A 56406-nucleotide genomic window follows, 5' to 3' on the forward strand; every position below is an offset into this window, starting at 1 on the left:
TGCTCGCGGCGCTGGCGGCGCAGGGTGCCGGCGCGGCACTCTGATCGTTGATGTACATGGGGTCAGGCGGGGGCGGAAACGCTCCCGCCTTTCCTTTTGAATTCCCCGCAGCTAGACAGCCGCGACTTTTTTCAGACGATGAAGGAATTGAATGGCCAAGGAAGAACTTCTCGAGATGCGCGGACGGGTGGTGGAGTTGCTGCCCAATGCGATGTTCCGCGTCGAGCTGGAGAACGGCCACGAAATTCTCGGCCACACGGCCGGCAAGATGCGCAAGAACCGCATCCGCGTCCTGACCGGCGACGAAGTGCTGGTCGAACTGACGCCCTACGACCTGACCAAGGGTCGGATCACCTACCGGTTCAAGTAAGGAGCGCCGCAGATGCGGCTCGTCCTCGCCTCCGCCAGCCCGCGCCGGCTAGACCTGCTGGCGCGCATCGGCGTCCATCCCGACACGATCGTCCCCGCCGACATCGACGAGAGCGTCCCGGCGGGAGAACTTCCGCGTGATCATGCCGTGCGGCTGGCGCGCGAGAAGGCCGAGGCGATTGCCAAGGCCCATCCCGACGCGCTCGTGCTGGCCGCGGACACCGTGGTCGCGGTTGGGCGGCGGATCCTGCCCAAGGTCGAAGATGAAGCGACGCTGCGCCAATGCATGGCGTTGCTAAGCGGTCGGCGGCACCGCGTACTGACGGGTGTTTCGCTTGCGGGACCTGGCGGTCTTCGCTCGAAGCTCGTCGAAACGATGATCGCGATGAAGCGGCTGTCGCCCGAGGAAGTCAATTATTACGCCAGCCATGGCGAATGGCGCGGCAAGGCCGGCGGTTATGCGTTGCAGGGCTATGGTGAAGTCTATGTCCGCCACATCTCCGGCAGTTATTCCAACGTCGTCGGCCTGCCCTTGGCCGAGACCAGGCTGATGCTGAAGAATGCCGGCTATCCTCTCCCCTGACTGGCTGATCGAGCGCGGCATCGGCGAGTGCCGCGCGGTGAGGATCGGCGGCGGCGAGATCGTCGCGACCCGCGTCCTGCTCGACGGCATCATCGCGGCTGGGACCGTGCTGGAAGCGAAACTGCTGCGACAGGGCAAACCGGCCATCGCCGAGGCCCTCGGGCAGGAATATGTGCTGCGTGACGGCGCCGGTCCGGCGACTGAGGGCCAGTCGATCGTCATCGAAATCACGCGCGAGGCCATTCCGGGTGGCGAGCATTGGAAGCGGCCCCTGGCCAAGCTCAGCAGCGAAGCCCCGCGCGAGCCGGCAATCGAGGCCGAGGCGCTCCAGTTCCCTTCGCCACACGACCGGCTGGAGGAATTCGGCTGGGCCGATTTGCTGGAGGAAGCCCGGAGCGGCATAGTTGCCTTTGCCGGCGGAGCGCTGCGCGTGTCGCCGACGCCCGCCATGACCCTGATCGACGTCGATGGAAACCTGCCGCCGCTGGAACTGGCGATGGCCGGAGCCAAGGCGGCGGCGCGGACGATCCTGCGTCACGGCATCGGCGGTTCAATCGGGATCGACCTGCCGACTGTCCAAGGTAAAGAACAGCGGACAGCGATCGGCGCGGCGGTGGACACGATCCTGACCAACCCGTTCGAACGGACGGCGGTGAACGGCTTTGGATTCCTGCAGATCATCCGGCCGAGGCTGCATGCCAGCCTGTTCGAACTGGCGGCGGATCGGCCGGCCTTCGAAGCCCGTGCCCTGCTGCGCCAGGCATCGACCGAGACCGGCGCAATTACGCTGGCGGCGAATCCCGCAGTCGTCGCCGTGCTGGAAAACCAGGCCGACTGGATCGAGACGCTCGCGCGCCACGTCGGCGGGCCAGTCAGCTTGCGGTCCGATGCGCGCTTCACCATGTCGGGCGGACATGCCGAGAAATCCTGAATCAAGCGCCAAAGCCTGCCCGCTCTGCGGCCGGCCCGCCTCCCCCGACCATGCGCCGTTCTGCGGCCAGGGCTGCAAGGACCGCGACCTCCTGAAATGGCTGGGCGACGGTTATCGCATTGCCGGGCCGCCGGCAGACGAAAGCGATTTGACCGGGGTGGACAGAGAGGACGACGACAGTTAGGGACGCGCTCGCCTTGCCGGACAGACCTGTCCGGATCGTGGGCCCAGGTAGCTCAGTTGGTAGAGCACGTGACTGAAAATCACGGTGTCGGCGGTTCGATCCCGTCCCTGGGCACCATCGCCTAGCGCAGCTTGTCAGGGGGACTGGCACAGGGCGATCAACCTCGCAGCATCCCTTATTTGAAAGACGGGCTCCGGCAGTCCATCGTGCGACGAGCAAAGGCAAGCGAGCGCAAATGGTACAGCAACTTTCTCTCGCCACGTTCATGGCGATTCTCACTGTCCTCATTCATCTGACCGGGCTTGCCCTGCTGGTTCGGCTGCTGCGCTCCGAGCATCGGCTTGTGACCCCGATCCGGAAGGCCCCACTGGCAACGCTGCTACTGGCGTCGCTCGGAGTGATCCTCATCCACACGGTGGAAATATGGACCTATGCCTTCCTCTACCTTGGGCTGGACGCGCTCCATGATTTCGAGACCGCGCTTTATTTCTCGACGGTGACTTATGCCTCCGTCGGATACGGCGACGTGTTGCTCGGAAAGAATTGGCGCATTCTCGGCGCCATCGAGGGAGCGACCGGAATCATCATGCTTGGCTGGTCGACAGCCTTCCTTGTCTCGTTGCTCGCCCGGCTGAAGCTGCTGGCCCACGACTGGCTCAGCCCGGATACCTCCGGTGGGTGACGCCGAGTGCGTTGATGTGCTGATTGTCGGCGCGGGCCTTTCGGGCATCGGCGCCGCAGCGCATCTTCGGCGCGGCTGTCCGGACAAGAGCTTCCTGATCCTGGAGGGCCGCGATGCCATCGGCGGCACTTGGGATCTGTTCCGCTATCCCGGCATTCGCAGCGACAGCGACATGTACACTTTGGGCTACAGGTTCAAACCGTGGACCGGTCCCAAGGCGATCGCCGACGGGCCGTCGATCCGCGCGTATGTCCGCGAGACGGCAACCGAGCATGGCATCGACGAGCACATTCGCTTCGGCCACCGCGTAGTCGCGGCCGACTGGTCGTCGAGCGAGGCGTTGTGGCGCGTCGAGACGAAGACGGCGGACGGGCCGGTGGCCTTCAGCTGCCGCTTCCTGGTCATGGCCAGCGGCTATTACGATTATGACCAAGGTTTCCGGCCGCGCTGGGACGGCGAGGAGAGCTTTGCGGGCGAGATCGTCCATCCGCAATTCTGGCCCGAAGGCCTCGATTACGCGGGCAAGAGGGTCGTCGTCATCGGCAGCGGCGCAACCGCGGTGACCCTGGTTCCCGAGATAGCGCGCAAAGCAGCGCATGTGACAATGGTGCAGCGTTCCCCGAGCTACATCGTCGCCCGGCCGTCGATCGACGGAATCGCAGAGTGGCTGAAGCGACGACTTCCTGCGGGGGCGGCTTATGCGCTGACGCGGTGGAAGAACGTGCTGCTGAGTAGTTTCTTCTTTCGCCTTGCCCGGCGACGCCCCGAAAAGACGGCGGCGAAGCTGATCGACATGGCCAGGGACGAGGTCGGCGAAGGCTTCAACTCGGCCGACTTCACACCCGGCTACAAGCCGTGGGATCAAAGGCTTTGCCTGGTCCCCGACGGCGACCTGTTCCGCTCGATCCGCGACGGTAACGTCAGCATCACAACTGGGGCAATCGATCGCTTCACCCCAGGCGGGCTAACACTCGTCACGGGCGAGGAGGTCGCTGCGGACGTCATTGTCACCGCGACTGGGTTGAAGGTCGTGCCGCTCGGCAAGGTCCGCTTGTCGGTCGACGGCAAGGCGACCGACCCGGCCGCGGCCATGGTCTACAAGGGCATGATGCTGAGCGACGTGCCCAACTTCATGTTCATCTTCGGCTACACCAACGCCAGTTGGACGCTGAAGGCTGACCTGACGTCTGAATATCTGGTGCGGTTGTTGAAGCGCATGGACTCGTCACGTGCGCGGGTGGCGGTGGCGCCGCGCAATTCTTCTGTGAACGAAGTCCCCTTCCTCGATTTCACGTCGGGCTACGTGAAGCGGGCGCTAGAGGTCTTGCCCAAGCAGGGGGAGCGGCGGCCCTGGCGGCTCTACCAGAATTACTGGCTGGATCTTCTCACACTGCGCTTCGGGAAGATCGAGGACGGCACGCTGGTGTTGGAGCGCGGCTAGGCAATCGCCCGGACACCGGCGACGGCGCGGTCCCACTGCTCGATACGCCGGGCGCGGCCGCCTTTGTCAGGCGCAGGAATGAAACGGTCGATTGGTCCCCGAACCGCGGCCGCCGCTTCCCGAAGCGATCCGAAGAGGCCGCAGCCGACTCCGGCAAGCATGGCCGCACCCAGGGCGCTGGTCTCGATATTGCCGGGACGCTCGACTTCGAGGCCGAGCAGGTTGGCGAGGTCCTCGGCGAGAAAGCGGTTAGCCGCCATGCCACCGTCGATGCGCAGTGACGACCATGTGATGCCGTCGGCGGCGAAGGCGCGCTGCAGCTCGAAGGTCTGATTGGCGACGGCTTCCAAAGCGGCGCGGACGATGTGTGCGCGGTTGGATCCCAAAGTCAGGCCGAGGATGGCGCCCCGCGCATCGGGATCCCAATGCGGCGCACCGAGGCCGGTGAAGGCCGGCACGACACAAACGCCCGCGCTGTCCTGCACCGATCGGGCCAGTTGCTCGCTTTCCGCCGACGTGCCGATCAGGCCGAGCTGGTCGCGCAGCCATTGCATCATGCTGCCGGCGACGAACAAGGAGCCCTCGAGCGCATAGCGGCGCTTGCCGCCGAGCTGGCAGGCGATGGTGCTGAGGAGGCGATTGTTCGAGACCGGCGGCGCATCGCCGGCGAGCGTCAGCACGAATGTGCCCGTGCCGAACGTTGCCTTGGTGTCGCCGGGGTCGTAGCAACCCTGGCCGACCGCGGCCGCCTGCTGGTCGCCGGCGATGCCGCAAATCGGAATGGGCGCGCCGAAATGGTCGGCAAGCGTCGCGCCGAGCTGGCCCGCGCTGTCGCAGATTTCCGGAAGCGCGAACTTCGGCACTCCGAACAGGTCGAGCAAGCCCTCGTCCCAGCCGCCGGTCAGCGACATGAGCGCAGTGCGCGAGGCGTTGGTGGCGTCGCTGATGTGGAGGCCGCCCGTGAGGCGGAACACCAGCCAGCTGTCGATGGTGCCGATGGCGAGATTGTCGCCGGCGTCCTTCAGTTGCGGCCATTGGTCGAGAGCCCAGCGGATCTTCGAGGCGCTGAAATAGGGGTCGAGCAACAGGCCGGTCTTTGCCTGCAGCGCCGGTTCGTGGCCGGCATCCTTGAGCTTGTCGCAATAGTCGGCGGTGCGGCGGTCCTGCCAGACGATGGCAGGCGCCAGCGGGCGGCCGTTGCGGCGGTCCCAGAAGACGATGGTTTCGCGCTGGTTGGTGATGCCGATGGCGGCGACTTGCGAGGCACCGCCCGCCTTCTTGACCATCGCGCCAGCGGCGGCGCGAGTCAGTTGCCAGATGTCTTCCGGGTCCTGTTCGACCCAGCCGGGCGCTGGAAATTCGCTGTGGATGGCATGCTGGGCGAGGCCAAGGCCTTGGCCGGAACGGTCGAACAGCATTGCGCGCGTGCTCGACGTCCCTTCGTCGATGACCAGCAGCTTGTCGCCCATGCCCCGCCTCCTCGGGCAGCGTTAGACGGGTTCAGCGCAGGGCGTCGAGGGTCTTGCGCTCGGACGGGGCGTCGGGCCGCCCTTTTGCCTTTTCGCTGGCCGTCAGCCGTGGCGGCGCTAAAGGCGCTGACTGCCGATGGACCATTTCGATTTCAAAGCAGGCGAACTGCATTGCGAGGCGGTGCCGCTCAGCGAGATTGCGCGCGAGGCGGGGACCCCGGTCTACGTCTATTCGGCAGCTACGATCCGCCACCATGCGCGGGTGATGAAGGCCGCGCTGGAACCGACGGGTGACCCGCTGATCGCCTTTGCAGTCAAGGCCAATCCGAACCCGGCCGTATTGGCGATCCTGGCGGCCGAGGGCCTTGGTGCCGACATCGTCTCGATCGGCGAATATCGGCAGGCGCGGGCGGCAGGCATATTGCCGGATCGCATCCTCTTTTCGGGGGTCGGCAAGGACAAGGACGAAATGGCGGAGGCGCTGGCGGGCGGCGTTTGCCAGTTCAACGTCGAGTCCGTCGAGGAAGCGCGAACGCTATCGGAGGTGGCGATCGAAGCCGGGCTGACGGCGCCGCTAGGCCTGCGCATCAATCCGGATGTTGAGGCCGGAACCCACGCAAAGATCACCACCGGCACCGCCGACAGCAAGTTCGGCATACCGGCCCGCGAGGCGATGGAAGCGTTCCGCATCGCCAGCCGCCTGCCGGGCCTGAAAGTGCAGGGAATCACGGTCCATATCGGCAGCCAGCTGACCGACTTAACGCCCTTGGAAGCGAGCTTTCGGCGCGTAGGTGAGTTGATCGCGGCGCTGCGCAACGAAGGCATCGCCATCGACCTGGCCGACCTCGGCGGCGGGCTTGGCGTGCCCTACGAACCGGGCCAGCCTGAGCCGCCGACGCCGGCCGCCTATGGCGCGATGGTCGAGCGCGTGAGCAAAGGCTGGGACGTTCGGCTGGCTTTCGAGCCGGGGCGATTGATCGTCGCCAATGCCGGCGTGCTGCTTGCACGGGTGATCCGCGTGAAGCCGGGCGAACGGCATCCCTGGATCATCGTCGATGCGGCGATGAACGACCTGATGCGGCCGGCGCTTTATGACGCCTATCATCATATCGAGGCGGTGCGGCCAAGCGGCGACCACATCATCGCCAATGTCGTCGGGCCAGTCTGCGAGAGCGGCGACACCTTTGCCATGGCGCGCGACATGGACAGGGTCGACGCCGACGACCTCGTCGCCTTCCGCAGCGCCGGCGCTTATGGCGCGGCGATGTCGAGCGGATACAACAGCCGGCCCTTGACGCCCGAGGTGCTGGTCGATGGCAAGCAATGGGCGCTGGTGAGACGGCGGGTCGACCTTGCCGATTGTGCATCCCTGCCCTTGCCGAAATGGCTTCTTCCGCGATGAAGTGTTTCTGGGACGAACGGCAAAGGGCGCACGCGCCGGTCAGCGAATTCTTCAACGGAGCCTTGCATCCGGCGGCCGAAAATGTCGGCCGTGTCGATGCGGTCCTGAACGCAATCGGGAACACCGAAACACCCGTGGACCGCGGCCTGGAGCCGATCCTCCGGGTCCATTCGGCGGAATATCTCGAACTGCTGGAAGTCGCCCATCGCGAGTGGTTGGCGCTCGGCCGCTCCGGGGAAGTATTTCCCTACACCTTTCCGATTTTGGGCCGGCGGCCCTTGGCGCTCGAACGGATCGACGCGCGGCTGGGACAGCACAGCTTCGACACGTCGACCCCAATCGGACCGTCGACCTGGAACACATGCTATTGGGGCGCCCAAACAGCTCTGTCCGGGCTGTTTTCGATTCTGGACGGAAGCGGAGCCGCTTTCGCTTTCTGCCGCCCCCCGGGCCACCATGCCGGCGCGGACTATTTCGGCGGCTATTCCTATCTCAACAATGCCGCGATCGCTGCCGAAGCTGCACGCGCCCAAGGCAAAACTAAGGTGGCGATCCTGGATGTCGACTATCATCACGGCAACGGCACGCAGGACATTTTCAATTTTCGCGACGACGTGACCTACGCCTCGATCCATGCCGATCCCAAGACCGACTATCCGTTCTTTTGGGGGCATGCCGACGAGACCGGCGACGGGAACGGTGAAGGCGCGAACCTCAATATCCCGCTTGCGCGCGGCACGGACTGGCACGCCTATGCACCCGCGCTGACGCAGGCCCTGGACTGGATCGAGCGCCAAAAGGCGGAGCTGCTGATCGTCTCCTACGGAGCGGACACGCACGAGGCCGATCCGATCAGCCATTTCAAGCTGAAAACCGCAGACTATGCCGCCATGGCGCGCCGTATCGCGTCGCTTGGCCTGCCGACGCTGATCGTCATGGAAGGCGGTTATGCGATCGAGGCGCTGGGCGACAACATCGCCTCGTTCCTCGGTGGATTTTAGTTCGGCGGCGACCCTGCTTCGCGCTTCGCCTTCATGCCAATTGCCGCCATTCCGGCCGCCATCACGAAGCCGAAGGCGGGCCTCAATCCGAACCCGTCATTCAGCAGCGCGATTGTACCGGCCGCGACGAACAAAGTGGCGGCGACATAGTAGATCCGCCAATCCCTGGTCCAAGCCATGGCAAGGCCCTCCCCTGTGCCGGGAGAGTGCGCTTCAACCGGCGGCCATGCAAGCCTAGAGCTTGTCGGTCAGCTCCGGCACGATCTTGAACAGGTCGCCGACGAGGCCGACGTCCGCGACCTGGAAGATCGGGGCTTCCTCGTCCTTGTTGATGGCGACGATGGTCTTGGCGTCCTTCATCCCGGCGAGGTGCTGAATCGCTCCGGAAATGCCGATGGCGATGTAGAGCTCAGGAGCGACGATCTTGCCGGTCTGGCCGACCTGGTAGTCGTTGGGCGCGTAGCCGGCATCGACCGCGGCACGGCTGGCTCCGACGGCGGCGCCGAGCTTGTCGGCGAGCGGGTCGAGCAGGCTGTGGAACTGATCGCTGGAGCCGAAGGCGCGGCCGCCCGAAACGATGATCTTGGCGCTGGTCAGCTCCGGCCGTTCCGACTTGGAGATTTCAGCAGAGACGAACTCGGCCTTGCCGTCGTGGCTACCGGCATCAACCTTCTCGACGCTGCCAGAACCGCCGTCACGCGCGGCTTTCTCGAAAGCCGTGCCGCGGACGGTGATGACCTTCTTGGCGTCCTTCGACTTGACGGTGGCGATGGCGTTGCCGGCGTAGATCGGCCGAGTGAAGGTGTCCGCACCCTCGACCGAGAGGATGTCGGAAATCTGCATGACGTCGAGCGCCGCGGCGACGCGCGGGGCGATGTTCTTGCCGGTGGTCGTGGCGGGCGCGAGGAAGGCGTCATGGTCGGCCATCAGCGCGGCAGCGACGGGGGCGACATCCTCGGCCAATTGGTGCTCGAGATGAGCGCCGTCGGCGACATGGACCTTGCCGACACCGGCGATCTTGGCGGCAGCAGCGGCAACGGAATCGACGCCCTTGCCGGCCACGAGCAAATGGACTTCGCCTAGCTTTGCGGCGGCAGTGACGGCCGCGAGGGTCGCATCCTTGATGGCGCCGTCGGCATGTTCGACCAGTACAAGCGTCTTCATGCGACGACTCCCAGCGTCTTGAGTTTGGCGACCAGTTCATCGACCGAGCCGACCTTGTCGCCGGCCTGGCGCTTGGCCGGCTCGGTAACCTTGAGGACCTCGAGGCGCGGGGTCGTATCGACGCCGAAATCGCCCGGCGCCTTGGTCGCCAGCGGCTTCGATTTGGCCTTCATGATGTTCGGGAGCGAGGCATAGCGCGGCTCGTTCAAGCGCAGGTCGGTGGTGACCACCGCCGGCGTCGCCAGCTTCACCGTCTCAAGGCCGCCGTCGACCTCTCGGGTGACGCTGACATGATCGCCCTGAGGTTCGACCTTGGAGGCAAAGGTGCCCTGCGGCCAGCCGAGCAGAGCCGCCAGCATCTGGCCGACCTGGTTCGAATCGTCGTCGATCGCCTGCTTGCCAAGGATGAACAGGCCGGGCTGTTCCTCCTCCGCAATCTTGGCGAGAATCTTGGCGACGGCCAGCGGCTCGACCTCATCGTCGGTCTGGACGAGGATGGCGCGGTCGGCGCCCATGGCGAGCGCGGTGCGGAGCGTCTCCTGTGCCTTGGCCGGGCCGACGGACACCGCGACGATCTCGGTGGCATTGCCCTTTTCCTTAAGGCGGATGGCTTCCTCGACGGCGATTTCGTCGAAGGGGTTCATGCTCATCTTGACGTTGGCAAGGTCGACGCCGCTGCCGTCCATCTTGACGCGCGGCTTGACGTTGAAGTCGATCACTCGCTTGACGGCGACCAGCACTTTCATGGCGTTAGCTCCTGAAGCTTAAGCGGCGACCTTGACCTCGGCGACGATCTTCTTCGCCGCGTCGCCAAGGTCGTTGGCGGCAACGATCGGCAGGCCGCTCATCGCCAATATGTCCTTGCCCTGCTGGACGTTGGTGCCTTCGAGGCGGACGACCAAAGGCACCTTCAAATCGACTTCGCGCGCGGCGGCGACGATGCCTTCGGCAATGATGTCGCAGCGCATGATGCCGCCGAAGATGTTGACGAGGATGCCCTTCACGGCGGGATCGCTGAGGATGATCTTGAAGGCCGCAGTCACCTTTTCCTTCGATGCGCCGCCGCCGACGTCGAGGAAGTTGGCCGGGAAAGCGCCTTCCAGCTTGATGATGTCCATCGTCGCCATGGCGAGGCCGGCGCCGTTGACCATGCAGCCGATGTCGCCGTCGAGCTTGATGTAGGCGAGGTCGTATTTCGAGGCTTCGACCTCCATCGGGTCTTCCTCGGTGATGTCGCGCAAGGCTTCGAGGTCCGGGTGGCGGAACTCGGCATTATTGTCGAAGCCGACCTTGGCATCGAGGACCATGAGCTTGCCGTCGCCGGTGATGGCGAGCGGGTTGATCTCGATCTGCGAAGCGTCGGTGCCGACGAACGCATCGTAAAGCTTGGCCAAGACCTTCGATGCCTGCTTGGCGAGGTCGCCGGACAGGCCGAGCGCGGCGGAAACCGAACGGCCGTGGTGCGGCATCAGGCCGGTGGCCGGGTCGATGGTGATGGTCTGGATCTTTTCGGGCGTATCGTGAGCGACCGCCTCGATATCCATGCCGCCCTCCGTCGAGGCGACGATCGCAATGCGGCCGCTCTCGCGGTCGACCAGCAGCGCGAGGTAGAATTCCTTTTCGATGTCGACGCCGTCAGTGATGTAGAGGCGCTGCACCTGCTTGCCGTGCGGACCGGTCTGGATGGTGACCAGCGTCTTGCCGAGCATTTCCTCCGCATTGGCGCGGACTTCGTCGATCGAGCGCGCGAGGCGGACGCCGCCCTTGGCGTCGGGGCCCAATTCCTTGAACTTGCCCTTGCCGCGGCCGCCGGCGTGAATCTGCGCTTTCACGACCCAGAGCGGTCCGGGCAGCCGCTTGGCGGCCTCGACGGCTTCATCGACACTCATGGCGGCATGGCCCGCGGGAACCGGCACGCCGAACTTGGCGAGCAATTCCTTGGCCTGATATTCGTGGATGTTCATGGCGGCGCCCTTAAGCATGACTCCGCGCATATGAAAAGGTTAGGAAGGCGGACGTGACTGTGCCGAGCGTCCGCAAGATCATTCATATCGACATGGACGCTTTCTATGCGTCGGTCGAACAGCGCGACAATCCGGAGCTCAAGGGCAGGCCGGTCGCGGTCGGCGGCGGGCATCGCGGAGTCGTTGCGGCGGCGAGCTATGAGGCGCGCAAGTTCGGGGTGCGGTCTGCAATGCCGTCCGTCACCGCAAAGCGGCGCTGCCCGGAAATCGTCTTCGTGAAGCCACGATTCGATGCGTATAAGGAAGTGTCGAACCAGATCCGGGCAATCTTCGCCGATTACACCGAGCTGATCGAACCTTTGAGCCTCGACGAGGCCTATCTCGACGTCACCGAAGACCGGAAGGGCCTGGGCAGTGCGCGAGCAATCGCCGAGGACATCCGGCGCCGGATTCGCGAGGAGTGCAATCTGACCGCTTCGGCTGGGGTCAGTTATTGCAAGTTTATCGCCAAGCTGGCGTCCGACCAGAACAAGCCGGATGGCCTTTGCGTCATCACCCCCGACAAGGGGCCCGCCTTCGTCGCCACCCTTCCGGTGAAGCGGTTCCACGGAGTCGGCCCGAAAACGGCGGAGAAAATGGAGCGGCTGGGAATTTTCACCGGCGCCGACCTTGCCGCCTGGAGCCGGGAGCAGCTGGACGCGCATTTCGGCAGCTCGGGCGAATGGTATTGGAAGATCGCGCGCGGGATCGACGAAAGGCCGGTGCGCCCCGACCGGCCATATAAATCGGTCAGCGCCGAGCGCACGTTCGACGAGGACGAACGCGATCCGGGCAAGCTGGCGGCGGAGCTGGAGCGGGTCTCCGGCTACGCCTGGGCTCGCGTGGAGCGGGCACAGGTGATCGGGCGGACCGTGACCTTGAAAGTGAAGTATGCCGACTTCACCATCATTACGCGGTCGAAGAGCTTTGCCTTGCCGATCGCCAACCAGGTCGAGTTCAATGAAGCCGGACAGGCCTTGCTGGCGACCCTGATCCCCGTTCCAAAGGGAATCCGGCTGCTTGGCCTCGGCCTTCATAACCTGAGCGAGAATGACGCGGGGGGGCCGGTCCAGCTCGGGCTGGCAATTTTGTGACATTTATGATATAGAATCGCGTGAAGGCCGCTGCGCTCTGTGTCGGCCAACTGCAGGATTTGTCATCGAGAGGCGGGGGAGCCCGGCCGCAGATCGTTTTGGGGGACGATGCGGCCAGACAAGGCTTTGGGGTCTCGCCGACCAGAGAAAGGTGTGTGGAATGGCAGCGAAAGCGTTGAGCTTCGATGTTGGTGATTATGTTGTCTACCCCAAGCACGGCGTTGGCCGGGTGGTTGAACTTCAGAGTACCGAAATTGCCGGTGCATCCCTCGATTTGTACGTCCTTCGCTTCGAAAAGGAGCGGATGACCCTTCGCGTGCCCGTCAACAAGGCGGACTCGGTCGGCATGCGCAAGCTGTCGAGCGATAAGACGATGAAGGACGCGCTCGAGACGCTGAAGGGCAAGCCCAAGGTCAAGCGCACCATGTGGTCGCGCCGCGCCCAGGAATATGAAGCGAAGATCAATTCGGGCGACCTGACGTCGATTGCCGAAGTGACCCGCGACCTGTTCCGTGCTGACGACCAGCCGGAGCAGAGCTATTCCGAGCGGCAGATCTTCGAAGCGGCCTCGTCGCGCCTGGCGCGCGAGCTCGCGGCCATGGAGCAGGTGGACGAACCGACGGCGCTGGTGAAGATCCTCGAGATCCTCAACAAGGCCGCCGCGATCCACAACAAGGCCAAAGAGGCCGTTGCTTAAGACGTTTTAGTCGAGAGCTGGGAAAGAAGGGCGTCTCCCCACGGAGGCGCCCTTTCTTTTTTGTGGCCGCCTCCCAAAGTCGGTGACTTCACCGAGTGCGCAGCAGGCTCGCAGGCCCCAATGCCGAGTATCGGTTATGTCGGAGCCTGGCATGGATGGACAGCGGGTCGCCCTGGTCACTGGCGCAGCGTCGGGCATTGGAAGGGCCACGGCTCGCGCGTTCGCGCGCGCGGGTTATGAGACGGTCATTGCCGACATCAGCGAACCAGAGTCGATGGAAGCGGCCTGCAGTTTCATTCGCTGCGATGTGTCCGACCAAGCAGCTGTCAGTGCCATGGTCGCGACAGTCATCGCCGACCATGGACGACTGGATGCGGCCTTCAATAACGCCGGGGTGCTGGGCCAGCTTGCCGCCACCGCCGACACCGATCCGGAAGCATTCGACCGGGTGATCGCCGTCAACCTGCGGGGGACCTACCTCTGCCTGCGCGAGGAACTGAGGCAAATGACGAAGCAGGAAAGCGGCGGGGCCATCGTCAACTGTTCGTCGGTTGCCGGGCTCGTCGGCCTTGCGGGCGCTCCCGCCTATGTCGCGTCCAAGCACGGGGTCGTTGGGCTGACGCGCACGGCGGCCCTTGAATATGCCAAGGCGAACATCCGGGTGAATGCCATCTGCCCCGGCCCGATCGAAACGAAAATGCTCGAGGATCTCATGGTCGGCATGCCGCGCGAGGCGATCATCGCTGCCGAACCCGTCGGGCGCATCGGCACACCGGAAGAGATCGCCGAAGCCGTGCTTTGGCTATGCAGCCCGGCCGCGAGCTTCGTCACTGGACAGGCGATCGCCGCTGACGGCGGCTGGACGGTGCAATGAAACGCACCGGCCACGGAACGACATGGGGTTGAGACGGGTTTGCTGGTATAAAGGCGGTTTCGTCGCCGCCGTTGAGGAGAGGGTCGATGGCATTTGCGCTCCAGCTTCAGGAATCGATCCGCGACCGCGAGACGCAAGCGCGATCCGAAGTCCAAAGCGGCGACGGACTGGGACTGATCCTCAACCGTTACTTGCTGACCGTCGAAGCCGAATCCGAAAGCTTCATCCTGACGTCGATCCTCTTGGTTGACGGCCCGAACCTGCGGCATGGCGCCGCGCCAAGCCTGCCCGAAGCCTACACGTCGTTGATTGACGGCATGGAATATGGCGACAACCGCGGCTCGTGCGGTACGGCGGCTTTCCGCGCGCGGCCGGTTTACGTCACCGACATCGCCAGCGACCCGCTCTGGGCCGAGTTCAAGGATCTCGCGCTTCCGCATGGCCTTCGCGCCTGCTGGTCGACGCCGATCTTCGACGATGACCGCAAGGTCATCGGCACCTTCGCCATCTATCACCTCGCTCCCGGCGCGCCGACGCAGGAGGAGATCGACCAGATCCAGACGATTACGGACTCCGTCGCCCGCGCCATCATGTGGTCGAAGAGCAAGCAGGACCTGGTACGCGAGGAAGCGCCGCAAAAGCCGCCATTGAAATTGGTCTAGGCTAAGCTTTCTTCCGCCGCCGGTTCGTCATCGGGAGAGATGACCTGGTGGACCTCGCAGATGCTTCGAGGCTGCGCGAGGCCCCAACGGTCAATCTCGTCACGCAGCGCTGATTCACTCGGTGCGCGATAGACACAATAGACCTTGTCGTCCGTCAGGTAGCTTTGCACCCATTCGATGCCCGGAGCTACGCCGTGCAGCGCCGAACAGGTGCGCCTCGCGGTCTGCTCCTGCTGGAAATGACTGAGGTTACCGAGTCCGGTGAAGTCCTTCTCGATCACGAATTCCGGCATGGCCCGACTCCCGTGTGCCGTTCACCATCCTAACACAGAACATGAGGGCAAGTCCCCGTGAAGGGAGCAAGTCGCCCCGCCGCTACGTTAGCCAATCATTTACTCCGTTCATTTAAATCGCTCCAGTCTGAGGGATTTTTGATGCGTAACGGGCCGAAGCGAAGCGATTCGATCCAGGTGGCGTCCAGCCACCTCATCACCACATGTGCGACGCTGGCTGCGATCATCCTGTTCGTTGTCCTGGGCGTCCGGGTGGTTCCGAGCAGCTTCGGATCGGCAGTGCCCCCTAGTGGCAGCCTCATTGCCGCCTTCCTGCTGAATATCGCCATCATCCTGTTTGGCTGGCGGCGCGCCAAGGAACTGGCACAAGCGATGGCCGCTCTCGCCCATGCGGAGCAGGAAGCGCACCGGAATGCCTATGTCGATTGCGTGACCGGGCTTGCCAATCGCCGTGCATTGGCAAAGGCGCTCGCCGAGAAACTGAGGACGTCGCCGGTCAACGGCGCAATCACCCTCATCGACCTGGACCATTTCAAGAAGGTCAACGACCTCCACGGCCATTCGGCCGGCGACGATCTGCTCAACCATGTCGGCAAGCTCCTCGACGATATTGCGCCCAAGGATAGCGTCGTCGCCCGGCTTGGCGGCGACGAGTTCGCGCTGCTGATGCCCGTCGCCGACGCGAAGGACGCGGAAGAGCGGGTCGGCGCCATCCTGCAAAGCCTTTCCGCGCCGATCGACGTCGGCGCCTTCCATGCGCATCTGTCGGCGTCCGCCGGCCTCGCCATGCTGGTCGAAGGGCAGTCCGCGGAAGACATGCTGCGCCGTGCCGACATCGCGATGTACTCGGCGAAGCGCGCGGGCCGGAACACCTTGCGCTGGTTCGATTCGGACCAGGAAGCGGAGATCAAAGAGCGCGCCATCCTGGAGGACGAAATCCGCCAGGGAATCGACGGCGACGAATTCCTCCCCTTCTTCCAGCCGCTGATCAATCTCGAAACCGGCGAGACCAGCGGCTTCGAAGTCCTGGCGCGCTGGCGCTCGCCGCGCCGCGGGCTGGTCGAGCCAGTCGACTTCATCGCCATTTGCGAAGCCTCGGGCATGATCGCCGCTTTGTCGATGAACGTCATGCGCAAGGCGCTTATCGAAGCGAAGGACTGGCCGGCGCACCTCAAGATCGCGGTCAACATCTCCCCGGTGCAGTTCCGCGATCCGCAACTGGCCGAGCGTATCCTGAAATTGCTGACGGAGACCGGGTTCCCGGCCCGTCGCCTGGAACTGGAAATCACCGAGGGCTCGCTTATCGAGCATCCGGAACAGGCGATCACGGTCGTGCAGAGCCTGAAGAATAACGGGATCAGCATCGCGCTCGACGACTTCGGCACCGGTTACGCGTCATTGACGCAACTGCAGGCATTGCCGTTCGACCGTATCAAGATCGACAAGAGCTTCGTCGCCACCATCGGCGAGAGCGAGCAGAGCGCTGCGATCGTCCGGACCATTGCCTCGCTCGGCAAGCTTTTGTGCGTGCCGATCACCGCCGAGGGTGTCGAAAGCGAGACCATCCGTCAGCAGTTGGCCGACGCCGGTTGCCAGGATGCGCAAGGCTGGCTGTTCGGACGCGCGGTTTCCGCCCAGTTCGTCCGCGACCATTTCGACCTGCCGGCCGAAGGCTCGGAAGGTCCGCTCGACCCGCTTGATACTATTGATCATGAGCGTCGCGACGGCGACCGCCGCGCTGCCGCCCGGGCCCGGCTTGCCGCGGGCCGCAAGTGGTAAGGCACCCTACGAACATTTAGCTTGCGTTCCGATTTCCGCCCAGTGTATTAGTCAGATAATACGCACTGGGAGGATGATATGCGCCGTTTCACGATTCCCGCTTCCGTAGCAATCGCGCTTGCCGCGGCCGGTTGTCACCGGGCTGCCGACGCCGAAGACCGGAACGCCGGGCCGAAGATCGACCGCACCTATCAGGTCGGCAACTTCAACAAGATCGAGGTCGCAGGACCTTATGACGTGAAGGTTGTCACCGGCGGAGCGCCCGGTGTGACCGCCCACGGCGGTGAGAACCTGCTCAACGAAACTGAGGTCGTCGTCGATGGGGACGAATTGAAGATCCGGCCGAAGAAGCATCGGGGCTGGCATTGGTCGAACGGCACAGCGCAGTTCACGGTCAATGTCGCCGCACTGCGCGCAGCCACGATCGCCGGATCGGGCGGGATTACCGTCGACAAGGTCAGCGGGGATTTCGACGCGGACGTGGCGGGCTCGGGCGACCTGCGCCTGCCGTCCGTAGCCGCCGGCAAGCTCAAGCTGGCGATTGCAGGATCGGGCGGCCTGATGGCAGCGGGCACGGCCAACAATGTCGACATCAGCATCGCCGGTTCGGGTGACGTCGACGCCAAGAGCCTGGTCACACGCACTGCCGCCGTCTCGATCGCTGGATCAGGAGGAGTCGCGGCCCACGCTACCGAGAAAGCGGACGTTTCGATCATGGGGTCAGGCGACGTCGAACTGACCGGCGGCGCCAAGTGCAGCGTTTCAAAAATGGGATCGGGTGACGTCCACTGCGGATAACGCCGCGGTGACGGCTTGTTAACCATAAGCGGCGAGAGTGGCTGAATGAAAACCGCTGCCCTCGCCGCTTTGTTTTTGCTCGCCGCGCCCGCTGGGGCCGCGACCCGCAATTATTCCGTCACCAGTTTCGATCATATTCGCGTCGACGGACCATACCAGGTGACGCTGAAGACGAATGTCGCGCCGTTCGCTCGCGCGATTGGGAGCCAGCAGGCGCTGGACGCCGTCTCCATTCGCGTCGAGGGGCGGACGCTCATCGTCCGCGCCGATCCGGGCGGTGCCTGGGGCGGCTACCCGGGCCAGGAACGGGGACCGGTAACCATCGAACTGGGTACGCCCGACCTTGCCAATGCGCTGGTCAATGGAGCCGGTGCGCTGGCCATTGACCGCGTCAAAGGCCTGAAGTTCGACTTCACCATCCTGGGCTCGGGAATGCTGCGCATCGACCAGGCCGACATCGATCAGATGCGGGCATTGCTCGACGGGTCGGCCAGCGCGCGACTGGGCGGCCGTGCCGCGAACATCAATGCAAGCGTCCGCGGTACGTCGACCTTCGATGCCGAGGCATTGTCGGTGAAGGACGCCGTCATCGCCGCCGAGGGACCGACGGTCATCCGCGCGACAATCACCAACAGCGCCAAGATCGATGCGCGGGGCCTGACCTCCGTGACCGTCGAAGGTGGCGCCGCCTGCACCGTCAAGACCCAGGGTTCGGCAACCGTTACCGGCTGCCGCTGACATCAATCCGCAATCTTGTGACACCGTCCGGATAGAACGGCCACGCAAACGAAACTAGCGTCGCTCCGCTGACGCTCGGGGGATGTTTGGGGCCGTTCCATCACGCACTGGTCAAAGAGACCATCGAGGCCTTGCGGCGCAACGTCGAGGCATTGCGTGAGCTTGAGCAGGAAGGTGTGCCCGATCCCGAAGCTTTGGCCAGCCTCGAAGCTGCACGGTCGATACTGATCAAGGCCCAGGAGGTGGTTGGCTGCTTTGGCGAATTGCCGCCAGCTTAACCCCGTTGCGCCTGCGCCGTGGCCCGACCCTTGGTCGGAGTTTCGTTGAACCGGTTGCTGTACCAGGCGCTGAACGAGGCGAGCGTGGAATAACCGAGCAAATGTGCGATATCGGTCAGGCGCAGTCGGCGATTGGCGAAATGCTGGCTGACCTGCTGCACCCTGACCCGATCGAGCAATTCGCTGAAGCTGGTTTCTTCGCGGTCGAGCCAGCGCTGCAGCGTCCGGATGTTCGTACCCAGCGCATCGGCAACTCCCGCAATCGTGGCGCGGCCAGCTGGCATGAGCAATCGGATCGACTGCTCAACCTCCTCTTCTATGGTGCGAGGCCCGGGATCGACCATCGCGCCCACCAACTGGCGCGCATGAGCAGCCAGCGCAGTATCGGCACGTGGATTGATACGGTTCATGTCGGCGGTCTCGACAACAATCCCGTCGAAATCTGCCCCGAATTGCAGCGGGCAATCGAACAGCCGGTCGTAAATGGCCCGGTCCGGGGACACTGGCCGCTCATATGAGAAACTGACGCATTGGGGGCGCCAGCTTTCGTCCATCAAGGTCCGGCACAATTTGTGAAGGACGCCGAGCGCCAGGTCGCCCACCTGGCGGGACACCATGGGCGGATTCAGCGCGAAGACTTCTCGCAGGTAGAAGCTGTCCTCATGCTCTTCGATCTGCAGCATGAGGTTCGAATTAATGCGATTGCGGAATTCGGCCATGATCTCCATCGCGTCCCGAAGCGTCGATTGATGAACGATCAGCAGGCTGACCAGGCCGAGGTCGCTGAGCTGGCGCCGCTCCGCCATCATCAGCCCGAAGGTCACGCAGCCGGACGCGGCGGCGCTGTCCTCCAGCAGCCGGACAACCGGCCGGGCCGGAAGCATCAGGTCGGGATTGCTCATCATGGCTGGCGACAAGCCCGCCTGCCGGAGCAAAGGCCTGACATCGAGGCGCAACTGCTCGGCCACTTCGAAGTAGCCGGTTAGCGAGGCGGCGCGGACGAGCTCCATTTTGCCCCCATGTTTGACACGACATCATCAGGAACTGTCGTGATCCGTATAATCGCCCCCTCCTACACCTGATAATTCGGCCGCGAAATCCCAATCGAAAGACTTTTGTGGCGCGAGCAGTACGCTTCTATGAGACCGGTGGCCCGGACGTTCTCCGTTTCGAGGAAGTGTCGGTCGGCCAGCCCGGCGACGGCCAAGTCCGTGTTCGCCATCTCGCGGTCGGGCTCAACTTCGCAGACACCTATTTCCGCCAAGGCTACTACCCCGTGCCAGTGCCGAACGGCATGGGAGTCGAAGCATCCGGCGTCATCGAAGCGGTTGGCCCTAACGTAAACGGCTTCAAGGTCGGCGACCGCGTAACCTATACCGGCAGTCCGCTCGGCGCCTATTCGACCGAACGGGTCATGCCCGTCGGATCGCTTTTCAAGCTGCCGGTCGATATCACCCACGAAACCGCCGCGGCGATGACCATGCGCGGTCTCAGCGCCGCCTACTGGCTGTTGAAGACCAACCCCTGGATGAAGGCCGGCGACACCATCCTCATCCATGCGGCTGCCGGTGGAGTCGGCCTGATCGCATCGCAATGGGCGAAGCTCTTGGGACTGCGCGTCATCGGCACAGTTTCCACCGAGGCCAAGGCCGAACTGGCCAAGGCTCATGGTTGCGATGAAATCATCTTTTACCGCCGCGAGAATGTCGTCGAGCGTGTCAGGCAGCTGACGGACGGCGAAGGCGTCACGACGGTATACGACACAGTCGGCAAGGACACGTACGAGGGGTCGCTGAAGTCCTTGAAGCGACGGGGGGTGCTTGTCGGCTGCGGAACGGCATCGGGGCCATTTCCCCCGATCGACGCGCTGCAGCTTGCCATTCAGGGCTCGGTCTATTTCACGCGCCCGGCACTTGCCGACTACATTGCCGATCCGGCCGAGCGGGCCGAGCTTTCCGGTGCGCTGTTCGACCATGTCGCCGCCGGCCGCATCCGGATCAATATCAACCAGCGCTACGAACTTGCCGACGCCATTCAGGCTCATCGCGACCTCGAGGCGGGAAAGACGACGGGCTCGTCGATCTTCGTCATCCCATGAGGATCGAGAAGCTCACGACGCACATCGGTGCGGAACTGGTTGGCGTCGATCTCGCCAAGGCCACGAGCGACGATGCCTTGTTCGATGACATCAAAGCCGCGCTGCTGGAACACAAGGTCCTGTTCCTCCGCGACCAGCTGATTTCCAAGGCCGACCACGTCGCCTTCGCTTCGCGTTTCGGCGAGCTGGAGGATCATCCGGTGGCGGGCAGTGACCCGGACCATCCCGGCCTGGTCTGCATCTACAAGGACCTCGACTCCCCGCCAGACCATTACGAAAATGCCTGGCACTGCGACGCGACGTGGCGGGAAAAGCCGCCACTGGGCGCGGTCCTGCGCTGCATCGAATGCCCGCCAGTCGGTGGCGACACGATCTGGGTCAATATGGCGCGCGCCTATGAGGACCTGCCCGCCGACATCAAGCTGCGGATCGAGGGACTCTACGCCCGTCATTCCATCGAGGCGTCATTCGGCGCCCGAATGCCGATCGAGAAGCGGCACGCGCTGAAGGCCCAATATCCCGATGCCGAACATCCGGTCGTGCGAATCCACCCGGAAACGGGAGAGAAGGTGCTGTTCGTCAACAGCTTCGCGACCCACTTCACCAATTATCACACGTCGGAGAACGTGCGTTACGGCCAGGATTATGCGCCGGGCGGGTCGAACCTGCTCAACTACCTGATCGCGCGCGCTTCGATCCCCGAATACCAGGTGCGCTGGCGCTGGCGGCCAAACAGCATCGCCATCTGGGATAACCGCTGCACCCAGCATTACGCCGTGATGGATTACTGGCCCGCCGTCCGGAAAATGGAACGGGCAGGAATCATCGGCGACAAACCCTATTAAGGAGAAGAACCATGCAGTTCATGGACGACAGCCTGCTGCCCGAAAACCAGGATCCGCTGGTCATCCAGGTAGCGCCTTATGCGCCGAGCTTCCTGCCGCGCGACAGCGACGACATTCCCGTGACGATGCAGGAGCAGGTCCAGAAGGCCGTCGATTGCTACAATGCCGGCGCCACGGTGCTCCACGTCCACGTCCGCGAGCCGGACGGCAAGGGCTCCAAGCGGCTCGAAATGTTCAACGAAATGCTCGATCGCTTGCGCACGGCCGTGCCGAAGATGATCCTGCAGGTCGGCGGTTCGATCAGCTTCGCGCCGAAGGACGACGGACAAGCAGCTTTGTGGCTGGGCGAAGACACACGTCACATGCTGGCCGACCTGAATCCGAAGCCCGACCAGGTCACCATCGCCATCAATACCAACCAGATGAACGTGATGGAGCTGATCACCGACGAGGATGCCGCCGGCACCTCCATGGGCGAGCCCGATTACAAGAAGGCCTATACCGAGATGTATTACGAGAGCGGTCCGGCTTTCGTGAAGGAGCATCTGAAGCGCCTAGTCGCCTCCGGTATCCAGCCCCACTTCATGATCGGTTCGATCAAGGACCTGGAAACGGTCGAGCGCATCGTTCGCCAAGGCCAGTATATGGGCCCCTATGTGCTGAACTGGGTATCCATCGGTGGTGGCCACGATGGACCGAACCCGCGAAACCTGATGGAATTCATCAACCGCGTTCCGCAGAATGCGACTCTGACCGTCGAGGGCCTGATGCGCCACGTCTATCCGCTGAATGCCATGGGCATCGCCATGGGCCTGCACGTCCGGGTCGGCCAGGAAGACAATCTCTATGGCCGTCGCGGCGAGCGCGCGACTTCCGTCCAGCAAATCGAGAAGATGGTGAAGATCAGCCAGGAGCTGTGGCGCCCGATCGCCACCGCCGAGCAGGCCCGTTCCATCTACCAGATCGGCACTTTCTATTCGAGCGTCGAAGAAACGCTTGAGAAGAACGGCTGGCTGCCGAACCGCACGCCCAGGTTGGCGCAGCGCCAGGCGGCGTGAAGCCCTTCGCTTCCGACGCCGCGATCAGCAGGCCGAAAATCCCGGGCTACGCCTGGGTGGTGTTCGCCCTCACCTTCGGCCTGCTGATTTCGGACTACATGGCGCGGCAGGTGCTGAATGCCGTCTTCCCTTTGCTCAAGGCAGAATGGGGCCTGAGCGACGGACAACTCGGTTTCCTTGCCGGCATCGTGCCGCTGATGGTGGGCTTGCTGACCTGCCCGATCTCCCTGCTGGCGGACCGCTTCGGCCGGGCAAAAAGCATCGTCGTCATGGGCCTGGTTTGGAGCGCCGCGACCTTGCTGTGCGGCCTGGCCCGCAGCTACGACCAGATGCTCGCCGCGCGCGTGCTCGTCGGCGTCGGCGAGGCGGCTTATGGCAGCGTGGGTATCGCCGTCATTATCAGCGTCTTCCCGAAGCATTTGCGCGCGACGCTTACCGGCGCGTTCATGGCTGGCGGCCTGGCCGGGCAAGTGCTCGGCGTCGGGATCGGCGGCGCGGTGGCTGCGAGCCACGGTTGGCGGACTGCGTTCAATGCCATTGGCGTGGCCGGACTCGTGCTCGCTTTGGCTTACGGCTGGTGCGTCAGGGACGCCCGCATCTCGGGCAATGCAGGCGAAGAACGGGTCAAGCTCAGCTGGGCGGGCCTGAAGCCCCTGTTCGCGGGCGCAACGCTGAATTGCGCCTACGTCGCCAGCGGCCTGCAATTGTTCGTGGCTGGCGCCCTGCCCGCCTGGTTGCCGACCTATTTCGTCCGCTATTACCACCTTCCGCTGGCCAAGGCCGCAGGCGTCGCCGCGATCTTCCTCGCCATCGGCGGCGTCGGCATGATCCTGTGCGGTGTTGCAAGCGACCGGCTCGTCAAGACGATGCGGGACCGCGCCCGCTTATCGGCGGCTTTCTGTATCGGCTCGGCGCTGCTGGTTGCAGCGGCGTTCGCTGTCGGAACGGGGTTGCCGCAGCTCGTGCTGCTCGGACTTGCCATGTTCCTCGCGGCTTCGACGGCGGGATCGGCTGGATCGATGGTGGCGGGCCTGACCCCCGCTGCATTACATGGCACGGCCTTCGCGGTGCTGACCCTCGCCAATAATGCCTTCGGCCTGGCGCCCGGCCCAATCGTCACCGGATGGCTGGCAGATCGCGTCGGCCTGCTTGGCGCGCTGCAGTTGCTGCCGGCGGCAAGCGTCGCCGCTGCCCTTGTCTTTTACGCCGCCTCGCGCGCGGCCCGGCAGGCGACGGCCTGACCGAGACCGGGCGACCTACAGGCCGAATAGCCGGATTACGAAGTAACTGACCGAGCCGAGCGCAAGGAGCGACAGGACCACTGTGGCCGTTACCCGGCCCCCAGCCCGTGAGACGGTGCGGACGTCGACACCCAGGCCGAGCGCCGCCATCGAAATGACGGTGAGGCCGGTGGCCAGGCTTCCGATTGGCGCGAGCGCCCAATCCGGAACCAGGCTCGCCGAGCGCAGCACGACCATGACCATGAAGCCGATGATGAACCACGGCACGAGCTGGTGCAGCGCCGGCCGGCCGCGCCGGGGGCGATCACCGGCGGTTACATGGGGGGCGGGTTCGTCGGCCTCCTCCCGCCACTTCGCCGTCATCAGTGAAAGGACCAGGCAGACCGGGCCGAGCATCAGCACGCGGATGAGCTTTACGAGCGTTCCGACCTGTACCGCCTTGACGCCAATTGGCGCCGCTGCGGCGATTACCTGAGGAACGGCATAGACGGTCAATCCGGCCAGCGCCCCGTAGCCGAATTGGGTCATGTGCAAGATCACGCCGAGCAACGGCAGGGTCAAAACAACGATCACGCCAAGCACGGCCGTGAAGGCGATCGACGATGCCACCTCGTCGCCGTCCGCGCCGATGACCGGTGCGACGGCGGCAATCGCGGAATTGCCGCAGATCGAATTGCCGCAAGCAACCAGCATGGCGAGGCGTTTCGACAAGCCGAGAGTCCGGCCGATGGCAAAGCTCAGAAGGATTGCGCCCGCGACAATCGCCAGAATTGACACCAGCAGAGGCCAACCCGCCGACAGGATCGTCGCGGCGCTGACCGATGCGCCCAGCAGGACAACGGCGATTTCCAGCACCAACTTGGCGCTGACATCGATGCCCGGCTTCCATCGTTCCCCGGGAACCCAAAACGTCCGGACCGCCGCGCCGATCAGGATCGCCAGCACCAATGCCTCGATCCAGGCACGGCCGGTAAGGGCCAATTCAACCTCCGCCAATGCAGAGCCCGCGGCCGCGACAAGCGCGCAAAGGACTAATCCGGGAAGGATCCTGGCGGGGACCGGTACTGTCTTGGACGACGGCGCAAATGCCATGACGAACTCTTACAACTTAGCCGGGTCACGAAAACAAGATGGAGCCCCGGCGCCAGCGTGCACCGAGGCTCCACTCTCCGCAACCGGTTGAACAAAGGCCCCGGCGCCTGGGGAGCGCCGGGACCTCCGCCCCCATACTACAAGGTTTCGACCCGGGAGTTGGCCGCCACTCCGGTTGAGCGCGGGTCGGCATTGAGCCGACGGACGACCGTACTTCTGGCAAAGACCTCGTAGGAGAGACCGAGCGAGCGAAAGAAACTGGTACAGGGCGCTCGCCCGATTTCTTGTCAGTCCTCAGAAGTTGAAGCGGCCCTGCAGAGCGACGGTCCGGCCTTCGTCGACGACGTTCGCCTGGCTGTAGGCACCGAAAGTCGAGAAGGCCAAAGGCGTCTGGACGCCCATCGAGACGGTCCGCTTGTCGAACAGATTCTTGCCGAGAAGGGCGACTTCCCAGCGGCGGCCCGGATCGCCGATGGCGATACGACCATTGAACTTCGCATAGCTGCCCTGCGTCTGGTTCGGGTCGAGCGTCGGCGACAAGAAGTAGCCGTCGGAAGCGAACATGTCTGCGGTCGTACGCAGCTCTAGGCTGTTGGTGATCGCAGTGTTCCAGTCGACGGCGAGCGTCGCCTGCCAGTCGGGAACGAGCTGGTTGGTCTTGCCCTTATAATCGCACTGGCCGTTGGCGCCGTCCGGAACCTGGCCCGGATAGCACTGGCCGTTCGGATACTTCTTGAATTCGAAGTCCGTCAGCGCGCCGGCTGCTCGCAGCGTCAGGTGCGGAGTCACAGCGAAGCGGGCGTCAGCCTCCAACCCCTGAGTCGTGGCGTCGGCGTTGCCGACGACATAGCCAAGTACACCGTCGAACACCGAGACCTGCAGGTCCTGGATCTTCGTGTGGTAGAGCGAGGCGTTGAAGATCCCGCGATGGTTGAAGAAGCTGGTCTTTGCACCGACCTCCCAGTTGGTCGCCTGCTCTTCGTCGAACTCGAAGGCGTCAGCCATGGACGAGTAGAAGCCGCGGTTGTTGCCGCGGAAATCGAAGCCGCCCGACTTGGTGCCCTTCGTGAACGAGCCGTAGAACATGATGTCCGGGTTGACGTCATATTGAAGGACGACGGACGGGACGAAGCCGGTCTTCGAAACCTTACCGTCGACCGGATGAACGCCGTAGGCGAGCTGCAAGCCAGCTGCCTGCCCTCCCGGAATGCCGCCCATGCCGGCGATGGTGGTGAGATTGCTCGAGCTTATGTGGAACAAGCTGCCGAAGACTATCGGCGCCATGATGGCCTGAGTACCCGTGAGCGTCGAACCGTCGATGCCCTCGATGGTGATGTTGCGGTCGCCTTCCTTCTTCTCGTGGGTGACGCGGCCACCGACGTTGACGCGGAAGTGTTCATTGAACTTGTAGGTCAGCTGACCGAAAGCCGACAGGATATCGGTGTCGACATGGGCTTGCCGCGCGGCGCGGGTGTCCCTGATGTAATTGCCGAAGGCCCCCGGTTTCAGGTTCGCCGCCTCCACCAAGATTGAATCATGGTCGATGTTGATGTTGTCGCTGTAGCTATGGTCGCTGGTCTGGAAGAAGCCGCCGACGATATACTCGAGCTTGCGGGACGTATCGGAAGCGAGCCGGATTTCCTGGCTGAACTGCTTGTACTTTTCGTGCAGGTCGATCGTCAGGATGTTCGCGCCCGTAAAGTCGCAGTCGCAATCCTCGTCATAGCTGAACTTGTTGTAGCCGGTGATCGAGGTCAGCTGGCCGATGCCCGTGTCCCAATTGGCCGTCAGGACGTAGGTTCCGGAAGTATTGTCCGACGTGTCGCCGTTGGACGAGCGCTTGTCGTCCTTGATATTGTTCGAGACTGACGGATCAACGACGAACTCATCGCTCGGGCTCATTGCGCCGAGGAGAGTCAGGATCTGAGCGTAGGTCTTGCCGCCGAATGGCGCACCGGCAATGGACGGCAGCTCATTGTAGACTTCGATGTTGCGACCCTTGGTGTCGAACTCGCCATGCTCGGCCTTGAAGTTCAACGTAAAGTCGTCGGTGACGTCCCAGTCGACGATGCCGCGCAGGTTCCAGTCCTTGCGCTGCGGTTCGCTGCGATCGAGCGTGATATTCTTGATGAATCCGTCGCCGTCGTGGATGCGGCCGGCGATGCGAGCGCGAACGTTGTCGGTAATCGGACCAGAAACGGCGCCGAGCAATTCCCAATCGTCGCTATCGAGCTGGTAGCTGCCCTGGACATAGCCCGTGAGCACATTGGTCGGCTGGGCCGAGATGATGTTGAGCGCGCCGGCAATCGAGTTCTTGCCGAACAGGATCGACTGCGGTCCGCGCAGAACCTCGACGCGCTGGACGTCGAGGAAGGGCGCGCGGGCCTGCTGGGCACGGCCGTAGTGGATGCCGTCAATATAGGTGCCGACCGACTGCTCGAAGCCCTGGTTGACGCCCGAGAAGATGCCGCGGATGGCGATGTTCGAGCCGATACCGGTCTCGGTCATCTTGAAATTGGGGACCTTCGTCTGAAGGTCTTCGATCTTGCGGATGCCCTGCTGCTGCATCGTCGCGCCGGAGACGGCGGCGACGGACAGCGGAACGTCCTGCAGCCGCTCGGACCGCTTGCGGGCGGTGACGACGATGTCGCCTTCGCTTTTCTGCTCGTCGGCAGCCGGAGCCTGCGAAGCTGCGGTATCCGCCGGCGCGGCTGCCGCATCCGCGGCGGCGGCGGCGACTGGCGCTGCAGTTTCCTCGGCGAAAGCCGGGGTCGAGCAGAGTGCGAAAGCAAGAGATGTTACGCTTGAGACAGCAAGCAAGGCTTTGAAACTAGACAATTGGAATCCCCTCCCGGAATTTGGGGTGGAGACTTAAAAGCGTAACAAATGTTGGTTTGCTGGCCGATGCCAGCAATTATCGCAATGACGCCAATTTAACGATGCGCCGCGCACTGTGCCCTGGCGGTAACGATCAAACCAGTGCCAGCGCGGAGAGCTTTCCGTAGAGGCGAGGCGGCAGGTCGGCAACACCGCTGGGATCGGCTTCGTCAGTTACTTCGGCTTCCAAATAACGCCAACCCTGGTGCGCCCGCCTCGGCATCGGCGGCACAATCACCAGCTCATCCGAACATACGATGTCGATTCGACCGTCGGGCCGGTCGTCGAACCGGAGGATCTGCTGGCGGCCGATGATTCGGTGCTTGACGATCCAGTGAAGCGAGCCCCCAATCAGCTCCTCCATCCTCTTCGGCCGCATTCGGGTCGTGACCCTAACCTCGCCATTTTGCGCACGCGCAGCGACCCGCTTCTGCAGCGATTCGAGTGTGCGGCAGCCAAAGGCGACCTTGGTCAGGTGGAGCGTCGGCACAATGCCAATGTAGTGGCGTACCGACGGTTTCGGGAGTGCTAGTGGACGAGGCCGACTGCCGTAGCCAGGCCGAGGAAGGCGAGGAAGCCCATGGAATCCGTGACCATCGTCACGAAAATCGACGAAGCGACCGCCGGGTCCGCGCCATAGCGCTCAAGGGTCAGCGGAACCAGGACGCCCGCCATGCCGGCGATGAGGATGTTGAAAAGCATCGCCGCGGCGATGACTCCGCCCAGCGACGGACTGCCGAGGACCAAGGTGACGCCGACTCCGATGAGGACCGCGATGGTCACGCCGTTGAGCAGAGCCACCCTGAGTTCGCGGCCCACCGCGCGCCAGCGATTCGAGCCGGTCAACTGATTGGTGGCAATGGCGCGGACGGTAACGGCTAGCGTCTGCGTACCGGCATTGCCCCCGACACCGGCGACGATCGGCATCAGCACCGCCAACACCGCCAGCCGCTCGATCGAATGTTCGAAAATACGGATAATCGAGGCGGCAACCAGCGCCGTCATCAGGTTCGCCGCCAGCCAGCGGACGCGGCCGCGATAGGTGTCGAAGATCGGCTCGTTGATGTCGCCTTCGCCGGCACCGGACAGCAGCAGGACGTCCTCGCCCGCCTCTTCCTGGATGATGTGGACGATGTCATCGACCGTAATCATGCCGACCAGCCGGCCGCTGGCATCGACGACCGCCGCCGAGATGAGCGCATATTTCTGGAAGCGGAGAGCGACCTCTTCCTGGTCCATGTCGACCGGGATGAGGGTCTGGTCCTCGACCATGATATCGGTGACCATCGAGCCGCGCGGTGAACGCAGGATCGACGACAATTTGCAGGTACCGACAGGGTGGTGGTCGGGAGAGACGACGAACACTTCCCAGAAGTCGGTGGCCAGTTCGTCTGTCTGGCGCATGTAATCGATGAGCTGCCCGACCTTCCAATGCTCCGGCACCGCGATCAGGTCGCGCTGCATGAGACGGCCGGCGGTTTCCTCCGGATAGGTCAGCGCTTCCTCGACCGCGGCGCGGTCGTCGGGCTCCATCCTCTCGAGGACGGCCTGACGATCGTCGCTGTCGAGGTCCTCGATGATGGCGACGGCGTCGTCGGTGTCGAGCTGGCCGGCGAGGTCGGCGACCTGCTCCGGCTCCATCTCGTCGATCAAGGTCTCGCGGACGTAGTCGTTCAGCTCGGCATAGACGTCGGCATCGACGATCTCGGCGAGCGCCTTGACGAGGCCTTCGCGCTCGTCGCGCGCCGCAAGCTCGATGAGGTCGGCGACGTCGGCGGGATGGAGCGGCTCGACCAGCTTGCGCGCGGTTTCGTTGTCGCCCTTGTCGACCGCATCGAGGACACGCTCGACAAAGTCCGGGCGCAGCCGGTCCTCCGAGTCCATGATGTCCGCTTCCTCAGGCGGGGGAGTGGCGGCGATCTGCTCGCTTTCGCTCATCTTCTTTCCCCCGGACCCAAACTTGTTTGGGTTCCCTATGGCCGCACCGGCTCTGGCGCAACCCGCCCCGGCCGCCTAAAGCGCGGCCAGGTTACAAAGGAGATCGAAGATGGCCGACGACACGCTGACCCTGACCCTTTCGAGCGGCGGCGACGTCGTCATCAAGCTCAGGCCCGACGTCGCGCCCGGCCATGTCGAACGGATCACCAGCCTGGCCAATGACGGCTTCTACGACGGCGTCGTCTTTCATCGTGTCATCCCCGGCTTCATGGCCCAGGGCGGCGACCCGACAGGGACCGGCTATCACGGGTCGAAGCTCCCCGACCTCAAGGCGGAGTTCAACGCCGAGCCGCATGTCCGCGGCACCTGTTCGATGGCGCGATCCCAGAACCCGGACAGCGCCAATAGCCAGTTCTTCATCTGCTTCGACGATGCGCGCTTCCTCGACCGGCAATATACGGTCTGGGGCCAGGTCGAGAGCGGCATGGAATATATCGACGCCCTTCCGGTCGGTGAGCCGCCGGCCGACCCTGGCAAGATCCTGAAGGCAACGGTCGGTTAAGATGGCGAAGCCGGTCGCCCTCGTCACCGGCGCCTCGGCAGGGCTGGGCGTCGAGTTCGCCCGGCAACTGTCCGCGAAAGGCCACCGGCTGGTGCTGGTCGCCCGACGCAAGGACCGGCTTGAAGATCTGGCCAGGGAGGTCGGTAACGCCCGCGTGGTTGCGCTCGACCTCAGCGAACCGGGCGCCACCGCCAAGCTGATGGCGAATGTCGCCAAGGCCGGCGAGACCATCGAGCTGCTCATCAACAATGCCGGTTTCGGCCTTGCCGGGCGCTTCGTTGAGCTCGACGCCGATCGCCAACGCGAGATGGTCGATCTCAACTGCGGCGCGCTCGAAGAGCTGTCGCGAGCCGTCCTGCCCGGCATGATATCGCGAAAGTCCGGCGGCATCCTCAACGTCGCCTCGACCGCCGCCTTCCAGCCGGGCCCTGGCATGTCGGTCTATTTCGCGACCAAGGCCTTCGTCCTGTCGTTCAGCGAGGCCCTGCACGACGAGATGAAGCCGCACGGCATCAAGGTGTCCTGCCTGTGCCCCGGCCCAACGCGCACCGAGTTCCGCGAGGTTTCGGGCTTCAAACCCAAGGGGCCGGGCAGCAAACAATCCGCCGACGCGGCCTCGGTCGTGCAGGCGGGGATCAAAGGCCTCGAAAGCAACCAGGCGATCGTGGTGCCGGGCCTCGCCAACAAGGTCATCTCGCAGGTCAACAGGTTCCTGCCCCGCGCCGTCATGCGCCGCGCGGCGCGGATGCGCTAGGTCGCCGAGACTTCTGGTCCGGGAATCTCGGTGGCGTGCCGCTGCTTGAACCTGTCGAGGAGTGACTGATAGCGCGGATGCTTTCGGATCGGATCCAGGTCTGAATCATGCAGGAACCACCTCTCCTGCTCGGCGCCGCAATGATCGATCCATAGTTCGAGCAAATCCATCGCATGGTCGATCTCGCCCAATTGCGCGTAAGTGCAAGCCGCGTTGTAACGCGCGTTATTGTCGTCGGGATCGATCAGCTTCACGCGCTCAAGCCATTTGAGCGCACGTTCCTTATCGCCCAAAGTGGCAAGGGCGCCGCTTCCCAACTGGGCCGGTCGCGAATTCTCAGGGTGAAGTTTCAGTTGCTCCTCGGCGCGCTTGATACCCATCCAACCATATTTGTCGGACTCTTCGCTCCGACCGACCGCGCGCAGGACGATCTGCAGAAGCAGCGGGGCCTGTGAGTCTTCCGGCTGAATCTCAACCGCCCTCGTGTAGAGTTCGATCGCCTTGTCGAGGTCGCCCTCGGTGACGCTGAATCGCGCGTAGGCGAGGTTGGCATCGAAATTGTTGGGATCGAGCTCAAGCGCACGCTGGAAAGCCTGAACTGCTTCCTCCCTCCGGCCGCTGTTAGCGAGCGCTTCGCCGCGCGCGGAATGCACCTCGGCAAGGTTCGGATCGAGCGCCAGCGCCTTGTCGGCGATTGCCAGCAACTCGTCCGCGTCCGTCGGCACGTTATACATGCCCCAAAGCCTCGACATGGCACTGGCCATGCCCGCATAGGCGCGCCCGTAATCCGGGTCGATCTCGACCGCTTTGCCGAACATTTCCTTGGCAAGGAGAAGGTAAGACCTAGTGAAGGCGTGGAAGAGCTGCCTGCCCTTGAGGTAGAAATTGTAAGCCTCTACGCTGCCTGTCGGAGCCGTTGTGATCGCCTCCTTTTCCTGAGGGAGCAGGTGGATCCGCAACTGGCCGACGATCGCCTGCGTGATTTCGTCCTGAATGGCGAAGATGTCATCGAGATCGCGGTCGTAACGGTCGGCCCAGACGTGGCCGCCGGTCGTGCCGTCGATCAGCTGGCCGGTGACACGCACCCGGTTGCCTGACTTGCGGACACTTCCCTCGAGCAAATATTTGACGCCAAGCTCGGCCGCGACCTGCTGCAGCTGCTGGGCCTTGCCCTTGTAGGTGAAGCTCGTGTTGCGGCCGACAACGAACAGGCCGCTGACCTTACTCAGGTCAGTGATGATATCCTCGGTCATTCCATCCGAGAAATATTCCTGTTCCGTGTCACCGCTCATATTGTTGAACGGGAGGACCGCGATCGACGGCTTATCGGCCTCTTCGACCTTCGTTTTCGCCCGGACCGGTGCATTGCCGAGAGCAACGTTGAACACGCGGACCGGGTGGCCGATGTTCTTCAGGTCGACATCGCCCATGTCCTCGAAGACGAGATCGAGCTTGTTTCCGATATTCTCGCGAACAGCACTGGAGACGGCGACGCCGCCGGGCTTGGCGATGCTTTCCAGCCTCGCTGCGACGTTGACTCCCTCGCCGAAGATATCGTCGTCATCGACGATCACGTCCCCAAGGTTGATGCCGATCCGAAACTCGATCCGGCGGTCTTCCGGCACCTCCACATTGCGCGAACGCATCTCGTGCTGGACTTCGGCGGCGCATTCGACGGCGCTGACCACGCTGGGGAATTCCACCAACATCCCGTCACCGGTCAGCTTGACGATACGGCCTTGATGCTCGGCAATCGTCGGATCAACGAGCTGGGCGCGATGCTCCTTGAGCGCCGTCAGCGTTCCGACCTCGTTCGCCCCCATCAACCGGCTGTAGCCGACCACATCAGCAGCCATGATCGCGGAAAGCCGGCGCTCCATGGGACTCGAAACCCCTCCCGTGCGTGGCGCTGCACTAGCACATTGTCGCCGATTAGCTAACTGGGATGCCAGTTTCGGATTTCGCACTTGCACAACAAATGCTGCGGTGCGATATTCCTTCTGCCTTTAATGGCATCCTCTCCTGACTTCAGGCCGGGCAGCCCAAACTGCCCGGCCTTTTTTTGCGCTTCGGGGGCCGACCCTTTATTCGCCCGCCGCAACGACCACATTGAACCGAAAGCGGCGAGGGCCGTTGGCCGACCGCAAGGCGGCGGGATCAAGGAAAGGTTTGTTGATGGCGGATGTCGAAACGGTGGCTAGGCGGCTTCAGGTCGCCAACCTCGCCCCCACCGATGCCGGACGGGGCGTGGCGCGGCTGCCGGTCAAGTTGATGACCGACCTCGGGCTGACCGAGGGCGATATCATTTCCATCGAGGGCAAGCGGCTCACGGCCGCCCGGGCCATCCGGCCTTATGGCGACGACGAGGGACTGGAGATCATCCGGCTCGATGGCCTGCAGCGGGCCAATGCCGGGGTTGGTTCGGGCGATTTCGTCGAAGTGAAGAAGGTCAAATCCAAGCCCGCCACGCGCGTCGTCTTCGCGCCTGCACAAAACAACATCCGCCTGCAGGGCTCGAGCGAGGCGCTGAAACGCAGCTTCCTGGGCCGGCCGCTCACCCAAGGTGATACGGTCGCCACCGCCGGCCAGCAGCGGGTCAACGCCGACGTGCCCGACCACATCCGCCAGCTGCTGAACGCCCCGGCCTTCGCACTCCAGGAAGTGCGCATGACGATCGTCACCGCGCTTCCCAAGGGCATCGTTCATATCGACGCCGACACCGAAGTAGAACTCCTTCCCGAATATACCGAGAAGGCCGGTGAGCGCCGGGCCGACGTCACCTATGACGATCTCGGCGGCATGCGCGACACCATCGACGCCCTGCGCGAGATGGTCGAACTGCCGCTACGCCACCCCGAGCTGTTCCAGCGCCTGGGTGTCGACCCGCCCAAGGGCGTGCTGCTTCACGGCCCGCCCGGCACCGGCAAAACGCGCCTGGCGCGCGCCGTCGCCAACGAGAGCGATGCCCAGTTCTTCCACATCGCCGGTCCCGAGGTGATGGGCTCCGCCTATGGCGAGTCAGAGAAGAAGCTGCGCGAATTGTTCGAGCAGGCCGCCAAGGCCGCGCCGTCGATCATCTTCATCGACGAGATCGACTCGATAGCACCCAAGCGCGGCCAGGTTTCCGGCGAGGCCGAGAAAAGGCTGGTCGCCCAGCTCCTCACACTGCTCGACGGCCTGGAGCCACGGCAGAATTTGGTCGTCATCGCCGCCACCAATCGGCCCGAAGCGATCGACGAGGCGTTGCGCCGGCCCGGGCGCTTCGATCGCGAAATCGTGGTCGGCGTGCCCGACGAGAATGGCCGCCGCGAGATCCTGGCCATCCACACGCGCGGCATGCCGCTGGCCGAGGACGTCAACCTCGACGAGCTGTCGCGCCGTACCTACGGCTTCGTCGGCGCCGATTTGGCGGCCCTGACCCGTGAAGCGGCGCTGGAGGCAGTGCGCCGCATCATGCCGCGCATCGACCTCAACAAGGACGCCATCCCGACCGAGATCCTCGACGCCTTGTCTGTCGAGGCGAAGGACTTCGACAATGCCCTGAAGCGCGTGCAGCCGTCGGCGATGCGCGAGGTCATGGTCGAAGTGCCGCACATCAGCTGGGACGACGTCGGCGGCCTCGACGAGGCCCGGGACAAGCTGCGCGAAGGCGTCGAGTTGCCGCTGAAGCATCCGGAGGCGTTCCGCCGGCTTGGCATCCGCCCGGCCAAAGGCTTCCTGCTCTATGGACCGCCCGGAACAGGCAAGACGCTACTGGCCAAGGCCGCGGCTCGCGAGTCCGAGGCGAATTTCATCGCCACCAAATCATCTGACTTGCTCAGCAAATGGTATGGCGAGAGCGAGCAGCAGATTGCCCGGTTATTCGCCCGTGCCCGACAGGTCGCGCCGACCGTGATCTTCATCGACGAGATCGATAGCTTGGTCCCGGCCCGCGGTGGCGGGCTTGGAGAACCGCAGGTCACCGAGCGCGTCGTCAACACTATCCTGTCCGAGATGGACGGCATGGAGGAGCTCAACAACGTCGTGCTGATTGGCGCGTCCAACCGGCCGAACCTGATCGATCCGGCACTATTGCGGCCGGGACGGTTTGATGAGCTCATCTATGTCGGCACGCCAGATACGGCCGGACGCCGGCGTATCCTGGCGATCCACACCAAGGACATGCCGCTGGCAAAGAATGTCGACCTCGAATCCCTGGCGCAGCGCACCGAACGTTTCACCGGGGCCGACCTTGAGGATTTGGTCCGCCGCGCCGGCCTGACGGCGCTCCGGCGCGGTCTCGATTCCGACCTCGTCACCATGGCGGATTTCGAAGCGGCGCTGAAGGAAACCCGGGCCTCGGTTACCGAGGAAATGCTGAACGACTATGCCGAGATTCAGCGGACGTTGAAGTCGGACGCGGTGCGGCCGGTGGGAGGTATCGGCTTCGTCCTGCCCGGCATGCTCCAGCCGCGCGGCCCCAAGACCGTGCCGAACAGCGAGGACCTTTAGTCGAGCCGGGCGCGGGCCCACGGGGCCATTGCCAGGAGCAGCAGCGCCGATAGCGCAAAGGGCAGATGATGATCGACGCCGTAGAGCGCCATGCCGATTCCGGGTGCGGCCACGTAGCTGATGCCATTGGCTGCGGTGATGACCCCGGCGACGCCGCCCTGATCGCCTAACGGCACGGCGAGGCTTGCGCCGGCCGTGAAGCCGGGTCGCGTGAAACCGAAGCCGAGTGAGGACAAGGCAAAGCCGAGGACCAGCCCGTACAGGTTGGGGGCCAGCATGGTGACGATGAAGCCGGCGGCGGCAATCACCGAGCCCCAGAGGATCAGCGCCCGAGGCCTCAGCCCGAGGCGCGGAATCAGGCCCCATTGGGCGGCAAGTCCGGCGCCGGCGCCGGCGATCATGACGATGGAAATCGGCTGCTCGGACCCCTGGGCGGGAATCTGCAGGCGATCGATCACGAAGAAGCCGATGCAGGTGAGTGTCGCCGCCTGGGCATGGCCGGCCGCGACTCCGGCCAGGATCCAGCGACGGATTCGCTCGTCGTGCCATTTCAGCATGTCGCGGCGTGGCGCCGTAGCGGCGACGACGCTTGCGCCCGTGACCGGGGAGGCGAGCGATGGATAGCTCATTGCGGCGCCCCGGCCCGAGCGCCTGCCCTTGGTGTCGTCAGGGAGCCAGATTGCGATGGCGGTGAAGACGATGATGCCGATTATCGCGAAGCCGAATAGCGGGCCGGGCAGGCCGACGAAGGGCAACACGAACGCCGGTGCAATCGCGGGCCCGATGATCGTTCCCAGGCCGAAGGAGGCCGCCAGCGCGGAAAGCGCATTCACCCGCGCCGCCCTGCGGGTCTTGGAGGCGAGATAGGCCTGGGTCGCGCTAGGCGTCGCGCAGCCGAGCGACCCATAGATGGAGCGGAATGCTGCGAACAACCCGAAGGTCGCGGCTCCGGTGATGGCACCCTTGAGGCCAATCGCGAGCGTGATCCCACACAAGGTCATCGAGACAATGAAGCCGCCGAGGCCGAGGAGGATCAACTTCTTGCGGCCATGATGGTCGCTGCGCCTGGCCCAAAAGGGCGCCAGCAGCACCCACAGCACCGCCGACCAGGTATAGGCAACGGCCACCCAGAAATCGGCGATGCCGATCTCGCGCCCGATGGCCGGCATGACCGATTGCAACGCCGTATTGCCCGCCGCCGCCACCAACATTGCAGTGAACAGCAGAAGGAAGTGCGGGGTCGACATCGCCGTGCCGGCGATCCCCGGTCGGGGCGCGCGTAAACGCATTAACGTGCATTAGGCGCGGCAGGCCGTGGCGCAAAGCAGGCGATGGAACTTGCAAAGGCCCGACTGTTTTGCCAACGCAATGCACCTTCGAAGGCCCCCGCTGGAGACTCAATGAACGCTTCGTCCGCCCGCACGCTGAAAGGCCCGCGCCGCTTTGTGCGCCGCGTCGCGCATCGGGCGAACAGCCCGCAGTGGCAGTTCCTGCGCGGTTTCCTGAAGAACCCGGTGATGGTCGGTTCGGTGATCCCGTCGAGCAAGGTGCTCATCGACAAGATGCTGTCGCGGGTGCGCTGGGACGAGGTGAAGTTGTTCGTCGAATATGGCCCGGGTGTCGGTACCTTCACCCGGCCGGTTCTCGAATTGCTTCCCGCCGACGCCAAGCTGATCGCGATCGACACCAATCCCGACTTCATCGACTATCTGAAAAAGGGCATCGAGGATGATCGGCTGATTCCGGTCACGGGTTCGGCCGCCGACGTCCAGAAGATCATCGAGGCGCATGGTTTCGCCCATGCCGACTACATCCTGTCGGGACTCCCCTTTTCGACCCTGCCTCCGGGTGTTGGCGACGCAATCGGTGAAGCGACGGCCAAGGCGATCCGCGCCGGTGGCGCATTCCTCGTCTACCAGTTCAATCCCAAGGTTCGTGATTTCATCGCGCCTTATTTCGAGCGGATCGACCGCGGTTTCGAATGGATCAATGTGCCGCCCGCGACTCTCTTCTGGGCTTGGCGTGAACCGAAGGCCGTGGCGGCCGAATAAGGCTACTCCGCCCCGAAATTGAGCCTTCGCGTGACGGTGTAGTCGACTGCCGTCACCAGGAAGAAGGACAGGCCCCATTTGATGCGGTTGAAAATGGTGCTGCGCTTGCGCCAGGCCTCGCGGGTGATTGCGAGGCTGTCGTCGAGCTCGCCCTCGAAATAGAGTCGCATGAGCGAAGCGAACTCGGAGTCGTCGACGCGCAGCATCATCTCCATGTTGAGATAGAGGCTGCGGAAATCAAAGTTGGACGAGCCGATATGAACCTCGTCGTCGAACACCAGAAGCTTCGTGTGCAGCTTGGTGCGCTGATATTCGAAAATCTCGACGCCACGCTTCAATAGCTGGTTGTAAGTGAAGCGAGCGGCGAAAATGGTCGCCGTGTTGTCGGACTTGGCGGCGGTGATGATCCGGGCCCGGCCCTTGGCGCCGGCTCGGGCGATCCGCTTCAGCATGCCCCAGGGCGGGGCGAAGTAAGCGGCGATCACCTCGACGTCGCAGCCCTGGCTGAGGTCGCGAGTGGTCGACACGGCCCAAGGCGAGACGCGGCGCATCGGGCCACCGAACTGCCACTGTAACTTGCCACTGGTCTCGCTGTAGCGGGTGATGATGTGGCGCAGCTCGCGGATTCGGGCGTGCTTCTTCAGCGCCCAGCCCATCAGGGCGTCATAATAAGGCGTCAGCCGTCCTGCCGCGAAGCCGAAGACCAAGAGGCCGATATCGCGCCAGCCGCCCTCGTCGGAGCGCTGAAAATAATCGTCCTCGATATTGAAGCCGCCGACCATGACCCGACAGTCCTCGGTCTCGCCGTCGACGAGCAGCATCTTCTGGTGATTGCGGAGCAAGTAACGGCGCCCATAGGAGGGGTGGAAGCGGCAGACGGTCGCCCCAGCCTCGCGCAGTTCGGTGAAGAAGCTGTCGGGGTTCATGCTGCTGCCAAAATCATCGATCAGCACTGAGACCGCGACGCCGCGCTGGCGCGCCGACATCAGCGCATCGCGGACACGCTTGCCCGAGAAATCTCCCGCGAACATGTAGTAAAGCAGCCTGAGACTGGTCTTGGCGTTGCCGATGAGGTCGAGTACGGCCTCGAGCCGGTCGGGCCCGTCCGGCAGCACCAGCAGGCGGTTGTCGTCGACCGTCACCAGGCGGCTTGCAAGCGATGACGGCCGGCCTCTCATATGGCTTCTAGTGGCGATGCCTTGAGCGCGGCGCAAGCTGTGGCCAACATTGACTTATTGGCGTGCCGTCACTATCTCGCCGCCTCCTCCAGAAAGCTATTGGATTGGGAAGCGACGAATGGCGCGCGTGACGGTTGAAGATTGTGTCGACAAGGTTCCGAACCGGTTCGACCTCGTGTTGCTTTCGGCGCAGCGCGCCCGGCAGATCAGCGGCGGCGCCGACCTGACCATCGATCGCGACCGCGACAAGAACCCGGTCGTCGCCTTGCGTGAAATCGCCGAGGAAACCGTCAAGCCGAAGCATTTGGAAGAGGCGGTCGTTTCCGGCCTGCAGCGCGTGCGCATCGACGAAGAGGACGAAACGGACGAGCTGGCGAGCCTCAGCGAATCGGCCGAGGCCCTGCGCTTGACCGCCGCCGCCCCGCCGCGCCCGACCCCGGGCGGTGCTGATTACGAATAAGCCTTCCGGCTTCAAACTAGGAAATCAGGCGGCCTCAGCGCCGCCTTTTTTCTGTTCCGCTCCCGGGCGTACGATCCATTTCATGTCACCGAGCTTGAGCTCCCGACCGTCCTCGGCCTGAACGCAAATGCGGCGGATCGGTTTGCCATCGCGCAAGTCAGCCAGGACGATGTCCTGCGTGCCGTGCCCCCAATCCTCGCCCCACTGCCTGAGCGCCAAAACGACTGGCAGCAAGGCTTCGCCCTTGCGGCTAAGTGCGTAAATGACCTTCCGCTTGTCACAAGGGTCGGGCGAGCGGTCCAGGATGTCCCCCGAAACGAGTTTGGCGAGACGATCCGAAAGGATGTTGCGGGCGATGCCGAGGCCGGCCTGGAACTCCTCGAAGTGCTGGAGCCCGTTGAATGCCCCCCGAAGAATGAGGAAGGCCCATTTCTCGCCGATGAGTTCGACGGATTGAGGAATGGGGCAGCTGAGGGCAGCCTCCCTGAACGCGTCGATGTGCGCCGTACTATGGCCCAATGACTCTTCCTCTCAGCGCAACACAAAACACAGATACGACGAAAAAACTAGTTGCGAAATGAAACTGTAAGCGATAAACAGTTTCAATCGAAAACGCAATTCAGGGGTTTAACATGTCCCGCACTTTCATCCTTCTGGCCTCTTTGGCTGCGATCGCCGCTCCGGCGAGCGCCGCGACCTATGCCGGCAAGCCTGCCGCCGCCGCCAGCGCCAACAAGTTCGTCGCCAACGACATCGTCTGGAATAATGCCGGCGGCGTCTACCGGGGCAACACCGACGACAGCCGCCCACTGGTGCTCTGCCAGTCGCTCGCCAAGAAGGCCGGCCAGCTGGAAAGCTTCACCGTCAATGGCCAGGCGATTGCCGCGGCCGACCTTGCCAAGTGCAACGCTGCTGCTCCGGCTGCATCGACGCCCGCGGTCGCCGAGGCCAACTAACCATTTCTCCTTTGGCCGGCGCGCGGTCCCCCTCTTATGCGCGCCGGCCAATTCGCGCTTGCAACATGTCTAGCGCTCACCCCACATTAGGGCCGTGCTTCGACAGTATGAACTGATCGAGAAGGTCCGGGCCTATGACCCCGACGCCGACGAGGGGCTGATCAACCGCGCCTATGTCTTCTCCATGAAGGCCCACGGCGCCCAGGTCCGCGCCTCGGGCGACCCCTATTTCAGCCATCCGATCGAAGTGGCTGGCATTCTCACCGACCTGAAGCTCGACGACGAAACGATCGTCACCGCCATCCTCCACGACACGATCGAAGATACGGTCGCGACGCCGGAGCAGATCGAGAAACTGTTCGGGTCGAACGTCGCCAGGCTGGTCGACGGCGTGACCAAGCTCAGCAAGATCGAAGCGCAGAGCGAAAACGAGCGCGCCGCCGAGAACCTCCGCAAGTTCCTCCTCGCCCTGTCTGACGATATCCGCGTCCTTCTGGTGAAGCTCGCCGACCGCCTCCACAACATGCGGACGCTTCATCACGTGCCGAGCGAGGAGAAGCGTCGGCGAATCGCGCGCGAGACAATGGATATTTATGCCCCGCTCGCCGAGCGGATCGGCATGTACGAAATCATGAACGAGATGCAGACACTGGCTTTCCGTGAACTGGAGCCGGACGCCTACGCCTCGATCACTCGCCGCCTGAAGCAACTCCACGACAGCGGCGGCGACCTCGTCAGCAGGATCGGCCTCGGCCTGCAGCTCCATCTCGCCGACCATGGCCTCGAAGCCGAAGTCACCGGCCGTGAGAAGCACCCTTTCTCCATCTGGAAGAAGATGGCGGAGCGGCACATCAGCTTTGAGCAATTATCCGATGTCATGGCCTTCAGGGTCATCGTCGCCAATGTCGACGAATGCTACCGCGCGCTCGGCCTCATCCATGAGCGATGGCCGATGGTCCCCGGCCGCTTCAAGGACTTCATCTCGACCCCCAAACGCAACGGCTATCGAAGCCTGCACACCTCCGTCATCCATGATTCGAAGATGCGGATCGAGATCCAGATCCGCGACAAAGCGATGCATGCCCAGGCCGAGCGCGGGCTTGCCGCCCACTGGGCGTATAAGGAAGGCAAGCCGATCGCCGATCTCCACGTCCCGTGGATCGACGACCTCGTCGAGATTCTCGACCACGCCGATAGCCCGGAAGAACTGCTCGAACATACGCGGATGGCGATGTACCAGGATCGCATCTTCGCCTTCACGCCGAAGGGAGAGCTTATCCAGCTGCCAAAGGGCGCGACACCGGTCGACTTCGCATTTGCCGTCCACACCGCGCTTGGCGACCAGACGGTCGGCGCGAAGGTCAATGGCCGCGTTGTGCCGCTCAGGACCCTGCTCGAAAATGGCGACCAGGTCGAAATCCTTGCCTCGGAAGCGCAGCACCCGCAGCCGAGCTGGTTGCGGTTCGTCGCGACCGGCAAGGCGCGGTCTTCAATCCGGCGCTTCGTGCGACACAAAGAGCGCGACGAGACGATCGAGCTTGGGCGCAAGATTTACGATGAGATCGTCGGCCGCCTCCCTGCCCCGCTCGCCCCCGAATCGCTTGGGCGCGCGGTCAAGAAATTGAAGGTCGAGGATGCCGACGCGCTGATGATCGACATCGCCCGCAAGCGCATCTCCGACGAAGACGTCATGGAAGCGCTGATGCCGGGTTCGGCCGGCAGCGACGTCGCCTCCCGCCCGCCTGCCCAGCGCCAGGCGATTTCGATCAAGGGCCTGACCCCCGGCGTCGCCTATCACCTGGCCGAATGCTGCCACCCTATTCCCGGCGACAGAATCGTCGGCCTGCGCCGCGAGGACGAAAGCATCGAGGTGCACGTAATCGGTTGCGACCAGCTGGCAACCGGCATTGACGCCGACTGGCTGGACCTGGCCTGGGGCGACGAGTCGGACGGCGGCACGGCGCGGCTGTGTATCATCCTGCGCGACGTGCCCGGTGCACTCGGCACCATGGCCGGAATCCTGGGCGCAAAAGGTGCGAACATCATCAACCTGCACCTGGCGCATCGCGACGGGAGCTTTCAGACGTTCCACCTCGACGTCGAGGTGCACGACCTCGCGCACTTGCACTCGCTGCTGGCGGCGCTGCGGAGCGCGGACCCCGTTTCCAGTGCCGAGCGCCTTTAGGCCTTTTTCGCCTTCGGCCTGCGGATGGCGTCGGCGCCGCCCGCGGCCAACACCGCCAGCGTCACCAGGTCTGACGAGCTCGCGGTCATAGGCGCAATCTGCACCGGAAGAGCCATGCCAACGAGGTACGGCCCAAGGACGCTTTCGGCCGAGATGGCGCGCATCAGCTTGGCCGAAATATTCGCCGACTGCAGGCCTGGCATGATGAGGATATTGGCCGGGCCGGTCAGGCGGCTGAATGGATAGAATTTCGTCTGGGCCTCGTGGTTGAGCGCCACGTCGGGGCCCATCTCCCCTTCATATTCGAAATCGGTGACGATGGTGTCGAGTAGCTTCACCGCGTCGCGCAGTTCCTCAATATGGCGCCCCGGCGGATTGCCGAAAGTCGTGTAGGACACGAAGGCGACGCGCGGCTCCTGCCCCATGCGGCGGGCGAAGGCGGCGGCGCGAATGGCGATCGCTGCATATTGCTCCGCCGTCGGTCGCTCCGTGACGGCGGTGTCGGCGATGAGCACAGTGCGCTGGCGGCCGACGACGATGCTGATGCCGAAGGGCGTCCCGCCGGCCTCGTCGTCAACCACGGTCCGGACCTGCGCCAGGGACTGGCTGAACGGACGGGTCGTGCCGGTGATCATCGCATCACCTTCCCCCAAGGCCAGCATGGCGGCGGCGAAGGTGTTGCGATCCTGGTTGACCATGCGCTCGACCTCGCGGCGGAGCATGCCGCAGCGTTGGCGCTTGCCGTAGACGAAGTCGACGGCGCGGCCGACGAGCGGCGAATTGCGGCTGTTGAGGACTTCGTAGTCGCCAGGATTTTCGACACCCAGCTCGGCCAGCTTCTCGCGAACGTCCTCCCGGCCGATCAGGACCGGCGTGCCATAACCACCTTCCTTGAACGCGATGGCGGCGCGCAGGACGTTGGGCTCGTCGCCCTCGGCGAACAGGACGCGCTTCGGGTTCAAGCGGGCCGCTTCGAACGCAAGGCTGAGGACCGACGCAGTCGGGTTTAGACGTGCCCGCAGCGCCGTCCTGTAAGCGTCCATGTCCTCAATCGGCTTCTGGGCGACGCCCGTCCGCATGGCGGCTTCGGCAACGGCAATCGGGACGATCTCGATGAGGCGTGGATCGAAAGGCGCAGGGATAATGTAGTCGGGGCCGAAGCTCTGGCTCTTGCCGCCATAGGCTGCGGCGACTTCCTCCGGCACAGCCTCGCGCGCCAGGGCGGCAAGCGCGGTGGCGGCGGCAATCTTCATTTCCTCGTTGATCGCGGTGGCGCGCACATCGAGTGCGCCGCGGAAAATGAAGGGGAAACCGAGGACGTTGTTGACCTGGTTCGGATAGTCCGAACGACCCGTAGCGATAATCGCGTCCGGGCGCGCGGCCTTGGCGTCCTCCGGCAGGATTTCAGGGTCCGGATTAGCCATGGCGAAAATGATCGGCTGCGGCGCCATCGCCACCACCATGTCGGGCTTCAGCGCGCCCGCGGCCGAAAGGCCGAGAAACACGTCTGCGCCAACCAAGGCTTCCCCAAGTGTCCGGGCATCGGTGTCGACGGCGTGGGCCGATTTCCACTGATCGAGGTCATCGCGGCCCTTGTGGATGACGCCCTTGCGGTCGCACATTATGACATTGTTGTTGGCCACGCCCATCGCCTTGATGAGCTCTGTGCAGGCAATGGCGGCGGCGCCGGCGCCGTTGCACACGACCTTGACGTCCTTCATCTTGCGATTGGTCAGGTGGCAGGCGTTGATGAGGCCGGCGGCGGTGATGATCGCGGTGCCGTGCTGGTCGTCGTGGAAGACCGGGATGTTCATCCGCTCCTTGAGCGCCGCTTCGATGCGGAAACAGTCTGGAGCGGCAATATCTTCAAGGTTGATTCCGCCGAAGCTCGGCTCGAGCAATGCAACGGCGTTGATAAAGGCGTCGGCGTCCTCGGTCGCGACCTCCAGGTCGATGGAATCCACATCGGCGAAACGCTTGAAGAGTACCGCCTTGCCTTCCATCACCGGCTTCGACGCAAGCGCGCCCAAGTTACCGAGGCCGAGGATGGCAGTGCCGTTGGAAATGACAGCGACGAGATTGCCCTTGGCCGTGAGGTCGTAGGCCTTGCCGGGGTCGGCGGCGATCGCCTCGACCGGCACTGCGACGCCAGGCGAATAAGCGAGGCTCAAATCGCGTTGCGTGGCCATCGGCTTGGTGGCGACGATTTCAATTTTGCCCGGCCTGCCGCTCGCGTGGAAATCGAGCGCCTCCTCGGCCGTGAATTTAACGTTGCTTTCCATGCCGCCTCGCGTTCCTCTCGGACGCGCCTTTAGCGGCCTTTTTGCCTGAGAGTCACCCTCGCTTGGCGCGCGCTTTGCCGTTACCACGTGATGCAATGGCCAGAAGTGATGCGCAGACCCCGATGATGGTGCAGTACCATCGGCTGAAGGCCGAAGCCGGTGACGCCTTGCTTTTCTATCGGATGGGCGACTTTTTCGAACTCTTCTTCGACGACGCCAAGATCGCCGCGCAGTGCCTCGACATCGCGCTCACCAGGCGCGGCGAGAACGAGGGCGCACCGATTCCGATGTGCGGTGTGCCAGCACACAGCGCGGAGTCCTATCTGGCGCGTTTGATCAAGGCGGGCCACCGGGTCGCCATCGCCGAGCAGACGGAAAGCCCGGCGGAAGCACGCAAGGCGCGTGGGTCGAAGGCCCTGGTCGATCGGGCGATAATCAGGCTGGTGACTCCGGGAACGCTGACCGAAGAGACGCTGCTGGCACCGGCATCTGCCAACTGGCTGGCAGCGGTCGCCAGGTCCGGTGACGAATGGGGCATCGCTGCCGCCGACATCTCAACTGGCCGATTCGAGCTGATTTGCTGCGAGGCGGGTGAGCTGGGCGCGGAGCTGGCGCGACTGTCGCCGGCTGAAACTATCGCCGATTCGCCGGTTCCGGGGATTTTTTCCGCCATTGGCAAGGGCGGGTTCGACAGCCTCACTGGCGAGCGGTCATTGAAGGCGCAATTTGCGGTCACGACCCTGGACGGCTTCGGCGCGCCCGGCCGGGCCGAACTGGCGGCGGCAGGCGGCCTGCTCGCCTATTTGGCGGCAACTCAGAGGGACGCCGGTTTGTTGCTGTCCGCGCCACGGCGGATTGCGCGTGGCACGCACGTGGCCATCGACCCGGCGACGCGCGACAGCCTGGAAATCACGCGGTCGGCGACGGGCGGAATCGCCGGCAGCCTGCTTGGCGAGGTCGACCGCTGTGTCACCGCTGCAGGACGGCGCCTGTTGGCTGCCGATCTGTCTGCGCCGTTGCTCGACCGGGCGGCCATTGAGGCACGGCTCGCACTGGTGCAGTTCTTCCACGACGACCAATTGCGCCGTGAGAACATCCGCGATGCGCTGAAGGCGATGCCCGACATCGGCCGTGCGCTCGGCCGGCTGGTAGCCGGGCGCGGAGGCCCCCGCGACCTTGCCCAGCTCCGCGACGGCCTTGCTGCCGCGTCGTCGCTGAGGAAGGATCTGGAGAGCATCACGCCACAGCCCGACCTGCTGCGGCAAATGCTGCCATTGCTCGGCGGCCATGCGGCGATGGTCGACAGACTAAGGATCGCCCTGGTCGATTCGCCGCCGATCGACACCTCGAAAGGCGGCTATATCGCCGAAGGCTATGACGCGGCTCTCGATGGGTTGCGAGCGGCCTCATTGGATGGGCGGCGCGCCATTGCCGCGCTTGAAGCTCGCTATCGTGACGCGACCGGCGTCGCTTCGTTGAAGATCCGGCATAATGCCGTGCTCGGCTATCATATCGAGGTCGCCGCACGGCATGCCGACCGTCTGATGGCCCCCGACAGCGGATTCGCGCACCGCCAGACTCTCGCCGGGGTCGTCCGGTTCAACTCGCCGGACTTGCATGAGGAAGCGGCCAAGGTCGTTGAAGCTGGGGGTCATGCGCTGGCCGCCGAAGCCGCTCATCTGGAAGAGCTGACCAAGCTGGCAGCAGATGCGTCGACCGCGATCACCGCCACCGCCGATGCGATTGCACGAATCGATGTCGCCGCCGGCAATGCAGCGCGCGCTGCGGAGGGCCAATGGTCGCTGCCATCGCTCGTCGAGCACCCCTGCCTGGAAATCGACGGCGGCCGCCACCCGGTAGTCGAACATGCGCTGTCCGATAGCGGCGAACGCTTCATCGCCAATGATGTGAGCCTTGGCCCGAATGATCGACTCTGGCTGATCACCGGCCCCAACATGGGCGGCAAATCGACTTTCCTCCGTCAGTGCGCGCTAATCGTTCTATTGGCCCAGGCCGGCTGTTTCGTGCCCGCCGTCCGCGCCAAGGTCGGTCTGGTCGATCGGCTTTTCAGCCGCGTCGGCGCCTCCGACAACCTCGCCCGCGGTCGCTCGACTTTCATGGTCGAAATGGTCGAAACCGCCGCGATCCTCAGCCAGGCGACGCCCAACAGCCTGGTCATCCTCGACGAGATTGGCCGCGGCACTTCGACATATGATGGCCTCGCCATCGCCTGGGCCGTGGTCGAGGCCATGCATGACGAGGTGAAGGCGCGAACCTTGTTCGCGACCCACTACCACGAGCTGACCCTCCTCGCGGACCGGTTAGATAGCCTGTCGCTTCATCATGTCCGTGCGCGCGAATGGAAAGGCGAGCTCGTACTGTTGCACGAAGTCGCCGACGGTCCGGCCGACCGCAGTTACGGCATTGCCGTCGCGCGTCTGGCGGGATTGCCGCCGACGGTTGTCGCGCGGGCGCGCTCGGTGCTGACCAAGCTGGAAGCCGGCCGCGATGCAACCGGCGGAATTGCTGCCGGCCTGGACGAATTGCCGCTTTTCGCTGCCGTCGACCCGGAGCCCGTTGCGGATCCACTCATGGACGCGATCGAGCGCTTTGAACCCGACCGGATGAGCCCTCGTGAGGCGCTTGATGCATTGTACGAATTGAAGCGTTTGGCGGCGGAGCGCAGCTGATGCTTCCGGCCCGCTTCGACCTGGTCGAGGACCGCCGGACCATCATCGACCGCCGGGCCATCGCCGAGCGCATCGCCGGACTCTCGCAGGGGGCACAGGGAGAGATCTCGACAATCCTCAAAGGCGCGCTCGAAACGGGCCGCGTGGAAATTGCGCGCCGGTTCGAAGCGGAGCCAGCGCGCGGGCGCATGGCCGCCGCCTGCTACGCGTTCCTGACCGACCAAATCCTGCGGTTGGCCTTCGACGCTGCGCGGTCGCATTTGGTCGACAGCAAGCCGTCTGATGACAGCGTTGCAATCGTCGGCCTTGGCGGGACGGGCCGGGGAGAGATGGCCCCGTTCAGCGACGTCGACCTGCTGTTTCTGGTCCAGGAAGGTAGCGGCGACGACGTGGCGGCGCTGATCGAGGCGACGCTTTACCTTCTCTGGGATTTGCCCTGGAAGCTTGGCCACGCGGTCCGGAATTGCCGGACCCTGATTTCCTTGGCGAAGAATGACATCACCATCCGCACCGCTTTCCTCGAGGCGCGATGGATCTGGGGTGACGAACAGCTGTTCGACAATTGCACCGCTCTCTTTCGCAAGGAGGTCGTGAACGGGACGGGTGCCGAGTTCGTCAGCGCCAAGCTCGCTGAACGTGATCAACGTCACTTGAAGCTTGGTGACAGCCGCTACGTGGTCGAACCCAACGTCAAGGACGGCAAGGGCGGCCTGCGCGACCTTCACACGCTTTATTGGATTGCCCGATATGTTCACGGCATCAACAGGCCGGCAGACCTGGTGGAGGCCGGCCTTCTCACACGCCAGGAATATCGTCGGTTCGAACGTGCCGAACGATTCTTCTGGGCAGTGCGCTGCCACCTGCACCTCATCGCGGGACGAGCTGAAGAACGGCTGAGCTTCGAGTATCAGCCGCTCATTGCGCGGGCGATGCGCTACGCCGAGCGGCCGGGGAAATCCGCGGTCGAACGGTTCATGCAGTTCTATTTCTTGCAGGCCAAAGCCGTCGGCGACCTCACCGGCCTGTTCCTCGCGCAGCTCGACGAGCAAATGGCCCGCAAGGGGCGGCGGTTTGCGCTGCCGACATTTCCGCGTCGACCGTCCAAACTCCACGGCTTCAGCCTCGATCGAGGGCGGCTTTCAATCCCGAGCGAGACTTTCCTCGCCGAACAACCGGCGCGGCTAGTCGAGCTGTTCGCAATTGCCGCGCGGGAGGGACTGGAGATTCACCCGCGAGCGATGCGCGCGTCGACCCGGGACGCAAGACTGGCCGATCAGGTGCGGGACGATGCCTCCGCCAATGCCTTCTTCATGGAAGCGTTGACGACAAAGGAACACCCCGACGTTGTGCTTCGCTGGATGAATGAAGCCGGCGTATTCGGGCGCTTCGTTCCCGATTTCGGCCGCGTCGTCGCCCAGATGCAGTTCGACATGTACCATCATTATACGGTCGACGAGCATTCGATCCGGGCAATCGGCCTTCTGGCAGCGATCGAGCGTGGTGAACTCGCCAAGGACCATCCCCTGTCGACGGCACTATTTCGCCAGATAGGCTCACGGCGGACACTTTATGTTGCCGTCTTGCTCCATGATATCGCCAAGGGGCGGCGGGGCGACCACAGCATTCTCGGGGAGCAAGTAGCGCTGGAGCTTTGCCCGCGCTTCGGCCTCGATCCCGCCGAAACCGAAACCGTCGCCTGGCTGGTGCGCCATCACCTTTTGATGTCGGCGACGGCTTTCAAGCGCGACCTGGCCGACCCCAAGACGATCGAGGATTTCGCCGCGCAGGTGCAAAGTGCCGAACGATTGCGGCTGTTGCTGATGCTGACCGTCGTCGATATTCGGGCGGTCGGGCCCGGAACGTGGAATGAGTGGAAGCGCCAGCTGCTGCGGACCTTGTTCGATGCCGCCGAAGAGCGTTTGCGCCTGGGTCACAAGCAGCGCGGCCGGGCCGAAGAGGTCAAGGAGCGGCAGGAATTGTTGGCCGCTGCACTAGGGTGGCGGAAGGGCGCGGCGCTTGCCCATGCGAGGCGCTTGCCGGACAGTTATTGGTTGGCGGAACCTGCAGCCTGGCAGCTTGCCAATGCGCGACAGGTCGCGGAGGCGGAAGCGCATTTCGGCGACGCCAAGCCGAGCGTGATCGCGGTCGACGAACCCGATTATGGGGCTACCCGGGTCAGCGTCTTTGCGCCTGATCGACCGGGACTATTCTATCGCGTCTGTGCGGGCCTCGCCGCGGCGGGGGCGTCGATCGTCGACGCGCGCATCCACACTACGCGCGACGGCATGGCACTCGACAACCTTCTGGTTCAGGACTCGCAGCGGCGGCCGTATGCCGACCGCCGCTTGCGCGGCCGACTGGTCAAAGCCGTTGAATCGGCGCTGGCATCGGACGCGCTGCCGATGCCTCCGGCAGCGGCGCCACTACCGCGTCGCCGCGCCGCATTCAGTGTCGCGCCGTCCGTAATCGTCGCTGACCAAGCATCCAGCCGCACGACCGTGGTCGAGGTCAATGCTCGCGACCGCGAGGGCTTGCTGGCCCGGCTGGCATTGGCGATCCATGACCAACACCTGCAGGTCCGCTCGGCCCATATTGCGACCTACGGCGAGCGGGCCGTCGATACCTTTTATCTCACCGGTGCGGACGGCCGTAAGCTTCACGCGGAAGTGATCGAAGCCCTGCGTGCCGCGCTGACTGCCGCCGCGAGCGAGGCGGATCGACGCAACCGCGCCGCCTGACACGAAAAAAAGGCCCCGCCCGCGAACGGACGGAGCCCCCCTTTTTTGGTTGGTCGATTAACCCCGTTCAGGCGCCGGTGCCGGCGGCGGCGGCGGCGGCGGAGACGGGCAGGTCGCGCTCGCCTCGATGACCGAACCGTCGGCGCAGGTCTGCATCGGCGCCGGCGGTGGTGGTGGCGGAGCCGGCGGGGCGGCCTCAACCATCCGCGGCCGCGGCTGACCTAGCTTGCCCTTGATAGTAAGCCCGAAGGTCCGCGGCTCCCCGAGGAAGTCGGCGTAGAGCTGCTGCGATCGCGTTGTCACTGGATAGTTGGCAAGCACACCACAGAAGCCGTTCAGCGCGCCGTTCTCCGTGCAACCGCCCTGCAGCGGCGCGTCGAAAGCGACCTGCTTGAACTTGGTGTCGAGGAGGTTCTGCGCCCAAAGCTCCACGCCCCAAAGGTCGTTCGGCCCACTGATACCGATGCGGCCATTGATGACACCGAAGCCTTTCTGGAACTTCTCGACGTCGAGGTCGGAGCCAGTGTTGAAGCCGCTCATCTGACGAGCATCGATGTAGAAGAGGCCGTGCATGCCGTTTGAACCGATCGGCGGCGTGTAGCCGAAGGACGCTGTCGTCACCAACTCGGACGCGCCCGAAACCTGCGCGTTGGAAAGCTGGAATAACGAGCCTGACAAAGGTTCGCCGCTCGCGCCGACCAGATTGTCTCGGTAGCGCGTGCGGGCATAGGTCATGCCAACATTGAAGCTCGCGTAGCGGAACGGCCGAGTGAAGACTTCGATCTCAAGGCCCGTCGAACGGACACCCGACCTCAAGCTTCCGACGCACGCTCCCGTTGGCCCGGTTGTGACCGGATCATTGACGTCAGTATCGCCATTGGGGACGTCGAGCGAGCTGCAGCTGTTGACGTTTTCAACCTCAAAATTGAGGCCATTAAACGTGTTGAGCTGGAAATCCTTGAAGTCCTGCCGGAACAAGGCGAGGTTGATGTCGATTCCTCGCCCGTTATATTTCAGACCCAACTCCCACGCGTCGTTGAGCTCCGGATCGAACTGCAGGTCAGATCCGCCAGCAGCGTGAGTGCAGTTAAGGCCTGCGCCAGGACCTGTGCCACAGACCGCACCCGCCACAGTGGCATGGGTTGATAGATTGGTCGTGAATGCTCTCGCGAGTGCCGACCGGTCGAGGTTGAAGCCGCCGGCTTTGTATCCCTTTGAGTAGCTCGCATACATCAGGATTTCGTCAATCGGCTTCCAGCTGAGCACCGCCGTGCCCGAGAATTTATGCTCGGTCTTGCTGTCGTCGAATGAGTAGTCGTGCCCTGGAACACTGGGAATGAGGCATGGCAGCGACGCGAGCGTGGTTCCGCTCAAAGCCTCACAGATCAAGTTATTGTCGGTGAGATGAGCGTCGAGCGTTTTCTTCTCATGCGTGTAGCGCAGGCCCACGGTAAGCTTCAGGCCCTTGGTGATCTCAAAAATATTGTGCGTGAAAATCGCAAAGTTGTCGCTGTCCTGGTCGTAAAGGTCGTCGAGTCCGACGCCCGTGAAGGTCCGGCCGGTGAGGTTCGTGAAACCACTGGTGGTGCCGCCGGCGAAGGCGCCGAGCTTTGAAAAAGCCTGGAAAGTCAGCAGATTTGCACCTGTGAGCAGGCCCGTGCCTATCATGGCGTTGGCGACATTCGTGTTGAAGCAGGTGCCCCCGTTGTTCGTCGCATTGTTCGTGTCGATCAGGCCATTGCCTAACGCGACGAGGCCGGCGTTGTGCAAAAGGTTGCCGGCGTTGACGAAGGTTCCCGCAAAGCTGTTGGCGACAACGCAATTGGCGTACTGAGAATAATCATTGCCGTACGTCAGATTGTCGCGGAGTTTCAGGTTTTCGTGCGCATAATAGCCACCGACGAGCCAATTCAGACGGCCACCCCATAGCTCGCCCTGAAAGCGCAACTCTTGGGTGAATGTCTTGAACTTGTTGTACGAACCGCCGCTGCCATCGCGATAAAGAATGTCGAGATTGTTGAAGTCTGCATCCTGGCCTCGCTCGAAATCGTTCGACCGATAGGCCGTGATCGAAGTCAGCTGGGCGCCGCCAAAATCGTAATTGGCCTCGAGCGAAGCGCCCCAATCCTCGGTGTCCGAATTGAAGCTGCGGCCCGGAGTGACCGAGATCTTGCGGTCATAGGGGTCGTCGAGAATGATGCCCCGCGCGTTAAGATCGGGGTTCCCTACGGGGTGAAGCCCACGGATGATTGTTGCAAACGTCGAGGGCAACGAAAGATAGGTTTGCGCACTCGTCCGGAGTTTGTCTTCGGTCGGCTGGTAGACGGCGGCGCAGCATTGCTCGTTGCGATGCGTGTAATCCGCGATGAAACGGACGGATAGGTCGTCGTTCGGCTGGTAGAGCAACTGGCCGCGGACCATGTAACGGTTGCGATCATTGTAATCGCCGCCGCCGACTACATCGTCGAGGAAACCGTCGCGTTTGATCCAGACGCCGTCAATGCGGGCCGCGAGCGAATCGGTGATCGGTCCGGTCGCGCCGAGGTCGAGCCGTTTGTAACCGTAATTGCCGATCGAGGCCTCGCCGTAGATTTCTTGGGTGAAGCGCGGCTTGGCGGTGATGACATGGATGAGACCGGCCGACGCGTTGCGTCCGAACAGCGTTCCCTGCGGGCCGCGGAGCACCTCGATGCGGTCGACTGCGCCAAGTTCCGTCAAGCCGACGCCGGTGCGGGAGCGGTAAACGCCGTCGATGAAGGTCGCAACCGAGCTTTCGAGGCCCGGGTTATCGCCGACCGTGCCGATGCCGCGGATGTTTGCGCGAGCGGCGCCACCTTCGGATGAGGTCGAGAAGACGAATAGCGAAGGAGACACCTGGTTGAGGCCGCGAAGGTCGGTGGCGCCAGTCTTTTTCAGCGTGTCGCCGCTGACTGCAGACACGGCCAGAGGAACGTCGCTTAGCGCCTCGTTACGGCGCGTGGCGGTGACGATGATTGCATCGCCTTCCTTCTGTTCGTCTTCAGCCTTGGGCTGGTCGACCGCGGCGGCTTCACTTGGGCCTTCGGCCGTCGTGGATGAACTGCCCTGAGTGTCCTGAGCGTAGCTGGGCGTCGCGAGTACGGCGAATCCCGCCGAAAGCAGCCAGATCGACTTGCGCATGGTTTTCCCCTCTCATTCCCGCTCGCGCGTTTCCCCAGGCGCGATGCGGATTGAGAGGGAGGCTAATCCACTGCTTACAGGAATGAAAGCGAGCGCCGGGGGAGGCCGCGCATGATTGGCGCGCCCCTGCGGCGTTTATGCAACATTCCTGTAAAGTTGTGACAAACAGGCGGGCGTGGAGGCGCCCTATTTCGGGGCCAGCACCATCAGCATCTGCCGGCCTTCCATGCGCGGATGGGCTTCGATCTTGGCAATCTCCGCCACCTGCTCCGAGGCACGCTGAAGCACGGCCATGCCGAGTTGGCCATGAGCCATCTCGCGGCCGCGGAAGCGCATCGTGAGCTTCACCTTGTCGCCCTCCTCGAGGAACTCGACGACCTTGCGCATCTTCACGTCATAGTCGTGGTCGTCGATGTTCGGACGCATCTTGATCTCCTTGATCTCCTGCGTCTTCTGCTTCTTGCGCTGCTCGTTGGCCTTCTTCTGGGCTTCGTACTTATAGCGGCCAATATCCAGGAACTTCGCAACGGGCGGGTCGGCGTTGGGAGAGATTTCGACGAGATCGAGTCCGACCTCAGCCGCCTGCTCAATCGCCTCGCGCGTAAACATCACGCCCAGATTCTCGCCGTTCTCGTCGATCACCCTGACCTTCTGGGACTGGATGAACTGGTTGAAACGGGGGCCGGACAAGACCGGCGGCGCCATCGATCGGCGCGGATTGGGCGGTGGTATAACGCAATCTCCATTAACGGTTGGAATCAGCCTGCCAGCTAAGCCTTCGCACTCCGAAAATAAAGGGGTGCGGCCCGAAAGCCGGCATTTTCCGGTTCAGCTGTGGCGGACTCGTGTCAGGCGAGAACGGATTCATCCGCGCGTGTCCGCAGGGCGCGGGCGATGGCGACGTGCCGGGCGATTGGGCGCGAACCATCTTCAGTTGAGAAGGTCGGGCGGCACGGCCTCCGCAGTGACCATCGCCACCGCCTCGTCCAGCGACATCATCTTCTGGTGCTCGTCCGATCCGAGCCGACGCACGGCGACCGTGCCTTCATCGGCCTCGCGCTTGCCGACGACCAGCAGCAGGGGAACCTTGGCGAGGCTGTGCTCGCGCACCTTGTAATTGATCTTTTCATTGCGAAGGTCGGCTTCGGCGCGGATGCCCGCGGCCCGCAGTTTCGCGATGACCGCGTTGGCGTAATCGTCGGCATCGGAAACAATCGTCGCAACCACCGCCTGGACGGGCGCCAGCCAGAGCGGGAACTTGCCCGCATAATGCTCTATCAGGATGCCGATGAACCGCTCGTACGATCCGAAGATTGCCCGGTGGAACATCATCGGCCGGTGCTTCTGCCCGTCCTCCCCGACAAATGTAGCGTCGAGCCGCTCGGGCAGCACCCGGTCCGACTGCAGCGTGCCGACCTGCCAGGTGCGGCCGATCGCGTCCTTTAAGTGCCATTCGAGCTTCGGTGCGTAGAAGGCGCCTTCGCCGGGCAATTCCTCCCAGCCGAATTCCTCGGTCGCCATGCCGGCGGCGATGACCGCCTGACGGAGCTCCTCTTCGGCCTTGTCCCAGTCCGCGTCGCTACCGAAACGATTGTCCGGCCGTAGCGCGAGCTTGATCGAATAGGTGAAGCCGAAATCCTTGTAGATGCGAGCGGCAAGCTCGCAGAAGGCCTGCGCCTCGCTGACGACCTGGTCTTCGCGGCAGAAGATATGGGCATCGTCCTGCGTGAACTGACGCACGCGCATCAGGCCGTGGAGCGCCCCGTGGGGCTCGTTCCGGTGACAGCTGCCGTTCTCATAGAAGCGGATCGGCAGCTCCTTGTAGCTGGTAATCCCCTGCTTGAAGACGAGGATGTGGCCCGGGCAGTTCATCGGCTTCAGCGCCATGAGGTCGGCCTTGCCGGACAAGATCGGCGCGTCCTCATCGGTGCTCGGAATTTCATCCGGGACGATGAACATGTTTTCGCGATATTTGCCCCAGTGGCCGCTCTTCTCCCACTGGCGGGCGTCCATCACCTGCGGTGTCTTGATCTCAAGATAGCCGGCCGCGTCGATTTGCCGGCGCATGTAGGCCTCGAGCGCGCGATAAATGACGAAGCCGTTCGGATGCCAGAAGACGCTGCCATGCGCCTCGGCCTGCAAGTGGAACAGGTCCATTTCCTGGCCGAGCTTGCGATGATCGCGCTTCGCCGCTTCTTCCAGCCGGACGAGGTAGGCGTCGAGTTGCTTCTTGTTGAGCCAGGCGGTGCCGTAGATGCGTGACAGCATCGGGTTCTTGGGATCGCCACGCCAGTAGGCGCCGGAGACGCGCGTCAGCTTGAATGCCTGCGGGTCGAGCTTTCCGGTCGAGGCCAAATGTGGGCCGCGGCATAGGTCTATCCACGCGTCGTCGGACTGGCCCGACCGATACATGGTAATGGGTTCGCCTTCCGGCAATTCCATCACCCATTCGGCCTTGAAACGCTCGCCCTGCTTCTCGAACAGCGCGCGGACATCCTCGCGCTTCCAGACTTCGCGGACGAGCGGCTCGTCGGCGGCGATGATGCGCCGCATCTCTGCCTCGATGAGGGGAAGGTCCTCTTCCGTGAAGGGGCCGCGCTCCGCGCTGGGCGAGAAATCATAGTAGAAGCCGTCCTCGGTCGCCGGGCCGAAAGTGATCTGCGTACCGGGGAACAGGTTCTGCACCGCCTCGGCAAGGATGTGCGCGAAGTCGTGGCGGACCAGTTCGAGAGCGTCCTTCTCGTCGCGCGAGGTGATCAGCGCCAGGTTCGAATCGCCTTCGAACGGGCGCATGATGTCTCGCACCTCGCCGTCAACGCGCGCCGCCAGCGCGGCCTTGGCCAGGCCCGGTCCGATCGCCGCCGCTACGTCGGCTGGGGTCGAACCCTCGGGCATCTCGCGCACGGAGCCGTCGGGAAGGGCGATCTTGAACATTTTCGTCATGGCCAGCGCATGTAGCGGTGTGCGCCGCGCGTCTCAACCGATGAGGCAATGTAAAGCAGGCTTGACTAACGGGGGCCGAGTCGGTAAAGGTCGCTTTACAACCTGAGAAGGATGCTTGACATGTTACGCACTCCGGCCTGGAAACGCTATAATTGGCGCGTCATCTGGCTGAGCTTGGCCTACGCGGCCTTCCTGCTGCCCGCCGTCTACGGCTTCAAGCACGCCCTTATTCCCGGCGCCTGGAAATATGTCGCTGCGGTCCTCCCGGCGCTGCCGATCGTCGGCATCTTCGTCGCAATCGGCCGCTATTTGGTCGAGGAAGAGGACGAATATGTCCGCATGCTGATGGTCCGGCAGATCCTATGG

50 protein-coding genes and 1 tRNA gene (2 of these 51 cut by a window edge) are annotated in these 56406 nt (G+C 63.6%); 32 read left to right on the top strand and 19 right to left on the bottom strand.

The features are described from left to right. The 8 genes from LZ536_RS07000 to LZ536_RS07035 form a co-directional block, all read left to right on the top strand. Positions 1–44: the 3' end of a sodium-translocating pyrophosphatase gene (locus LZ536_RS07000; RefSeq protein WP_249847694.1), read on the top strand. The gene continues 2089 nt to the left of window position 1, outside the view; the window shows 44 of its 2133 coding nt (coding positions 2090–2133); its start codon lies beyond the left edge, outside the window; the stop codon is at positions 42–44. Between the two features lie 107 nt (positions 45–151). Continuing rightward, positions 152–370 carry a translation initiation factor IF-1 gene (infA, locus tag LZ536_RS07005; RefSeq protein ID WP_147042814.1) on the top strand — a complete coding sequence of 73 codons (219 nt, stop codon included), beginning with the start codon at positions 152–154 and terminating at the stop codon, positions 368–370. Positions 371–382: 12 nt separating this feature from the next. Then, positions 383–952, top strand: coding sequence for a Maf family protein (locus tag LZ536_RS07010; RefSeq protein ID WP_249847695.1), 570 nt, complete (start codon positions 383–385; stop codon positions 950–952). After that, complete coding sequence (locus LZ536_RS07015) at positions 930–1883, top strand: ribonuclease (protein WP_249847696.1); 954 nt, start codon at positions 930–932, stop codon at positions 1881–1883. Before LZ536_RS07010 ends, LZ536_RS07015 begins: the two co-directional genes overlap by 23 nt. Further along, positions 1867–2067, top strand: a complete 201-nt coding sequence (yacG, locus tag LZ536_RS07020) for a DNA gyrase inhibitor YacG (protein ID WP_249847697.1) — start codon at positions 1867–1869, stop codon at positions 2065–2067. Before LZ536_RS07015 ends, yacG begins: the two co-directional genes overlap by 17 nt. A gap of 41 nt (positions 2068–2108) precedes the next feature. Then, positions 2109–2184, top strand: a tRNA-Phe gene (locus LZ536_RS07025). A 118-nt stretch (positions 2185–2302) separates the two neighbouring features. Continuing rightward, complete coding sequence (locus LZ536_RS07030; protein ID WP_249847698.1) at positions 2303–2749, top strand: potassium channel family protein; 447 nt, start codon at positions 2303–2305, stop codon at positions 2747–2749. Then, on the top strand, positions 2742–4190 hold the full coding sequence (locus tag LZ536_RS07035) for a flavin-containing monooxygenase (protein WP_249847699.1): 1449 nt from the start codon (positions 2742–2744) through the stop codon (positions 4188–4190). Before LZ536_RS07030 ends, LZ536_RS07035 begins: the two co-directional genes overlap by 8 nt. Here the strand turns inward: LZ536_RS07035 and LZ536_RS07040 are convergent. Beyond that, entirely contained in the window at positions 4187–5659 is a 1473-nt protein-coding gene (locus LZ536_RS07040; protein ID WP_249847700.1) for an FGGY family carbohydrate kinase, read from the bottom strand. The two genes, LZ536_RS07035 and LZ536_RS07040, sit on opposite strands and share 4 nt — an antisense overlap. Positions 5660–5795: 136 nt before the next feature. Here LZ536_RS07040 and lysA point away from each other — a divergent pair, with 136 nt between their 5' ends. Beyond that, positions 5796–7061 (top strand): diaminopimelate decarboxylase, encoded by a 1266-nt coding sequence (lysA, locus tag LZ536_RS07045; protein WP_249847701.1) that lies wholly within the window; start codon positions 5796–5798, stop codon positions 7059–7061. Further along, on the top strand, positions 7058–8062 hold the full coding sequence (locus LZ536_RS07050) for a histone deacetylase family protein (RefSeq protein WP_249847702.1): 1005 nt from the start codon (positions 7058–7060) through the stop codon (positions 8060–8062). The genes lysA and LZ536_RS07050 overlap by 4 nt, the downstream gene beginning before the upstream one ends. Here LZ536_RS07050 and LZ536_RS07055 read toward each other — a convergent pair. The 4 genes from LZ536_RS07055 to sucC are packed head-to-tail and all read right to left on the bottom strand — an operon-like array spanning position 8059 to position 11190. After that, positions 8059–8241, bottom strand: coding sequence for a hypothetical protein (locus LZ536_RS07055; protein ID WP_249847703.1), 183 nt, complete (start codon positions 8239–8241; stop codon positions 8059–8061). The genes LZ536_RS07050 and LZ536_RS07055 overlap by 4 nt on opposite strands. Positions 8242–8296: 55 nt before the next feature. After that, complete coding sequence (locus LZ536_RS07060) at positions 8297–9226, bottom strand: electron transfer flavoprotein subunit alpha/FixB family protein (protein WP_249847704.1); 930 nt, start codon at positions 9224–9226, stop codon at positions 8297–8299. Continuing rightward, positions 9223–9972 (bottom strand): electron transfer flavoprotein subunit beta/FixA family protein, encoded by a 750-nt coding sequence (locus LZ536_RS07065; protein WP_249847705.1) that lies wholly within the window; start codon positions 9970–9972, stop codon positions 9223–9225. The genes LZ536_RS07060 and LZ536_RS07065 overlap by 4 nt, the downstream gene beginning before the upstream one ends. An 18-nt stretch (positions 9973–9990) precedes the next feature. Beyond that, positions 9991–11190 (bottom strand): ADP-forming succinate--CoA ligase subunit beta, encoded by a 1200-nt coding sequence (gene sucC, locus LZ536_RS07070; RefSeq protein ID WP_249848579.1) that lies wholly within the window; start codon positions 11188–11190, stop codon positions 9991–9993. A 53-nt stretch (positions 11191–11243) separates the two neighbouring features. On the opposite strand from sucC, the gene dinB reads away from it, so the two are divergent. The 4 genes from dinB (at position 11244) to LZ536_RS07090 (ending at position 14556) form a co-directional block, all read left to right on the top strand. Then, positions 11244–12323, top strand: coding sequence for a DNA polymerase IV (gene dinB, locus LZ536_RS07075; RefSeq protein ID WP_348538816.1), 1080 nt, complete (start codon positions 11244–11246; stop codon positions 12321–12323). 160 nt (positions 12324–12483) lie between these two features. Further along, positions 12484–13020 (top strand): CarD family transcriptional regulator, encoded by a 537-nt coding sequence (locus LZ536_RS07080; protein ID WP_249847706.1) that lies wholly within the window; start codon positions 12484–12486, stop codon positions 13018–13020. 151 nt (positions 13021–13171) lie between these two features. Further along, positions 13172–13894 (top strand): SDR family oxidoreductase, encoded by a 723-nt coding sequence (locus LZ536_RS07085; protein ID WP_249847707.1) that lies wholly within the window; start codon positions 13172–13174, stop codon positions 13892–13894. Between the two features lie 86 nt (positions 13895–13980). Beyond that, positions 13981–14556 carry a GAF domain-containing protein gene (locus LZ536_RS07090; RefSeq protein WP_249847708.1) on the top strand — a complete coding sequence of 192 codons (576 nt, stop codon included), beginning with the start codon at positions 13981–13983 and terminating at the stop codon, positions 14554–14556. Here the strand turns inward: LZ536_RS07090 and LZ536_RS07095 are convergent. Beyond that, on the bottom strand, positions 14553–14849 hold the full coding sequence (locus tag LZ536_RS07095; protein ID WP_249847709.1) for a nickel-binding protein: 297 nt from the start codon (positions 14847–14849) through the stop codon (positions 14553–14555). The genes LZ536_RS07090 and LZ536_RS07095 overlap by 4 nt on opposite strands. Positions 14850–14990: 141 nt before the next feature. Between LZ536_RS07095 and LZ536_RS07100 the strand changes: the two genes are divergently transcribed. From LZ536_RS07100 to LZ536_RS07115, 4 genes are all read left to right on the top strand, one after another. Beyond that, positions 14991–16628: a putative bifunctional diguanylate cyclase/phosphodiesterase gene (locus tag LZ536_RS07100; protein WP_249847710.1), complete on the top strand. Its 1638-nt coding sequence runs from the start codon at positions 14991–14993 to the stop codon at positions 16626–16628. Positions 16629–16706: 78 nt separating this feature from the next. Next, the gene (locus LZ536_RS07105) at positions 16707–17426 is read left to right on the top strand and encodes a head GIN domain-containing protein (RefSeq protein ID WP_249847711.1); all 720 of its coding nucleotides are present in this window, start codon (positions 16707–16709) and stop codon (positions 17424–17426) included. Positions 17427–17471: 45 nt separating this feature from the next. Beyond that, positions 17472–18164, top strand: a complete 693-nt coding sequence (locus tag LZ536_RS07110) for a GIN domain-containing protein (RefSeq protein ID WP_249847712.1) — start codon at positions 17472–17474, stop codon at positions 18162–18164. An 86-nt stretch (positions 18165–18250) separates the two neighbouring features. Then, on the top strand, positions 18251–18442 hold the full coding sequence (locus tag LZ536_RS07115; RefSeq protein ID WP_249847713.1) for a hypothetical protein: 192 nt from the start codon (positions 18251–18253) through the stop codon (positions 18440–18442). On the opposite strand, the gene LZ536_RS07120 is transcribed toward LZ536_RS07115, so the two are convergent. Beyond that, the gene (locus LZ536_RS07120; RefSeq protein ID WP_249847714.1) at positions 18439–19452 is read right to left on the bottom strand and encodes an AraC family transcriptional regulator; all 1014 of its coding nucleotides are present in this window, start codon (positions 19450–19452) and stop codon (positions 18439–18441) included. The genes LZ536_RS07115 and LZ536_RS07120 overlap by 4 nt on opposite strands. Positions 19453–19559: 107 nt before the next feature. Between LZ536_RS07120 and LZ536_RS07125 the strand changes: the two genes are divergently transcribed. Genes LZ536_RS07125 through LZ536_RS07140 form a run of 4 tightly spaced genes read left to right on the top strand, consistent with a single transcriptional unit; the run spans position 19560 to position 23684 of the window. Then, positions 19560–20540 carry a quinone oxidoreductase family protein gene (locus LZ536_RS07125; RefSeq protein ID WP_249847715.1) on the top strand — a complete coding sequence of 327 codons (981 nt, stop codon included), beginning with the start codon at positions 19560–19562 and terminating at the stop codon, positions 20538–20540. After that, positions 20537–21385: a TauD/TfdA dioxygenase family protein gene (locus tag LZ536_RS07130; protein ID WP_249847716.1), complete on the top strand. Its 849-nt coding sequence runs from the start codon at positions 20537–20539 to the stop codon at positions 21383–21385. Before LZ536_RS07125 ends, LZ536_RS07130 begins: the two co-directional genes overlap by 4 nt. Positions 21386–21396: 11 nt before the next feature. Beyond that, positions 21397–22443 carry a beta-keto acid cleavage family enzyme gene (locus LZ536_RS07135; protein ID WP_249847717.1) on the top strand — a complete coding sequence of 349 codons (1047 nt, stop codon included), beginning with the start codon at positions 21397–21399 and terminating at the stop codon, positions 22441–22443. Continuing rightward, positions 22440–23684 (top strand): MFS transporter, encoded by a 1245-nt coding sequence (locus tag LZ536_RS07140; protein WP_249847718.1) that lies wholly within the window; start codon positions 22440–22442, stop codon positions 23682–23684. The genes LZ536_RS07135 and LZ536_RS07140 overlap by 4 nt, the downstream gene beginning before the upstream one ends. A gap of 15 nt (positions 23685–23699) precedes the next feature. Here the strand turns inward: LZ536_RS07140 and LZ536_RS07145 are convergent, their stop codons facing one another. The 4 genes from LZ536_RS07145 to mgtE form a co-directional block, all read right to left on the bottom strand. After that, entirely contained in the window at positions 23700–24776 is a 1077-nt protein-coding gene (locus LZ536_RS07145) for a YeiH family protein (RefSeq protein WP_249847719.1), read from the bottom strand. 294 nt (positions 24777–25070) lie between these two features. Next, positions 25071–27614: a TonB-dependent receptor gene (locus LZ536_RS07150; protein ID WP_249847720.1), complete on the bottom strand. Its 2544-nt coding sequence runs from the start codon at positions 27612–27614 to the stop codon at positions 25071–25073. A 133-nt stretch (positions 27615–27747) separates the two neighbouring features. Then, positions 27748–28143 carry a DUF1489 family protein gene (locus LZ536_RS07155; RefSeq protein WP_249847721.1) on the bottom strand — a complete coding sequence of 132 codons (396 nt, stop codon included), beginning with the start codon at positions 28141–28143 and terminating at the stop codon, positions 27748–27750. Between the two features lie 38 nt (positions 28144–28181). Then, on the bottom strand, positions 28182–29591 hold the full coding sequence (mgtE, locus tag LZ536_RS07160; protein ID WP_249847722.1) for a magnesium transporter: 1410 nt from the start codon (positions 29589–29591) through the stop codon (positions 28182–28184). A gap of 109 nt (positions 29592–29700) precedes the next feature. Between mgtE and LZ536_RS07165 the strand changes: the two genes are divergently transcribed. Then, positions 29701–30153, top strand: a complete 453-nt coding sequence (locus LZ536_RS07165; protein WP_249847723.1) for a peptidylprolyl isomerase — start codon at positions 29701–29703, stop codon at positions 30151–30153. A gap of 1 nt (position 30154) precedes the next feature. Next, the gene (locus LZ536_RS07170; RefSeq protein ID WP_249847724.1) at positions 30155–30907 is read left to right on the top strand and encodes an SDR family NAD(P)-dependent oxidoreductase; all 753 of its coding nucleotides are present in this window, start codon (positions 30155–30157) and stop codon (positions 30905–30907) included. On the opposite strand, the gene LZ536_RS07175 is transcribed toward LZ536_RS07170, so the two are convergent. Beyond that, the gene (locus LZ536_RS07175; protein WP_249847725.1) at positions 30904–32787 is read right to left on the bottom strand and encodes a TPR end-of-group domain-containing protein; all 1884 of its coding nucleotides are present in this window, start codon (positions 32785–32787) and stop codon (positions 30904–30906) included. The two genes, LZ536_RS07170 and LZ536_RS07175, sit on opposite strands and share 4 nt — an antisense overlap. A 295-nt stretch (positions 32788–33082) precedes the next feature. On the opposite strand from LZ536_RS07175, the gene LZ536_RS07180 reads away from it, so the two are divergent. Beyond that, the gene (locus LZ536_RS07180) at positions 33083–35398 is read left to right on the top strand and encodes a CDC48 family AAA ATPase (RefSeq protein WP_249847726.1); all 2316 of its coding nucleotides are present in this window, start codon (positions 33083–33085) and stop codon (positions 35396–35398) included. On the opposite strand, the gene LZ536_RS07185 is transcribed toward LZ536_RS07180, so the two are convergent. Further along, on the bottom strand, positions 35395–36687 hold the full coding sequence (locus tag LZ536_RS07185; protein WP_249847727.1) for an MFS transporter: 1293 nt from the start codon (positions 36685–36687) through the stop codon (positions 35395–35397). The genes LZ536_RS07180 and LZ536_RS07185 overlap by 4 nt on opposite strands. Before the next feature lie 111 nt (positions 36688–36798). On the opposite strand from LZ536_RS07185, the gene LZ536_RS07190 reads away from it, so the two are divergent. Then, on the top strand, positions 36799–37449 hold the full coding sequence (locus tag LZ536_RS07190) for a class I SAM-dependent methyltransferase (RefSeq protein ID WP_249847728.1): 651 nt from the start codon (positions 36799–36801) through the stop codon (positions 37447–37449). A 2-nt stretch (positions 37450–37451) separates the two neighbouring features. On the opposite strand, the gene LZ536_RS07195 is transcribed toward LZ536_RS07190, so the two are convergent. Next, positions 37452–38591 carry a phospholipase D-like domain-containing protein gene (locus LZ536_RS07195; protein WP_249847729.1) on the bottom strand — a complete coding sequence of 380 codons (1140 nt, stop codon included), beginning with the start codon at positions 38589–38591 and terminating at the stop codon, positions 37452–37454. A gap of 154 nt (positions 38592–38745) precedes the next feature. Between LZ536_RS07195 and rpoZ the strand changes: the two genes are divergently transcribed. Further along, the gene (rpoZ, locus tag LZ536_RS07200) at positions 38746–39087 is read left to right on the top strand and encodes a DNA-directed RNA polymerase subunit omega (protein ID WP_249847730.1); all 342 of its coding nucleotides are present in this window, start codon (positions 38746–38748) and stop codon (positions 39085–39087) included. A gap of 24 nt (positions 39088–39111) precedes the next feature. Here the strand turns inward: rpoZ and LZ536_RS07205 are convergent, their stop codons facing one another. Beyond that, positions 39112–39606 (bottom strand): winged helix-turn-helix transcriptional regulator, encoded by a 495-nt coding sequence (locus LZ536_RS07205; RefSeq protein ID WP_249847731.1) that lies wholly within the window; start codon positions 39604–39606, stop codon positions 39112–39114. A 113-nt stretch (positions 39607–39719) separates the two neighbouring features. Here LZ536_RS07205 and LZ536_RS07210 point away from each other — a divergent pair, with 113 nt between their 5' ends. Together LZ536_RS07210 and LZ536_RS07215 are read left to right on the top strand one after the other, a co-directional pair. After that, complete coding sequence (locus tag LZ536_RS07210) at positions 39720–40043, top strand: CC_3452 family protein (RefSeq protein WP_249847732.1); 324 nt, start codon at positions 39720–39722, stop codon at positions 40041–40043. 94 nt (positions 40044–40137) lie between these two features. Next, positions 40138–42228 carry a RelA/SpoT family protein gene (locus tag LZ536_RS07215; protein ID WP_249847733.1) on the top strand — a complete coding sequence of 697 codons (2091 nt, stop codon included), beginning with the start codon at positions 40138–40140 and terminating at the stop codon, positions 42226–42228. On the opposite strand, the gene LZ536_RS07220 is transcribed toward LZ536_RS07215, so the two are convergent. Then, positions 42225–44510 carry an NADP-dependent malic enzyme gene (locus LZ536_RS07220; RefSeq protein ID WP_249847734.1) on the bottom strand — a complete coding sequence of 762 codons (2286 nt, stop codon included), beginning with the start codon at positions 44508–44510 and terminating at the stop codon, positions 42225–42227. The two genes, LZ536_RS07215 and LZ536_RS07220, sit on opposite strands and share 4 nt — an antisense overlap. 95 nt (positions 44511–44605) lie before the next feature. Here LZ536_RS07220 and mutS point away from each other — a divergent pair, with 95 nt between their 5' ends. Next, positions 44606–47200 (top strand): DNA mismatch repair protein MutS, encoded by a 2595-nt coding sequence (gene mutS / locus LZ536_RS07225; protein ID WP_249847735.1) that lies wholly within the window; start codon positions 44606–44608, stop codon positions 47198–47200. Beyond that, a complete protein-coding gene (locus LZ536_RS07230; protein WP_249847736.1) occupies positions 47200–49938 on the top strand; it encodes a [protein-PII] uridylyltransferase in 2739 nt (912 codons plus the stop codon). The genes mutS and LZ536_RS07230 overlap by 1 nt, the downstream gene beginning before the upstream one ends. Positions 49939–49995: 57 nt before the next feature. On the opposite strand, the gene LZ536_RS07235 is transcribed toward LZ536_RS07230, so the two are convergent. The 3 genes from LZ536_RS07235 to thrS all read right to left on the bottom strand — a co-directional run bounded on the left by LZ536_RS07235 (position 49996) and on the right by thrS (position 56040). Beyond that, complete coding sequence (locus LZ536_RS07235) at positions 49996–53097, bottom strand: TonB-dependent receptor (protein ID WP_249847737.1); 3102 nt, start codon at positions 53095–53097, stop codon at positions 49996–49998. 186 nt (positions 53098–53283) lie between these two features. Beyond that, entirely contained in the window at positions 53284–53802 is a 519-nt protein-coding gene (gene infC / locus LZ536_RS07240; RefSeq protein ID WP_249847738.1) for a translation initiation factor IF-3, read from the bottom strand. Between the two features lie 225 nt (positions 53803–54027). After that, complete coding sequence (gene thrS, locus LZ536_RS07245) at positions 54028–56040, bottom strand: threonine--tRNA ligase (protein WP_249847739.1); 2013 nt, start codon at positions 56038–56040, stop codon at positions 54028–54030. A gap of 120 nt (positions 56041–56160) precedes the next feature. Between thrS and LZ536_RS07250 the strand changes: the two genes are divergently transcribed. Continuing rightward, positions 56161–56406, top strand: the 5' portion of a protein-coding gene (locus LZ536_RS07250) for a hypothetical protein (protein ID WP_249847740.1). Its footprint extends 162 nt past the window's final position; the window shows 246 of its 408 coding nt (coding positions 1–246); its start codon is at positions 56161–56163; the stop codon falls past the right edge of the window.

The organism is Sphingomonas alba (genome assembly GCF_023516555.1).
Lineage (GTDB): Bacteria > Pseudomonadota > Alphaproteobacteria > Sphingomonadales > Sphingomonadaceae > Sphingomicrobium > Sphingomicrobium album.

What these genes read in the sequence shown, in the direction of transcription:
- infA (WP_147042814.1), top strand. Translation starts at nt 152, where the DNA reads ATGGCCAAGGAAGAACTTCTCGAGATGCGCGGACGGGTGGTGGAGTTG.
- LZ536_RS07010 (WP_249847695.1), top strand. Translation starts at nt 383, where the DNA reads ATGCGGCTCGTCCTCGCCTCCGCCAGCCCGCGCCGGCTAGACCTGCTG.
- LZ536_RS07015 (WP_249847696.1), top strand. Translation starts at nt 930, where the DNA reads ATGCCGGCTATCCTCTCCCCTGACTGGCTGATCGAGCGCGGCATCGGC.
- yacG (WP_249847697.1), top strand. Translation starts at nt 1,867, where the DNA reads ATGCCGAGAAATCCTGAATCAAGCGCCAAAGCCTGCCCGCTCTGCGGC.
- LZ536_RS07030 (WP_249847698.1), top strand. Translation starts at nt 2,303, where the DNA reads ATGGTACAGCAACTTTCTCTCGCCACGTTCATGGCGATTCTCACTGTC.
- LZ536_RS07040 (WP_249847700.1), bottom strand. Translation starts at nt 5,659, where the DNA reads ATGGGCGACAAGCTGCTGGTCATCGACGAAGGGACGTCGAGCACGCGC.
- lysA (WP_249847701.1), top strand. Translation starts at nt 5,796, where the DNA reads ATGGACCATTTCGATTTCAAAGCAGGCGAACTGCATTGCGAGGCGGTG.
- LZ536_RS07050 (WP_249847702.1), top strand. Translation starts at nt 7,058, where the DNA reads ATGAAGTGTTTCTGGGACGAACGGCAAAGGGCGCACGCGCCGGTCAGC.
- LZ536_RS07055 (WP_249847703.1), bottom strand. Translation starts at nt 8,241, where the DNA reads ATGGCTTGGACCAGGGATTGGCGGATCTACTATGTCGCCGCCACTTTG.
- LZ536_RS07060 (WP_249847704.1), bottom strand. Translation starts at nt 9,226, where the DNA reads ATGAAGACGCTTGTACTGGTCGAACATGCCGACGGCGCCATCAAGGAT.
- LZ536_RS07065 (WP_249847705.1), bottom strand. Translation starts at nt 9,972, where the DNA reads ATGAAAGTGCTGGTCGCCGTCAAGCGAGTGATCGACTTCAACGTCAAG.
- sucC (WP_249848579.1), bottom strand. Translation starts at nt 11,190, where the DNA reads ATGAACATCCACGAATATCAGGCCAAGGAATTGCTCGCCAAGTTCGGC.
- LZ536_RS07080 (WP_249847706.1), top strand. Translation starts at nt 12,484, where the DNA reads ATGGCAGCGAAAGCGTTGAGCTTCGATGTTGGTGATTATGTTGTCTAC.
- LZ536_RS07085 (WP_249847707.1), top strand. Translation starts at nt 13,172, where the DNA reads ATGGATGGACAGCGGGTCGCCCTGGTCACTGGCGCAGCGTCGGGCATT.
- LZ536_RS07090 (WP_249847708.1), top strand. Translation starts at nt 13,981, where the DNA reads ATGGCATTTGCGCTCCAGCTTCAGGAATCGATCCGCGACCGCGAGACG.
- LZ536_RS07095 (WP_249847709.1), bottom strand. Translation starts at nt 14,849, where the DNA reads ATGCCGGAATTCGTGATCGAGAAGGACTTCACCGGACTCGGTAACCTC.
- LZ536_RS07100 (WP_249847710.1), top strand. Translation starts at nt 14,991, where the DNA reads ATGCGTAACGGGCCGAAGCGAAGCGATTCGATCCAGGTGGCGTCCAGC.
- LZ536_RS07105 (WP_249847711.1), top strand. Translation starts at nt 16,707, where the DNA reads ATGCGCCGTTTCACGATTCCCGCTTCCGTAGCAATCGCGCTTGCCGCG.
- LZ536_RS07110 (WP_249847712.1), top strand. Translation starts at nt 17,472, where the DNA reads ATGAAAACCGCTGCCCTCGCCGCTTTGTTTTTGCTCGCCGCGCCCGCT.
- LZ536_RS07120 (WP_249847714.1), bottom strand. Translation starts at nt 19,452, where the DNA reads ATGGAGCTCGTCCGCGCCGCCTCGCTAACCGGCTACTTCGAAGTGGCC.
- LZ536_RS07130 (WP_249847716.1), top strand. Translation starts at nt 20,537, where the DNA reads ATGAGGATCGAGAAGCTCACGACGCACATCGGTGCGGAACTGGTTGGC.
- LZ536_RS07135 (WP_249847717.1), top strand. Translation starts at nt 21,397, where the DNA reads ATGCAGTTCATGGACGACAGCCTGCTGCCCGAAAACCAGGATCCGCTG.
- LZ536_RS07145 (WP_249847719.1), bottom strand. Translation starts at nt 24,776, where the DNA reads ATGGCATTTGCGCCGTCGTCCAAGACAGTACCGGTCCCCGCCAGGATC.
- mgtE (WP_249847722.1), bottom strand. Translation starts at nt 29,591, where the DNA reads ATGAGCGAAAGCGAGCAGATCGCCGCCACTCCCCCGCCTGAGGAAGCG.
- LZ536_RS07165 (WP_249847723.1), top strand. Translation starts at nt 29,701, where the DNA reads ATGGCCGACGACACGCTGACCCTGACCCTTTCGAGCGGCGGCGACGTC.
- LZ536_RS07170 (WP_249847724.1), top strand. Translation starts at nt 30,155, where the DNA reads ATGGCGAAGCCGGTCGCCCTCGTCACCGGCGCCTCGGCAGGGCTGGGC.
- LZ536_RS07175 (WP_249847725.1), bottom strand. Translation starts at nt 32,787, where the DNA reads ATGGAGCGCCGGCTTTCCGCGATCATGGCTGCTGATGTGGTCGGCTAC.
- LZ536_RS07180 (WP_249847726.1), top strand. Translation starts at nt 33,083, where the DNA reads ATGGCGGATGTCGAAACGGTGGCTAGGCGGCTTCAGGTCGCCAACCTC.
- LZ536_RS07185 (WP_249847727.1), bottom strand. Translation starts at nt 36,687, where the DNA reads ATGCGTTTACGCGCGCCCCGACCGGGGATCGCCGGCACGGCGATGTCG.
- LZ536_RS07190 (WP_249847728.1), top strand. Translation starts at nt 36,799, where the DNA reads ATGAACGCTTCGTCCGCCCGCACGCTGAAAGGCCCGCGCCGCTTTGTG.
- rpoZ (WP_249847730.1), top strand. Translation starts at nt 38,746, where the DNA reads ATGGCGCGCGTGACGGTTGAAGATTGTGTCGACAAGGTTCCGAACCGG.
- LZ536_RS07210 (WP_249847732.1), top strand. Translation starts at nt 39,720, where the DNA reads ATGTCCCGCACTTTCATCCTTCTGGCCTCTTTGGCTGCGATCGCCGCT.
- LZ536_RS07220 (WP_249847734.1), bottom strand. Translation starts at nt 44,510, where the DNA reads ATGGAAAGCAACGTTAAATTCACGGCCGAGGAGGCGCTCGATTTCCAC.
- mutS (WP_249847735.1), top strand. Translation starts at nt 44,606, where the DNA reads ATGGCCAGAAGTGATGCGCAGACCCCGATGATGGTGCAGTACCATCGG.
- LZ536_RS07230 (WP_249847736.1), top strand. Translation starts at nt 47,200, where the DNA reads ATGCTTCCGGCCCGCTTCGACCTGGTCGAGGACCGCCGGACCATCATC.
- LZ536_RS07235 (WP_249847737.1), bottom strand. Translation starts at nt 53,097, where the DNA reads ATGCGCAAGTCGATCTGGCTGCTTTCGGCGGGATTCGCCGTACTCGCG.
- infC (WP_249847738.1), bottom strand. Translation starts at nt 53,802, where the DNA reads ATGGCGCCGCCGGTCTTGTCCGGCCCCCGTTTCAACCAGTTCATCCAG.
- thrS (WP_249847739.1), bottom strand. Translation starts at nt 56,040, where the DNA reads ATGACGAAAATGTTCAAGATCGCCCTTCCCGACGGCTCCGTGCGCGAG.